We start from the raw sequence: 57,671 nt of genomic DNA, 5'->3' as shown, positions 1-57,671 counted from the left end.
TGATCATGGTAACTTCTACACCATAAGTACCATCATCTAATTTAGATATTGTAGTATTTGTTTCTCCTGAAATAAAGTTTCTTGAAGCACTTTCAAATTCATACCATGCATAGGTGTAAGAATTTGTTCCTCCTTTTACATTCACTTGCAAACTACCATCAGAATCGCCATTACAAAATAATTCTCCCCCAGGTGTTGTAGTAATTGTTATCTCTAAAACTTCAGGCTCAAATAGTTGTTCTGTTATAGAAGTATCAACACAAGCACTACCTCTACCATCACTATCGGTTACTTCTAAAGTATATATTCCAGGGCCAACATTAATTAAATCTTTATCTGTTCCTACTTCTTTTCCTGAAGCATCTGTCCACTTATATGTGTAATTTTTCCATCCTTCTGTTACATTAACTGTAATTCTTCCATCTGGTGTTATACCATTAAGATCAGAAGAATGTATAGTTGGATCTAGTGCTTGTACTAGAGCTACATTTAAAGCTTTTACAGGTTCTTCAACTGTATATTTTCTAGTAATAGAACAACCTGCCACAGCATCAGTAATAGTAACTTCATAATCACCTGATCTTAAACCTGTAATATCTTTTGTTGTTTTTCCGTTAGACCAACTATAATTATATCTATTACCTGCTAATGGGGTTCCTCCTGTTACATTACCTAAAGTAATACTTCCTGTATTACTTCTCTTACATCCTACATGCTGAATTGTTGGTGCACTTACGGTAATTTGTGATGGTTGTCTGATTTCTATAGTGCTTGTAGTTTTATCTTCTACTACAGTAGAGCCAGAGATTACTGATACTTTTACTCTATAATCACCATCAGGAACGCTTTCTGAATTTGTTTTAATTCCTTGTGAAACAAAAGATGCGCCCTGTTTTTTTAACCATTCGTATCTATATATATTGGTAAATCCTCCTGTTACATTGATTGTAATTTTACCATTACGTCCAAAACATGTAGGATTTTCATCTACGACCTGTAATACTAACAGTTTTGGATCATCTATATCGACTGAAGTTGGAGTTTTAGAACAACCTTTACTATCAGTTACCTTAAATGTATAGGTGTCTTCAGGTAGGTTTTCGAATTTTACTGTTCCTCCATCTGAAGTAATTTTTCCTGTTTGATTTTTAGCACTACTTGCTGTTCCTTTAAATTCATAATCATAACCTGTTCCAACAGTACCTCCTTCAACTTTAAACTCAATGAAACCATCTGTTGCTCCAACTGAAGTTGTATTTTGCTGATCTACTTTAGTAATCTTTAGATCATTCATGGGTTGGTTAATCTTAATTCCAGTAACCAAAGCTGTTTTACATTGCCTACTATCTTCTACCTGTATGGTGTAATTCCCTGCTTTTTGACTAGTAATTGTTTTAGAAACATCAAACGTTCCCATTAGTAATGTCCCATTTAAATATACTTTATAAGGCTTTGTACCACCAACTGGCGTAACTTTTATTGTACCATCTGATCCATTAAAACATGTAACAGGTGTGTTACTAATATTTGCAACTGGTAAGGTTAAAACTGTTGATTGTAATAACTTCTGCGTCCCCTCCTTATCATGATATCTATCGGTAACTTTAACTTTATAAGTAGTTTCAGTTAAATTAGTCGCCATAGAAATCCCTGTGAATATTACATTTTGGTAAGTTGTAGCTGAGAAAGTCATTGTAGTTGTTTTTAGTGGTGTGCTACTACTACCTACAAATAACTCTACAAGGTACTCACCTGAATTTGCTGTAGGTTGAGTTCCTCCTCTAGCTTCTACCTTAATACTTCCTGAATCTCCATTACATTTTATAATTTGACTTACAGATAATTGCACTTCTAACTTTGGAGGATTTGCTAATATTGCATTACCACTCCTTTTACTATTACAGTTACTCGAATTAAACGTTGCAGCCGGTGGTGTTCCTGAATACTTAGCATCATAAATATCTACATAGTATGTACCATGACCAAGATTTATCTCTTCTTTATTTCCGCCTGATGCTGTAATTTCACCACTTCTTACAGCAGTTGTAGAACCAGATCTATATAAGAAATACTTATAGGGTGGAGTTCCTCCAGATGGTACAATATTGACCTTTCCTGTAGTCGCATTATTCTCTCGGATATCTCCAGTCTTAGCAATAGTAACTGCTAAATTTGCATCTGGACCATCAATAACTACATCATAGTACTTACCGTTGGTATCACTACCTTGTGTTATTTGCGCTTCTAAACTAGTAGATAGCATGAAGAACACTATACTAACTATTACTAATTTAATTTTTTGAATCATGATATGTGTATTATAATTCGACATAACATTTTTTTTATTATTGTAAATCAATTTTTTAGAAATCAAATCTTTTAAAAATATACTTTTATCTTGCATAGCATCCTTGATTATCTCGTATTTGTAATCTGTATGTATCTTTTCCTAAACTACTAACTGTAGTATTTAAGCCTGAAAAAACTGTCCAATTTTTATGTACAGTTACATTACTTCCGTCAACTTTATAAACTATATATGAATAATTCCTTCCTGACTCTCCACCTGTAACTTGTAGCTTAATCTCACCATCATATTCAGATTTACATGTTTCATTTTTCAAAACTTCTACTGAATAATTAAATCCATTAGATTTTGAAATTATAAACGTAGGTGAAAATTCTAAAGTTGCCCAACTAGGATCTGTTTCAGGGATAGTACCATTTCCTTTTATTGTTTGATATTTTACTTTATAGTTTCCTGATGATACATTTCCTTGCCAAGAAAAGTTATACTTTTCACTAGAAATCTGGATTAAATTATTTGACACTTCTTGAGTTAAGAAATCATATTGACTAGGATTAATCACATTTTGCACATATAATGACACAACTATTTTTTCATCAGCAAACAAATCTCTATTTACTGTCATTATAAATCTACCTTCATTACTATAATTACATCTAGTTTGGCTGGGAAGAATAGGACCTACCAATTCTGGTGAACACGCAATAATTGAATATATAACCGGTGGAGTATATTTTGAACAATATTTCTTTAATCTAAACTGCATAGTGGTGCCATCAAACTGTTCAGCTCTGTTTCCTACCAATTCATCAATTTTAAAACTAACTTTATATATACCTTGTAAACTACTTGGAAAATTAGTCCATTTATTTGTAGCTGTACTAAACTGATCATAAAATTGCCATACATATACTTCTGGAGCAAAACCTTGAACATCTGCCTCTAAATCAATCTCACAAACTGCATTATTACTAGGTCGAGTAGTTATATCTACGTAAGGTTCAATTTGAATTTTAACAGAATCACTAAATGTTGATAAGGATATTGTTTTTGAATCACAATGAGCAAAACTGACATTAACCCTTTGAAAATCGTCTACAACAACGCTTCCTGATGTAGTTTCTGCATATCTTTTTCTTGATATAGCATTAGGTAAAAAATCAATAAATCTTACTGTATTTACATGACTATCAAATAAATCTGCACAACTAGCTAAAGCTAAAGTAACTGAACGACCTAAACTTCTATTTTCCAATCTTAAAATATCTGATGAATTTCGTATAGGATCTGGATCGCATGGCTCTGCTTGAACTGATGCTGTAAAAACAATTCTATATTTCTGCGCATGAAGATAATTACTAAATAATAGTAGTAAAAAACAATAGAGGTAAATTCTACTTATAAACTTTTTATCTTGCATAGCATTCTTCATTATCTCTTACTTGTAATCTATACGTATCTTTACCTAAACTACTAACCGTAGTATTTGAACCTGAGAAAGCTGTCCAATTTTTATGTATGGTTACACTGCTTCCATCTACTCTGTATACTATATATGAATAATTCCTTCCTCTTTCGCCTCCTGTTACTTCTAACTCAATTTCTCCGTCAGCCTTAGTTTTACAGGTTTCATCTTTTATTATTTGCGCCGAATACTGAAATGCATCTGATTTTGAAATCCTAAATATGGGTGAAAATTCTAATGTTGCCCAACTAGGATCTGTATCTGGGATATTACCATTTCCTTTTAAGGTTTGGTATTTTAATCGATAATTACCCGCAGGTAAATTTCCTTGCCATGTATGTCTATATCTACCATTAGCAATTCGTTGTAAACTAGTTGGTGCTTCTTGAGTAAAAAAGTCATACTCAATCGGGTTACCTAAGTTTTGATTATATAAAGATACTATCAGCCTTTCTGTTGGTACTAAATTTCTATCTACTGTCATAGAGAATTTACCGTCATTTGAATAATTACATTTAGTACGTACAGGTAAAATAGGTCCTACCAACTCTGGCGAACATTCAGTTAGTTGTATCGTGTAAGTACTTTTAGAATATATTGAAGCTGATATAAACGTAGCATCAATTCTAAATCTAAGTTGCAAATTGCCATCAAACATTCTCCCCCAGCTACTTCCAAAAATATCTAATATGCTTACATTTAATGGAAATCTATTGCTAAAGTTTGGTATGTTTTCCCATCTTCCGTTACTACTATAGAACTCCCAAGTTAAACCTGAAACCGTATGGTTATTTCCATCTGAATGCGTTGGAAAAATAAGTTTCTTCTCACATATTCTATCTGAAGGTGTATTTAATTTTGGCACCAAAACTGCTTTATAATCGATAGGCTTACAAGTATTAGATGTACAATCAATAGGATCTGGTCCATTATAACGATTTTCATACGTAGCAAATTGACTCAATGTTCTTTGCACTTCTACTCCATCACAATATTCTTGGTATTGACCACAACGCCCGTTACAACCAAAACCTGGATCGTCATTATAACCTTCTCTATAGTCAATTTTTATACTAGCTGTATTTGCAGAAATATCATGGATTCCTTGTCTATAAGTAATTGTATATCCATCTCTATAACTTCCCACTCTACATCCAGAAGTTTTAGTATTATTTTGAGGAGTTTTCATCAAAACATACAATTCTGATTGAGATTGGGCAATCCAATTCAATATACAACAGAAAACAATAAGCAATTTTAGTTTCATTAAGGAGATTGATTTTTTGGTTGATTAATATTTCACCTCTATTTTCTTAATTTGACCTAAACTTCCATCAATAAACACCGGCCGAAGTATATATGAGTATATATTATTTGGCTTAATATCGTTATCTACAATTCTATTAAAATCAGGTGGTACATTACGTAGTAATGACATTTTTTTTCCTTTAGCTCCTTTGTATAACATTAACTCAACTATACTTTCTTTATCAATTACCTTCCAGTACAGCTCTATGAAATTATTTGTTTTATCGACATAACTTCCAAAATTTTTAATACCTGAAATCAATTTAAATCTTGGTACTTCGATAGTAATAGGGTCGTTATTCTCTGACACTAAATTACTATCATCTACAGCTCTAATTTCATACTGATAATCCTTACCTCCTTCTATATTTGTATCTGTCCAATCTGTGTACTCTTTTTTTACAGTATCTTTAGGCATAAGAACAGTCTCTATTAACTTCCAGTTGATACTATCTCTTTCTTTTCGATACACTTCATGCTTCACTATATCAGTACTACTACTATTTGCCCATGTTAAGAATACTTGTTCTTTTTTAACTTTATAAGAAGTTATGACTGGTGCATTTGGAGGAATAAAATCTGGTTTATCTAAAGTTAAAATATCCGAATATTCAGACATGTTAAATCGTTGATCTACTGCTACAATTTTATAAAAAACTTTATCATTTAAGTTTTTAACGGCTATACTATCATAAAAAGTAGTCGCTTGGTGAGGTGCCACGGTTACTTGGGTATATTCTTCATTCTTATTATTTCCTCTAAATACTCGGTACCCTAACATATCTAACTCTACATTAGATGTCCATGATAAACTTACCACTCCTAAACTATCCACTTTTCCTTGTAATCCTACTGGTTTTGATGGTGGGATTGAATCTATAGGTTGAACTAGTACAGGATAAGAAGTTCTACTATTTCCCTCTTTTCCTATTGCAGTAAGAGTAAAATAGTTCGTTGGATCTAAATTATCGTATCTAAGTTTTCTTGCTTTAGCAGAAATGTTTCTTAAAACAGTAACATAATTTCCATTAGCTTTATCACTTCTATTTAATTCAAATCCATTGATAAATTCTTCCCCTTCTTTTAGAAATGTCCATTCAAGAATTACACTTTTGTTATCATTTACAATTTCTTTAGTTGAGATTTTAGGCACATATGCTAGAACTTTTTTTGCTTCACCAGAAACTACATCTGAAGGTGGACTAAATTCTCCAAATGGAGTTTTTCCCTTTACTCTGTAATAATACGTTTTGTTATTAGTTATAGAATCAACATAATAAATTCGTTTAGTATCTATTCTACCTCCACTATTTAGTGTTGTATAAGGTAATTTATTTACAGGCTCAAAATTTTGACCATCTTCAGACCTTTCCACTTGGTAACTATTATATTCTTGCTTATGAATAGCATAATTCCAATTTAGCATCACTTTTTTGTCTGTAAATATTGCAGCTAAGTCCAATGGTTTAGGTAAAGTCTGATAATCTTGTAAACCGACAAACACACCACCATCTTTAATATCCATCTCTTCTTTTGGAACTAATGAAAAGACTTTATATACGTATTTTTCTGTCGATTTTATCTCAGTATCTTCATATCCTAATCCTGCTAACTTTGCTACTTCAAAATCTTGATCAGCTACATATAATCCCCAAGTGAATCGTTGCTCTTGCTGTTGAGACATATTTATGATTCCTTGTAATGTACCCACTCCTTCAACATCAAAATCCTCTCCAAAAATAGATTGCGCCATTACGGCTGCATTATTATTTGTTTCAATTACTTTTTTCCATTCTTCAGGATTTGCAGGTTTAAAAATTCCTAAATCTTTTACTATAGGTTTAGATAAAGTAGTACCACTAATACTGATGGTATATCTAACTAATTTATAACCATGTTTATTTAGCTTTCTGAACGATATAGGTGTTGTTGGTCCCCAACGTAACATAATTTTATTACTAGTATGAGGTCTAGCTAATACCATGATTGAATTCTTGTCTTCTTTCGATTGTGAATACAATGTTCCTTCAAAACAAAATAGCATTACTATGAAAAGTATTACTGATTTATATAACTTACTATTCTTCAACATTAAAACGGATTTTTGTATTTAAATATGTAATTAGATCCTGTTTTATCTCCTGGTAAAACATATTGCATTTTCACTTTGTATTTTCCACTTCTTATGGCTGGAAAAACCCCATTAATGATATAATTATACTTACTAATTTGAGAGGCATATTGCTCCGGTTCGTTTAAGTACTTATTCACTACTTTGTATTGAATATCTACAAAATCTTTTTTGTAATAGTATGGTAAATGATATCTGAATGGTATTCTTCTATCTAATAAAGAATATGTTGGATTTTGCTTTAGATAAGGCACATACCATGTTAAAATATCTACTGCTTTTTTAGGAGGTAATCCTAATTCGTCTGTATTTCTACTAACAGTAAACTCAGGCTCTAAAGGATAGTTTTTATAAATTAAAGGGAAAATTCTGTCTTTATAGTAACTATCATCTAAAACTGCTTCTACTCTTACTAATGGTTCACGTCCAGTATAATCTCCTCCTTCTAACTCTAATTCATCTAAACGCTCAGAATCTTCTACATCAGTTTGGATGGCATGAACATCAGAATAAATAGGCTCTAAATAATGTTGAATAATGTCTTTATCCTTCAATTTGTCTGAGAATTTATCATATTTACTTGTAGTAAATTCAAATTGTAACACTTGTGTTTCCGCATCATTATTGACTACATTCTGAACATTTTTATTTCGGACTTTAACTGAGTTTCCTTCTTGCTTACCGGTATCCACTTCAGTATAGGTTGTTGCATTTTCTCCTGCATCTGTCCCCGGAGGTAAACTGATAATAGTAAGTGTGTATTTTTTAGAATTCAAGAATCTAGAAAAATCATAATTCACTTGCCTTCCTCCTTTATCGTAAGAAACATTATTTATTGATGATTGCCCATCTTCACTTGTATATCTTACCTTCTGACTCCAATTGGTTTCAGGGCTAAATAAATAAGGTTGACCTCTTTTTAATTTAGTATACCCCGTATTACTCTCTTTTTGATAAAAATATTTCTGCTCAACAACTGGGTAGGTATATACTATATTTTCCATAGGAATATAGTCTGGTGCTTCTCCTGTGGTAAATGTTCTTTCTTCTATTTCTTGCGCCTTTTTACCATTGTGTAATAAAGTAACCCAAGTACCTGATTTTAATTCTTGAAAACTTACAGCTACTTTAACTTTAATAGTTGATTTAGGAGGTAATACATCAAAAGAAATATAATTAGCTACATCTTTTGATTCATTCCAATTTAATTCTCCTTGTATATCGTTTCCATCTTTCTTAACCGTAAATTCATCTAATAAAATTCGATAAGTTCTTACTCCTGAATCATCTTCTAAATCAAATTGTTTATTGATTTTCATATTAAAGGCTGCTTGTGGTGTAGCAAATACATCTACTTCTGCAGCGCCATCATCTGGAGTTACCCCTGAAATAATTTTCAATCCTCCTAATGGAGCACCTCCAACAATTTCACATTCATCCCCTAACTCAATTTTAAATCTAAATTTACCAGAAATTAATCCTCCTAATACACTAAAATGTCCTCCAACATAACCTCTAAACCATGAGGGGTTCGGTAGTTTTGCTTGTAGCAGTACAGCTGCTCCCGCTTTAATGATTGGAATTTTTGTTTTTAAGAACCATAGATTAATTTTTATACCTAATTCTCCTTCTAAATATGCATAAGCTTGACCATTAGCATACCATCCATCGACTCCAATTTGTCCGCTTCCTTTACATGCTGTTTCTCCATAATCCTTAATCATAATATCAAAACCAAGTCCAGCTCTAAACCTCGCATAGAAAACTAAGAATGACATTTCCCCTGTATCCACACTTAAATCCATTCCAATAGCAAAACCTCTACCATCACCTAATGCATTTAAGTCTCTCATATAATCTAGATTATCCAATTGTAAACCTAGAATATCTGCAACAGCTTGTGGTGGCGGTGGACTACCTGGAATTTTATCTCCAATCATTAAATATGTAGTTGCTTTTACACTGAATGATCCGATTCCTACTCGTAATCCAATTCTATCTTTAGGAGTTCCCATGTGAATGTACCAACCATCCGGACCTGTATGGAAAACTGCCCATCCTGCTCTACCTCTAGGTCCAACCCCACTAAAGAAATTTCCTGGTGTATTCAAATAGACTTCCATTTCAGCATGGAAGGAACGATTCACAAAGTCCATTTCCATAGAGAAATGAGCATCGATACCTGCATCAAATGTTAAACCATTTTGAGGGAAAGACACTTTACTATATTCAACTAAGTTGGTTTCTTTAAGCTTTTGTATTGCAGGATTGTTTTCACCAAAATCATTGATTTTGTCCTGCATAGCTGTTAGTTTCTTTTTAAACTTATCTCCAAACTTAAAGTCGATAGTTTTCATGATATGCGCTTCTCCGAAGAATAAAATTCGATTTAATCCTCCTGATTTATTGAAGGCCATTTCGAAACCTATTTTTCCATTGAAAGCTTTTTCATTTCCTAAGGCAAAACCTAGCATGGCTCTAAAACCTAAACCAGAATTTGAATCTGGAACATAATCCATTCCTGAAGGTGGTCCAGGTGTTTTAACTGGTTTCCCTTCATATACCAATTTAGGAGGATTTGATTTCTTAGTCATATGATAATAAGCTCCTCCACCGAATCCATTGATTTCCACTGGGCCAATCATTGGTTTAGTAGGTAAAGAAGATAAATCTGCATACGCATCAACGTACCAGTATCTTACATCAGTTTTTCCAAACCATGCAGTTGCTTTTACATTAATTTTATTGAAATCTGCTTCTAATTCACCATAAAAACCATCACCATATACCGGATCATCGTCTTTAATATCAACTAAACCTTTGAACTTAACAGCTCCTAAGTCTGCTGCTATGTTTATTCTTTCAATATTTACACGATCAAATTTCCAACGTTGAACATTGCTTTCTTGTTGAAATTTACCAACGATATCTAATTTAGTTCCTCCCGCAAATCCTTTCCCCATTAAATTTACATCTATAGCAAACTTTAAAGAAGCTTTTGTATCGTTAGCAGTTACGCCAATTTCTGAAATAGTAACTGGGAATCTAGCAAATTTTACTTCTCCACTATACCCCATATAATCTACAGAAAAATAAGGTGATTCCGTTTGTAATTGTAAATTTTCAAATGTTACTCCTTTGAAATCTACAATTCCTTTTTTACCATTTTCTAATTCAGCATTACTTGCATTGATGTTTAAATTACCGTGAAGAATAGCTTTCGGTCTGAATTTACCGTCTGCTACTTTTAATTCTATCTTAGAATTAGATTCTAATGTTGCTTTTGCTTTAAAAACGTTAAATTCTAATTGCTTTAAAGGCTCTAACGTTAAACTATATTCTTCTTCTTCAACATCTACTACTGCTGTATATTTTATTGCTTTTTTAGCTAATTCTTCTTCAGACAATGAATTCACTTGTTGCTGTGTAACTTCTTTAGAAACGGGTAACACAATATGACCTCCAAAACCACCACCAATAAGTTTATTGGCTTCTAAATTTGCATATAAACTTTTTACTGAAAATTGCCACCCTGCAGCATTTCCTTTATCTAAATCCAGTACATTTTCTGCAGAAAATTCTCCAGTTATTCCTTCTGAATCTATCAAAAGATTTTCAGCACCAATAGTTACTCTTTTATTACTTCCGTTCTCCTGAAACTCCTTTGGCAAACTAACTTTTATTGCTTGAATATAAACCCCTCTCCAAAGATCTTCATTACCCGGAATTAAATATTTTTCTTTATAACTATCTGAGATTTGCATATTCTCAGAGTTTCTTAAATCACTAAAATCAAAAATAGCGTTGCTCACTTCAAAAACTAGTCCTGCTTTTCCTTTACCTGTAGTACTCTTTTCGTTTTTAATTTGAAATGGATAATTAATCGTAACTTCAGCTAAGATGTCATTCCAATCTTTAACTACTGTTTGGAATGAACCTTTTACTTTAACTTTTTCATCTTTAATTGGTGTAAAATCTGCTTGTAAAGGTTCTAATAAATCTCTTGAAAAAATAACATCTGCCGCTATCCCTATTTCTCTAATTCCAGAACAATCAATGGTAACATAAGTTTTATCATCGATTACTCCAGTTTTCATATTGAAACCTCCTTTTAATTCTAATAAAGCTTTGTTTCCATTTATAGGTATTGCAATATCGCCTAGTAAGGAAATATTCATATCGCCATAAATTCCTCCAGAATGTGAAATTTTAACATTATCAGCTCCAAAAAATATTTCTTTTTGTTTTCCATTTGCTCCAGATTGAGGTAAGATCAGTTTTACAAATAGTGTAACTTCTGTGTAGTTAGGATGGAATCGTGCTTCACTAACCCCCATAATTGTGGTTAATTTCCCCACTTTTTTCTTTACCCCAACAGGTAAAGAAATCATATCATCAGCTCCAAGAACACTTACATAGCTTCCTGTTTCTTGTATTGATTTGAAAATATCTTTGGCTTTGGTAACTATACTATCAACTTTAGGGTCTTTGGCATAATTCTCCTCTACATAGTTAAAATCAAACTCTCCCCTACTGGTATGGGAAAAATTTAATTTCTTAGATTTATTGATGTCTATATTTAACAAACTATCAATAGGACTATAACTATAAATTTTAACTATAGAAAATAGGAATACAAAAAATAGGCAAGCATTTTTTTTCATAGTCTATTTGGTCTTAAGGGATTGTAATTTTTCTTATCTGGTTAACAAACTTAATTCTATTTGTTCATTTTGCAAAAAAAATATTAAATTTTCTTAAAATTTTACTAAACAATTTATAAAATGCACAAAAAAAAAGCTCAATTTCTTGAGCTTTTTCTATATCTAATTTTTATTTCAATGCCGCTAAACTGGCCTTGAGTGTTTCAATTTTTGCGAGCGCATCTGCCTCTTTTTTCTTTTCATTAGCTACTACTTGTTCTGGAGCATTATTTACGAATCTTTCATTCGATAATTTCTTTTGAACAGATTTTAAAAAGCCTTCTGTATAATTGAGTTCTTCAGTAATCTTTTTAATTTCTTCTTCCACATTAATATTATCAGCAGCAATTGGCACAAAATATTCATTTGATTTTACTCTAAATGAAGCTCCATCTACTTTTTCTTCCACATAATTTATTACAGAAGCATTAACTAACTTTTGAATTACTGCATCAAAATCTTTAGTATACTTTTCATGATTTACTACAAAAAGTTCCACTTCATCTTTAAATGCTATATTTTTCTCTTTTCTAATGGTTCTTATTCCAGAAATAATATCCGTTGCAAAATCAAATTCTGCAATTAAAATTTCATTAGCATCCTTATCTATTGAAGGGTACTTTGCAACTATCAAAGCCTCCTCTGGTTTTCTTTCTGATATAGATTGCCAAATTTCTTCTGTTACGAATGGCATGAACGGATGTAATATCTTTAAGTTATCTTCAAAAATTGAAATTACTTCATCGTATGTTTTCTTATCAATAGGTTGTTGATATGCAGGTTTAACTGCTTCTAACAACCAACCACAGAAATCGTCATAAATCAACTTGTAAATTGCCATTAAAGCATCACTCAATCTATACTTACTGTAATGATCTTCAATTTCTGTTACCACTTTTTGGAATTTAGCTTTATACCAATCTAAAGCAATTTTACTCGATTGAGGTTGTACAAACTCACTAGAAACCTCCCATAAATTAGTCAAATAAAAGGCACTCCAAATTTTATTTCCTAATCCTTTACCTTGCTGACAAAGTGGTGAAACATACATTTTTGGTAAACCTTCTTCTTCTCTAGCTAAGATTTCTTTTTTAGTTAATACTTTACCTTCTTCATCAACCTGATCAAAATCAAACATTAAATCGTTACCAGCAGCAGAACTTAATAACAACCCAACGCGTACACCATCTGCTCCGTATTCTTCTATTAACTTCAACGCGTCAGGAGAATTCCCTAAAGACTTACTCATCTTACGACGTTGTTTATCGCGTACTAAACCTGTTAAATATACATTTTCAAATGGACGAACATCTTTATACTCATAACCTGCAATAATCATACGTGCTACCCAGAAAAATAAAATATCTGGACCAGTTACCAAATCATTCGTTGGATAATAATAGTTGATTTCTTCATTTTCTGGATTACGAATTCCATCAAAAACAGACATTGGCCATAACCAAGAAGAGAACCATGTATCTAACACATCTGGATCTTGTTTTAAATCTGAAGCTTGAAGCTGAGCGTTTGAAGTCTTTTCTTTAGCTAACTCTAATGCTTCTTCTTTGGTTTGTGCTACCACAAAATCTTCCTTACCGTCTCCATAATAAAAAGCAGGAATTTGTTGTCCCCACCACAACTGACGAGAAATATTCCAATCACGGATATTTTCCATCCAGTGACGATACGTGTTTTCAAACTTTCTAGGATATAATTTCACATCCCTATCTTCACCTAACACTCCTTCAATAGCTGGTTTAACTAAATCTTCCATTTTTAAAAACCATTGATCCGATAATCTAGGTTCTATAACAGCTTTTGTTCTTTCAGATGTTCCTACTTTATTAGTGTGTTGCTCTATTTTTACTAAATACCCTTTTTCTTCAAGTTCTTTTGAGATTTCTTTACGTACAACAAAACGATCTTTACCTTCGTAATGTAATCCAAAAGAGTTTAAAGATGCATCTTCGTTAAAAATATCAATTACTTCAAGATTGTGCTTATCTCCAAGAACTTTATCATTTTCATCATGAGCAGGTGTTACTTTTAAACATCCTGTTCCAAACTCAACATCTACATAAGTATCTTCAATAATTGGAATCTCTCGATTACATAAAGGTACTATCGCTTTCTTTCCTTTTAAATGCGTAAAACGTTCATCTTCTGGATTGATACAGATAGCTGTGTCTCCTAAGATAGTTTCTGGACGCGTAGTTGCTATAGTTACTTTTTCTTCTGAACCAACAATATCATATTGTAAGTAATATAAATTTCCTTGGCGCTCTTCATATATTACCTCTTCATCAGATAACGTTGTTTTTGCTTCAGGATCCCAATTTACCATTCGGAAACCTCTGTAGATATATCCTTTATTATATAAATCCACAAAAACTTTAATAACAGCTTCGCTCATATCATCATCCATGGTAAACTTTGTTCGTTCCCAATCACATGAAGCCCCTAATTTTTTTAGTTGCTCTAAAATAATTCCCCCATAAGTATCTTTCCATTCAAACGCATGTTTTAGGAATTCTTCTCGAGTTAAATCATTTTTATTTATTCCTTGCTCTTTTAATTTCGCTACTACTTTAGCTTCTGTAGCAATAGATGCATGATCAGTTCCAGGAACCCAACAAGCGTTTTTACCTTGTAGCCGAGCACGACGGATTAAAACATCTTGTATAGTATTGTTTAACATATGCCCCATGTGTAAGACTCCTGTGACGTTTGGTGGAGGAATTACAATGGTATACGGTTCTCTTTCATCTACTTCTGAATGAAAATAATTGTTTTTCATCCAGTAATCGTACCACTTACTTTCTATTTCGCTGGCGTTGTATTTAGATGGAATTTTCATGTTTTTTCTATTACTATAAAATGTTTTACAAATGATCAAAAATGAAGTTTGGCATCATTTTTGGAATATGGTTGACAAAAATACAACTATCTACGACGTATATAAAATTAGGAGTTGATTTTTTATAACTTAAAAATTTATATTAGATTTGTAACATAGGAATTAAATCCCTAAACAATTAGTAAACATTATGAAAACAATTTTATCAATTATCGCAATTTGTTTTTTAGCTTTAAATGTAAATGCTCAAGAATTCAAATTTGAAAAGGACGTAATTAACTACGGAAAAATCACTCAAGGTTCTGAAGGAAAGAGAGTTTTTGAATTCACAAACGTTGGTGATGCACCATTAATCATTAAAGATATTAAGTCTACTTGTGGTTGTACAGTACCAAGTAAACCTGAAAAACCAATTATGCCAGGTGAAAAAGGTCAGATAGAAGTATCTTATGATACTAAAAGATTAGGTGGTTTCTCTAAAGCGATTACAGTATATTCTAACGCTAAAGAAGAGAGAAAAATGCTAAAAATTAAAGGATATATTACTAAAGAAGGAGCTGAGAAGTAATAGCATTCTATACAATATAAACTAAAAGTCCTAAATTATTAGGACTTTTTTTTATGGCTTAAATTCTTTGCTCTAGCTTAAATTTAAATTTTCGAATCATTCCATCTCTAACTACTTCTATGGAGATATTCTTTCCTGGCTTATAACTAAACATACCATTTATTTCATCTAAAGTGTAGTCATGTGAAGGTTTCCCATTAATTCTTTTGATGATGTCACCTTTTTCAATGCCAACTTTAAAACCAGGTGAGTTTAAAATTACATCTTCTACTTTAAACGAAGGCTTAAAAGAATACAGGTAACTGGTTATAAAAGAGATAAAATTATTTGTCCTATTCTCTGTGCTTAATCCATATGAATCAATTTCTGCACCGTCTTTTACTTCTCTGACCAATTTTTGCCCATCATACACCACAATAAGTCCACTCATATTATAATAAAAACCCTCTTTTAGAGAACCTGTTTTCTTAAAAATAGCTTTTCTGTTTGAGTAATCTAACCAGACTTTAAATCGCTTTAAGATGTTCCCTCCTATACTCCCATTTCTAGTTTTAAATTTCCTAGCATTCACTGTTGCTAAGGTATCTAAAAAAGAAACGGTTGGCTTTTCTATAGTATACTTACCTAGTTTAATTTCAGGAATTTTACTTCTATTCCCATACACCGTTCCACTTATTCCCATCCCTAAAATATCTTTAAAATGCTTCTTAGGGGTTTTAATAACTTTATGTGTTCCTTCAAACAACCAAAGTGCATCGCTTCCTCCTGAGTCAATCAGTAATTTTGTTTTTATTTTTTCGTTGGAAACAGTATCTAACTGAGCATAAGCTTCAATGTAGGGTTTTCTTCTGTAGAATTCTAAATCAAACTCCTCACATTTCCTGCATTTTTTTAACTTATATTTTTGGGGATTGTAGAAAGTTAATTCTTTATTTCTGTAATCAATTTTTATAATGACATCGTTTAATAGATCAAATCCAATAATTCCATGAATAGTAATTCCCATTCTATGGGACATATTAAAAGTATCATCTAAAATTACATATAAATCTTCATTATTATTAATCAGATTATTGACTTTAAAACGATTATTCTTAGATAACAATGCATCTACAGGTTGCCCACTTCCTAAACCTGTTAATTGAATCTTTTTTATATTCTTTAGTGCTAAACTATCCGTTTTCGTTAAATTAAATAAGATCGTTTTGTTAACTCCTGTATCTAAAATAAAAGACAGTTCTTTACCATTTATTTCTAATGGTATTACAATTAAATTATTGATTAGTTTAAATTTCAGTTTTTGTCTTACATCATTTTTTCCATAGAACTGAAACTTACCTTGAGCACTAAGAATGTTAAAAAAAATAAACGATATTATAAATAGTATTCCTTTTTTCACCCCTATACATTTTGTATTCCACTACTCAAGATACAATCTAAAACTATATTTTAGTAGATTTTAAGATACTTTTAACCATTTTCTTTAGACGAATTGCTGTTTTTTTTCGGGCAAAACAATAGTAATTTTCAAATATATTTTTGCAACTTTGCGCCCTAAAACAACTAAAAATTAAAACGTATGCCTTCAATTTCTAGTAAAGGAAATGCAATGCCGCAATCACCAATTCGTAAATTGGTTCCATTTGCTGAAAATGCTAAGAAAAAAGGGACAAAAGTATACCATTTAAATATTGGACAACCTGATATTAAAACTCCACAAGTAGCTTTAGATGCTGTAAAAAATAATGCTATAGAAGTATTATCATACGCAAGATCTGAAGGTTCGGAAACGTACAGAACTAAACTTTCTGATTATTATAAAAAAAATAATATTGAAGTTAGTGCTAATGATATAGTGGCAACTACAGGTGGTTCTGAAGCATTGCTATTCACTATTGGTAGTATTACAGATCCAGGCGATGAAATTATAATTCCTGAACCTTTTTATGCAAATTACAACGGTTTTTCAACTGCATCTGGTGTAAAAGTAGTTCCTGTAATTTCTTCTATTGATGACAACTTTGCTTTACCTAAAATAGAAGAGTTTGAGAAATTGATTACTCCAAAAACAAAAGCTATTTTGATCTGTAACCCTGGAAATCCTACAGGATATTTATATAGTGAAGAAGAAATAAATAAATTAAAAGATATTGTTTTAAAACACGATTTATTTCTAATTGCAGATGAAGTATATAGAGAGTTTACTTATGATGGGGCTACACACCATTCTGTATTGAAGTTAGCAGGACTTGAACAAAATGCTATAGTTATAGATTCTGTATCTAAACGTTACAGCATGTGTGGTGCTAGAATAGGTTGTATTGTTTCTAGAAACCAAGAATTTATTCAAACTACAATAAAATTTGCACAAGCTAGATTAAGCCCACCTACTTATGCTTTATTGGCTAGTGAAGCGGCATTAGATACCCCACAAAGTTATTTTGATGATGTTATTGAAGAATATGAAGAGCGAAGAAATACTTTAATTTCTGAACTAGAGAAAATAGAAGGAGTAAAAGTAGCTAAGCCAAAAGGTGCTTTTTATTGTATTGCTGAATTGCCTGTTGAAAGTTCTGAAGATTTTGCTCAATGGATTTTAGAAAGCTTCAATCATAATAATGAAACTGTTATGGTAGCTCCTGCAGGTGGTTTTTACTCAACTAAAGGAGAAGGTAAAAATCAAGTAAGAATAGCTTATGTATTAAACAAAGAAGATTTAATACGTTGTGTTGAAATTTTAAAAGCTGCTTTAGAAGCGTACAATAGTTAATTTGAATATTCAAAAAAACATATCACTAAAAAAATATAATACGTTTGGTATTGATGTAAATGCCAAACGTTTTATTGCTATTGACTCTTTATATGCCTTAAAAGAGTTGCTACAAAAAGAAAAAGAGTTGTTTTTAATCAGTGGAGGAAGTAATATGTTACTTACTCAAGATATTGAAAAACTTGTTGTACATCTTAACCTAAAAGGAATTTCAATAGATCAGGAAAACGAAAATAATGTTTACCTTACGGTAAATGCTGGTGAAAATTGGCATGATTTCGTATTATGGTGTATTGATCAAAATTTTGGAGGAATAGAAAACCTTTCCTTAATTCCTGGTAATGTAGGTACATGTCCTATTCAAAACATTGGTGCTTATGGGGTTGAAGTCAAAGATGTCATTACAAAAGTAGAAGCACTTGAAATTGAATCTGGAAAATTAGTTTCTTTTTCTAATGAAGATTGTTATTTTGGATATCGTGATTCTATTTTTAAACGTCATGCAAAAGGTAAATATATTCTAACTAGTGTTAGTTTTAAGCTAACCAAAGGAAAACATCAACTCAATACTTCATACGGTGCTATAGAAAAGGAATTAGCTTCTAACGAAATTACTAAGCCTTCTATAAAAGACGTTTCTGATGCTGTAATTGCTATACGTCAATCTAAATTACCTGATCCTAAAGAAATTGGAAATAGTGGTAGTTTTTTTAAGAATCCTGTGATTTCTAAAGTTCATTTTAACGATTTACAAAAGAAATTTCCTACTATACCTAGTTATCCCGTTTCTGAAAATGAAATTAAAGTTCCCGCAGGTTGGTTAATTGAGCAAAGTGGTTTTAAGGGAAAACGATTTGGCGAATATGGTGTGCATGAAAAGCAAGCTTTGGTTTTAGTAAACTACGGTAATGCTTCAGGGGAAGATATTTACAAACTAGCTCAAAAAATTCAACAAACTATTAAAGAGAATTTTGATATTAATTTAGAGATTGAAGTAAACGTGATTTAATGATTTACTTGCTTCTATTTATTTTTCCTGATGACTTTATGGCTATTTGATAAGTATTGTTCTCTATCTTTTTAAAATCACTTTTATTTCCTTTTTCTATCAAAGTCGCATGCGTTGATTTCTCTTTAATAAGGATTTTACCAGCACTAATTGTTATATCAAGTTCACTTTTATGATAATCATTGCTTCCTAGGTTTGTATCGTGGCAAAAACAACCTAACTCTGTAGTATCGATTAAATCACCTTCGTAAGTCAAAGTAACTAAATTTATAAAATAATGATTTATCCCAAACGCTCCTGGAGAGTAGTTTTTTGTGTAGATAAATCCTAAATAATTCTTATCATAGTATACATATCCGTAGTAATAACTACAACCTCTCTCTTTTACCTCTTCTTCATCTAAATTAAAAAATTGTTGTAAAAATTTAGACTTAATTTCCTCACCTGCATTAGATTTAGAAAAAACAAAAGGCCGGGTAATTGTTTCAAAATTCTCTATATATTTCTTTAATGAATCATTTTTAATCGCACTCAAATTGTTTTGACTGAATATATAACTACTAAAGAGGATATTTAGAATACAGAATATTAGTCTTTTCATTTTTCTAAATAAGGATTATAATCACATAAATTCATTTGGCTAATTCGAAGGTAGTTCCATTGAAAAAAAACGTACAATAACATTCTTTTTTTATTATTTCTCCATTCACGTTAGTATTAATTCTTTTTTCATTACTGACACATGCGCAATTGGGGGTAAGATCATCAGTAACATAATTAACCTCTATTTTCTTTTCTTCAGTATCATAAGAGATATCTGTATCTAAACCTCTTGACTCAATAGCATAGTAAAAATCTGTCTCAAATTTACCTTCTTTAAAACAAACTAATTGAATGTGGTTGTAAAAACAAAATGAACATTGTTGTGTTTGTCCTGTTAGTAGATATTTAACACCTTCATCTGTTTGCAAAACTTCAATTTCTTCATATCCATGTTCTCTAAAAACTGAGAAAGCATCTGGTAACTTACAGTAACTATTTAAATGTTGTAATTCTTCAATATCGTAAAAATCACTAGAATCAATATCTTTAAAATACATCCATGAAATTCTACTTCTGAATGTACCACCGTTTTTCCCATCTAAAGAAAAATTATAGAGTTTATTGTCTACTGATTTTACTATAGTCAATGCATAATGGAACAATTTTGTTATATCTTGGTTTTTAGAAACTTCATGATTTACAACTTCGTTTATTTTTCCTACAATTTTACCTTGTAAAAAATCAATTAAATCTGAATTCAAAATGGAATCTTTAATCAATTCTCCATATGAATCTTTACTATGATTCAATTCTTTTTTAACATCTGTACTTAATCTTAGTTCTTGTATCAGATGAAAATCAGTATCAAATTCACTTGGCAAAGAAGGAGATAATCTCTCATATAAGCTTAAATATTCATTAGCTTGATTTACTAGCTTCTTAAATGATATACTGTCTTGACTATAGGAAATAGATACTTTAACTAAAAGAAGAAAAATTAGTGTTGACTTTTTCATAAAAAGCTAGTTTAATACTGTAAATGTAAACATTCTCTTATAAATCAAGAATTAAGACATTTTTACTACTAAACTTCCTTTTTCAACAACTCTATATGACGAATCAATCGTTTAATTTCTAATTCAATAGTTCCATTATACACCCCTCGTATTCTTCCTTTTTTATCTATTAAAATAAAGTTTTCAGTATGTATAAAAGCATCTTCATCTTGGGTTTTCACAAAATCTTCATCAGCAAAATAAGAGGTACGAGCTAAATCATAAATTTGATTTTTATCTCCTGTTACCAAATTCCATTTTCCTGATATAATTTCATTATCAATAGCATATTGTTTTAAAACAGGAATTGAGTCTTTAACAGGCATTACAGTATGAGACAATAATAAAATATCATTATCATTTTTATAATGCTCCTGAAGTGTACTCATATTTTTTTCAAGAACTGGACAAATCCCTGGGCAACTTACAAAGAAAAAATCTGCTACATAAATTTTACCCTTATAGCTTTCATTTGTTACTTTTTCTCCCTCTTGATTTGTTAAACTAAAATCTGCAATAGTGTGTATTTTCGAATATTTATCTGAATCTTTAGGAATCCATTCAGGTGTAAAAATAGCCGAATTAAAAAAAGGAAGTGTAGTCTCTTTATTTACTTTATTTTGTGTACAACTCCCTAATAAGAATACAAGAAGTAGTGTTCTTAAAAAATTAGTTAAAGTCCTCATTTATTGTATTTACTGTGTAACATTTCTTCAATCCAATCAAGCCATACCGTTCACCTTTTTTCGTTACAAAATTGGCTCTGATTTTACCATCTGATCTCCATAATTGTTGAGTTCCATCTTCTTTTCCATTTTTAAAATGAAATGCTTTCATCTTTTGCTTATTTTGATACCATTCCTTCACTTCTCCATTATACTCACCTTCATCGTTAAAATGATATTCAAAACGTTTATTTCCATTTTTCCACCATCCCCTATGGATTCCAGATTTATATCCCTTTGTATAAAAGCGTTGCTCAATAAGCACCTCTGTATTAAAATATTTCACCTCTTCTCCGTGTTTTTTTCCTTTTACATACACTGAAGTGGTTTTACTATTACTTATATCATGTGTTTTAATTAGTGTACCTGTAAATAATTCATTTTTATAGAATAAATCTCCATTCACTAACTTAAAAACTGAGGTGTCATACAATAACACCCCATGATCTTCTTGCTTTTTACTACATGAGATTAATACAATAAGAGATAACAATACGAATCTCATTTATCGAGAAATATTACCTGGCGTACCAAAAAAGCCATTTCCATTAATGTAAGGAGCCTCAGAAGTAATATGATAGTGATAAATTCCATTTGGAAAATCATCTGTTACACCTTCATGACCATGATATTCATCTAAATCTTCATTAGTAACAGGGCCACCATTTTCCTCAGGTCCATAAACAGGGAAACCATCTGCTAATAGCCCTAGAAATCCTGACTTTCCTAAAGTATTGGTTAAAAAAGTAGGCTCAATATGATAATGATATCTTCCTCCTCCGTCTGGATGTCCTAAATACTGATCAAAAGAATTAATCTCACTTGTCAAAGGTTGATTATCTGGGCCAGCATATTGATTATAAAAAACAACGCCATTTACTGACACTCCCATAGCTCCTAAAGATGTTGCTTCTTTGTTAGTTGCTTCTTCTGGATTTAAAGGAATTGTGAATGTAAAATTCTGAGTTTCTATCATATTAGGATTTATTCTCCAGTCTGGATTATCTCCATTATACGCTTCATACATAGGATGACTTTGATCCCAATAAGGACTTCCATGATTTGGTAAGTCATCTGTGGTTATTTCTACAACATTTCCCCTTATCGCATAAGATAAACCTGGTACATTATCAAATTTAGATAATATAGGCGTTATATCATATGTTTGTGGATCACTATTATCTTGCTGATCATCGTTACTTTGTTGATCATCATTCCCGTTATTAACAGTATCATCATCTGATGAGCACGCAATACTTAAAGCTAGTAGACTGTAAACTAAAAATTTATTCATATTTCTCATAATTAATTCTTTAAATTGATAATTGCTTGTTTTAAAATATTAAGTTGAGATTCATTGGTTGAGCTTAGTGGTAATTGGTTATCTTGCAAAAGGTTGGCTGTCTCAAAAGCATCATTAGACATATCAAATAATGCTTCAGTACCGTCTGCAAAAAGTATGTACTTATGTGTTGCATTACGAATAGTAACATCATCTAATCCTGTATCACTTCCTACTTCTGTATATGCATATTCTCGTACAGGACTTGAGGATGAATTTTGAAGTAAACTTTCAAAGCTATTACTATCGTTAATTGAATTTACACTTACACCTGCTAGAGTTGCTATGGTAGAAAATAAATCTGTAGTATTTAGTAATGCTTCTTCGGTAGCTCCAAATCGTGTCACATTTTTTCCTGAAATGATCATAGGTACATTTATTCCTCCTTGATAAACTGTTCCTTTAACTCTTCTATTTCTATATTCTTGAGCTACTTGATTTGGGGTTCCATTATCTCCCACGAAAACAATAATAGTATTATCTCTTTGCTCTTGTGACATAGAATTTAATAATCGTCCAATTTCAGAATCCATAGCTTCTAGCATTGCCATATAATACGGTATTGGATTAGCATTTATACTTGCTTCATCTGTAGGTAAACTTCCTTGTGAATGTAATTCTGTTGGTGGTAAATGAAATGGTGTATGAGGAGCATTGTAAGCTAACCACAAAAACCAAGGTGAATCTTGATCTTTCACCCAATCTATGGCTAAATCTGTGAATTTAGTTGTGGTATATTCTGTTGAATTATTTTGTATTCCATTCTCTGTTAAAGTCCAATCCCAATAAGAAGTTACAGCGCCATTCAGTAAACCTGCATAATAATCTACTCCTAATTGATTTGGATGGCTAGCGTCTCTAGACAAATGCCATTTTCCAATAACCGCATTTTTATAACCAGTTCCATTATCTTTTAAATATTGTTGAATTGAAGTTTCTGTAGTTGATAATTCATCATCTACTTTCTTTACTCCTGTTCTAAATCCATACTTTCCTGTTAAAATACTTGATCTTGTTGGAGTACATGTTGGATACGACCACAAGTTTTCAAATTTAACACCATTTGATACCATACTTTCAAGATTTGACATCTTTGGTTTTATACTCCCGATATTATATCCGGGCGTAGCATCTAAACCCATATCATCTGCTATAATTAGTAATATATTAGGCTTAGTAGATTGTGGTACCTCTTCTGACGGAGTATTTGTAGTATCAACACTATCTTTACTACATGATGTAAGTATAATAGCGATCGCTATCATTGGGGAAAATAGAAATCTCATAAATATAAAATTTATAACTTAGACTTTCGGAGAATAGAAAGGTTTAATATTTTATTCAAAAAAGTACAAAAAAAAAATGCAACTAACTATAATTCAGCTGCATTTATTATGATTAATCAGGGACAATGAAAATATATTTGCAAGAAAAAACTAACGATTCATTCTATTTTTTCTTGATCTACTTTCTACTTTAATATAATTAGGTTTCAATTCTCTGTTATATTCTTCAGTTATAAAACCTATTAATTTATCTAGACTTTTGAATATTGTAGTAGTTATTTCTTTCATCTTAAGTGGATTTTACTGTTTAATTACACTATTGTGACACTGCTTTTTTTAAAAAGTCACAATTGTTTTAAAAAATTAGTTTTCATTATCTTTGTAGCGTTAAATTTTTTTTATGAAATTAGTATTAGTAACAATTGGATTATTAGCTTTTGCTTTTGCTGGAATAGCAATAAAAATTTGGGCTAAAAAAGATGGAGAATTTGCAGGTACTTGCGCTAGCCAAAACCCAATGCTAAATAAATCGGGAGAAGCTTGTGGTTTCTGTGGAAAAACTCCAGATCAATTCGATACATGTAACGAACATTAATAAAAAATTTCTTCCATAAAAAAAGATATCCTATTACATATAGAACAAGCCAAAGAAGGTAATCAACCTTCTTTTAATTATTTATTAGACACTTTTTGGTCTAGTGTTTATGGATATCAATTGAAAAATACTGGTAATGAAAATGATGCGGAAGATATTACCATAAGAACATTTGCTAAAGCTTTTACTAAAATACACTCATTTAATGAAGAGTATCAGTTTAATACTTGGTTAATAGCAATATCTAAAAATGTATATCAGGATTTACTTCGAAAACGAAAATCTTCTATTGAATTAAAATCTACTGAAGAAGAAAAGGAAAAGATGTATGGTATTATAGATGATGCTCCTTCTCCTGAAGATAAAATTATTACCGAACAAAACTTAGCAAAGCTTCTTAGAGATATAAAAAAACTTAAATCTAAGTACCAAGAAGTAATTCATCTTCGTTTCTTTCAAGAATTGAGTTATAAGGAAATTGCTGAACAAATCAATGAACCTGTAACCAACGTTAAAGTTAAACTCTTAAGAGCAAAAAAATTGCTAGCTGAAATTATAAAAGATAGTGATTCATGAAAAAATCTTTACTCCATAACTTAGGACCAGGATTATTATTTGCCGGAGCTGCCATAGGGGTTTCACATTTAGTACAGTCAACCAGAGCTGGTGCTGATTATGGTTTTGGATTACTTTGGGCTATTTTAGTAGTACACTTATTCAAATATCCTTTTTTTCGATTTGGCCCTCAATATGCTTCTGCTACTGGTGAAAGCTTACTTGATGGATATCATAAATTAGGTAAAGGTTATTTGTATCTTTATTTTGTAGTTAACTTAATTAACATGTTTACCATACAAGCTGCGGTAACCATGGTAACTGCTGGGTTAGCTGTTCAGTTATTTGGTTTTACGGATAATTTAATCCTATGGTCATATATTCTATTAGTATTTTGCCTTTTGATTTTAATCTTAGGAAAATATAAATTCTTAGATAAATTTATCAAGTATATTATTCTTTTTCTAACCATAAGTACTTTATTAGCGGTATCTATGGCTATTTTTAAAAATGAAGCCTCTTTTTCTTTTCAACAAATACTTCCCAAAAATAGTGTAGAAATCACCTTTCTTATTGCATTTTTAGGATGGATGCCTGCGCCTTTAGACATTTCTATTTGGCATTCATTATGGTCTATTGAAAAAAGAAAAGATGGAGAAGTTTCTGTAAAAAAATCCATCTTCGATTTTAATGTAGGTTATATAGGAACTTTATGCTTAGGTATATGCTTTATTACACTTGGGGCTCTCGTTATGTTCACATCAGGTGAAACTTTCTCTCCTAGTGGAGGAAAGTTTGCTACCCAGCTTATAGATTTGTATACCAAAAATCTCGGAAGTTATGCTAAAGTAATTATTGGTATAGCTGCTTTTACAACCATGCTGAGTACTACCATTACCACTTTAGATGCTTCTCCAAGAGCTATGGAAAGAAGTGCTACATTATTTAATATTCCTAGATTCAATTATTGGGTTTGGATTCTATTCCTAGGCATAGGTACTTGTATTATACTCACTTTTTTTAGAAGTAACATGCTTACTTTAGTTAAAATAGCCACAATATTCTCCTTTTTAACGGCACCTATTTTCGCTTTTCTAAATTATAAATTGATTACGAGTAAACATACACCAAAACAATTTCAACCATCAATAAGTTTGAAAATATTAAGTGGCTTAGGTTTTATTTTCTTACTTGCTTTTAGTTTTTGGTATATTTTAAACACAATTTAAAGTACTAAAAATCATTAATTTAAAAAATAAACGTTAAAAAAAAGCAAAAAAAAGCGGAAAAAAATTAAATTTGCACGCTTTTTGGTTAGTTCTATTCAATCAAAAAGACCCCAATATTATATAGAATGCAAAATAAAAAAACAACATTCAAATTACTTTTAGCTGTAACATGCTTTTTTTTCTCGCTACAACAATCATTCGCTCAAGTAGATAAACTTAAAAATGCACTTTCAGACACCAGTATTAAAATGATTGGTAAGCTCCAAGAAGAGGGCAATAGGTTTAGATATGATTTTCATGACATCTATAGCGATGATTCTATTGCCAAGGATCTACAAGCCGCAGGTTATCATGGTGGTGGACCTTCATGGTTAGGTATTATTTATGGTGCCTTTCAAGCTTGTGAAAATAACCTTATAGAATCTTTTGAAATGAAAGTAGAAGTTACTGGAGTTACCTTTTGGGCTAGTAATAAAGATGATTTAGAAAAGATCGGAAGATTGGTTAATGTTATTAAATCTGATGATACTGCACTTCAATTAGCTATTGATAAAGCTACAGAACTCGATATTATGCAATAAAACAAACATTTCTTCGTAAATTTGTATTTCAAATTTATATAGAAAATGTCAGAAAGTTTAGCTACACCTCCTACTCAAGAAAGAGTAAAGAAACCAAAATGGTTACGTGTTAAATTACCTGTTGGAAAAAAATACACAGAGCTTAGAGGCTTAGTAGATAAATATAAGTTAAATACCATTTGTACTAGTGGTAGTTGTCCTAACATGGGAGAATGTTGGGGTGAAGGAACTGCTACTTTTATGATTTTAGGTAATATTTGTACTAGATCTTGCGGTTTTTGTGGTGTAAAAACAGGTAGGCCAGAAACTGTTGAATGGGATGAACCTGAAAAAGTAGCGCGCTCTATTAAGATTATGCAAATAAAACATGCTGTAATCACTTCTGTAGATCGTGATGATTTAAAAGACGGTGGTTCTATAATTTGGGCAGAAACAGTGCAGGCTATTAGAAGAACAAACCCAAATACTACACTAGAAACATTAATTCCAGATTTTCAAGGAAACACAAAATTAATAGATCGTATTATTGAAGTGCACCCTGAAGTTATTTCTCACAATATGGAAACTGTAAGAAGATTGACTCGTGAAGTTAGGATTCAAGCAAAATATGACAGAAGCTTAGGTGTATTACAATACTTAAAAGAAAATGGAATGCGTACTAAATCTGGTATTATGTTAGGTTTAGGAGAGACAGAAGATGAGGTAATACAAACTATGACTGATTTGAGAAATGTTGGCTTAGATGTTATTACTATAGGTCAATATTTACAACCTACTAAAAAACATTTACCGGTAAAACAATTCATCACACCAGATCAATTCAAAAAATACGAAGAGATAGGTAAAGAAATGGGATTCATGTATGTAGAAAGTGGAGCCTTAGTAAGATCATCATATAAAGCACACAAACACGCAAGCTAATATTAAATTGTAGATTTCTTAACAAGTACATTTTTTGATGTTAAAAAATTGTAAACTATACAATAAAAGCTTTTATGTACGGTTATAATTAATAATTTTGGCATAAATATTGAAAACACATTGTTAGAAACAGTGTTTTCATTGTGTAAATTATTTGAATTAGTTGATTAACAAAAGCCACCTTAGTAAGGTGGCTTTTGAATTTTATAATATTAAGAACTCTTAATCACTATTTTTTAATTAAGATATACTTATGTACTTCATCCCAAACTTCTTTTCTCCAATGTAAACTTATGAACTGCGATGACATTTTCTCTGTTTTATTAGGTATATGATTCTCTTTTGAAGAGAAATAAATAAACTTCTGCCCTAACAAACTAAACTTGTCATAATTTTCAGGCTTTTCAATTGTGAGAAAATACTTGTTAAGTCTATATACTTCTATAGTTTTTATCTCACTCCATTTCATAGAATAGCTTTTAAATATTGACTTATAATGAACACCTTTAGCATCAATCGTTATTTTAGTCATAAAACCAATGATATACAGTAGTATTAGAAAAAATGATACTATGCCTATAAGGTAAAGAAGATCATGTTTTTCTGTGAGAACATAATTCGTTATTAAACCAATATCCAATACAACAAAAAGTCCCCAAAACAAAAATATATGGGGACTTTTAAAATTATTTTTCGAGTATGTCATTCCAGATTATTCTATATATCCTTTTTCACGCATCCAATCGTCATTAAACATCTTACCTACATATCTACTTCCGTGATCATGAAATAACACTACCACAACATCATCTTTAGTAAAATGTTCTTTTAATTGTAGCACTCCTTTCATTGCAGCTCCTGCAGAGTTTCCTAAAAACATCCCTTCTTTTTTAGCTAATAACTGAGTGTATACGGCAGCATCTTTATCTGTTACCTTAGTGAACCCATCTATAATGTCAAAATTTACGTTTTTAGGTAAAATATCTTCTCCTATTCCTTCTGTTACATATGGATAAATTTCATTCTCATCAAAAATACCTGTTTCATGATATTTTTTAAATACAGATCCATACGTATCAATTCCCCAAACTTTTACATCTGGATTTTGTTCTTTCAAATACTTACCAACTCCTGAAATTGTTCCTCCTGTACCTACTCCAACAATAAAATGAGTAATTTTTCCTTTAGTTTGTTCCCAAATCTCAGGTCCAGTACTTTCGTAATGACCTATGGCATTACTTGGATTATCATATTGATTTACATACCACGCATTTTCAGTTTCTTCAGCCATCCTTTTTGATACTGAATAGTAACTTCTAGGATCATCTGGTTCAACATTTGTTGGACAAACTACTACCTCAGCTCCTACTGCTTTTAATATGTCAATCTTTTCTTTACTTTGCTTATCAGCCATCACAAAAATACACTTGTACCCCTTCACTATAGCAGCTAAAGCTAACCCCATTCCAGTATTACCAGAGGTACCTTCTATTATGGTTCCACCAGGTTTTAATCTTCCGTCTGCCTCAGCATCTTCTACCATTTTTAAAGCCATACGATCTTTAACTGAATTTCCCGGGTTAAATGTTTCATATTTGGCTAAAACTAAACATGGTAATTCCTCTGCTAATGCATTAATCTTTATCAAAGGTGTGTTACCAATAGTTTCAAGTATATTCTTTGCGTATTCCATGTTGATTTGTTTGTTTCGGTCTGCAAATATAAGTTTAATAATTACGAATAAATTAACTGCAATAAAAAATCCCGGTAACGGGATTTTAATTTTTTATTAATTGAACCAAACAATAAAGGATTTCATTTTGGCTAAATCTGGAATTTGCTCAATACTTACTTTTTTCATATTGAATTCTTTTAAACCTAACTCTTCTTTATCGATGGCTATAGTTGCGTTTAAATCATCTATAAATATCGTTGCAGAACTAAATGAAGTTTCTATTTTACTTATAGCATTATTGGTATTAATATCTCTAAAAGAAGAATGAATGTTTAATCCATTGTCTGTTTTAAATCGTTCATCAAAAATTTCAATACTTTTAATTGTTGAAGTAGAATCTAACTGCTCTCTTGGTACTACAGTCAATAAATGTTTCCCTCCTTTTTCAAAAATTTGATATTCATCATCGTCTTGAAAATAATAATTTCCTTTAGCTCCTTCACTTAAAATCTTTACGATAGAGTCTTTAGCAAAGATTTTATCTAAATCTTGCATTGTCGTTTCTTTAGTGATTTGTCCTACTTTTCCTTTTGCTATAGTAAATTTATCATCACTACACTGCACACATAATACAGCAACACAAACAATTAATACAATTTTGAATAGTTTTCTCATTTAAATCAGTTTCTATTATAACGTTTACTTATCTCTTTTTAGTTTAAATCACCTTCTTTAAAATTCCAAATACAGCACGAATAAAAGTAGCACTTGTCAATACTTTCACTATTGGATTTTGACGTGTACTTGTTCTAGAACTAGAAGCTCTTCTTCTACTTAATTTTTCTTGTTCTTTTTTTCTATCATCTTCTGTCTTTTTCTTGTTAATTTTTTCGATTTTTTCTCCTAATAACTCATATGCGCTTTCTCTATCTACAGTTTCATTATATTTTCTTACCAGCTTAGAGTTTCCTATAACTTCTTGAATTTCTCGTTCCGTTAACACATCCATTCTACTCATTGGTGCTCTCAACATAGTTCTGGCTAATGGAGTTGGAATACCTTTTTCATTAAGTACGGTAACAAAAGCTTCTCCTATACCTAATTGCGTTAGTACCTCACTAGTATTATAATATTCAGAATCTGGATAATTTTCAGCCGCTAATTTTAAAGCTTTTCTATCTTTTGCAGTAAAAGCACGTAAGGCGTGTTGCACTTTCATTCCTAATTGTGCTAAAACATCTTCTGGCACATCTTTAGGATTTTGTGTAACAAAATATAGTCCTATTCCTTTAGAACGAATCAATTTTACAATACTCTCAATTTGACTTAGTAGTGCTTTAGACGCCTCGTCAAACACTAAATGAGCTTCATCTATAAAAATAATTAACTCAGGTCTTCCACTGTCTCCTTGCTCAGGAAAAGTCTCATATACCTCTGCTAACAATTGCAACATAAATGTAGAAAACAGTTTCGGTTTATCTTGTATATCTGTTAAACGTAATACAGAAATAACCCCTCTTCCTTCTTCATCTACTCGAGTTAAATCATCTACTTCAAAAGATTTTTCTCCAAAAAACAATTCTCCTCCTTGTTGCTCTAACTCAACTATCTTTCTCAAAATAGCACCTGTACTTGATGAAGAAATTCTTCCATATTCTGCAGCAATTTCTGCTTTTCCTTCAGCCGTAATAAACTGAAGCATTTTTTTAAAGTCTTTTAAATCTAATAATGGTAACTGATTATCATCACAATATTTAAAAATAATTGCTACAATTCCAGATTGCGTTTCAGTTAAGTCTAAAATTCTAGATAATAAAACAGGGCCAAATTCTGACACTGTCGCACGTAAACGTACACCATCTTGTTCAGAAATAGAAAGTATTTCTACAGGAAATCGTTTTGCGTCAAAAGGAATTCCAATTTTCTCATGGCGCTCATCTATCTTAGGATGCCCTGCGCTTGGTTGTGCTAATCCACTCAAATCTCCTTTTACATCCATCAATACTACAGGAATTCCTTTCTCAGACATATTTTCTGCTAATACCTGAAGTGTTTTTGTTTTTCCTGTACCTGTTGCTCCTGCAATTAAACCATGTCTATTTAGTGTTTTTAAAGGAATATTTACCAATGCATTTGTTACAGTTTCTTCCCCTAACATTCCTGCTCCTAAGGTTAAAAAATCTCCTTTGCATGCATAGCCATCATTAATATAATTGAAGAACGCTTCCGTTTGACTCATGGTACTCTATTTTTTGATAAAAATACTATTAAAATCAGCATTTCAAAATAGAGAGCAAAATTATTTTAATGCTGATTTTATAGCTTTTAGTTAAATTTGTTATTCAACTAAATATTCATACATGAAATTACTTAAAATCATTGGTTTAGCTACAATTTTTATCTTAGGTTCTTGTGAAAACAAGAAAAACAATAATATTACTCCAGAAAAAGACAATTTAATTTTTCATAGTTCAAAATTGGAACGTAAAAAAAATGCTCCTTTTTCTGATGCAGTTGAAGTTGGAAATATGTTGTATTTAGCTGGACAGGTAGGTATAAATCCTAAAACAAGAAAACTACCTAAAGGCGGCATTGGTCCAGAAACTAGACAAACTTTAGAAAATATAAAAGATGTACTTGAACTTCATGGATCTGACCTTAAACACGTTGTAAAATGTACCGTTATTTTAGCTACTACAGATGATTTTGCAGAATTTAATACAATTTTTCGTGAATATTTTCCTGAAAATAAGCCTGCAAGAACTACATTTGCAGCCGATTTGCTTGTAGGAGCAAAAATTGAAATTGATGTAATAGCAGTAAAAGTAGATGGATTTAAAGACGCAAGAGTTAATTAAACAAGGTAAAATGCTTCCTCTTATGGAAGAGTTTTACACTATACAAGGTGAAGGTGCTCATACAGGTACTGCTGCCTATTTTATTAGAATTGGTGGTTGTGATGTCGGTTGTCACTGGTGCGATGTAAAAGAAAGCTGGAACGCTAGTTTACATCCACCTACTGAAACAGACCTTATTGTACAACATGCTAAAAAATATGCAGAAACTGTAGTTGTTACTGGTGGTGAACCTTTGATGTGGGATTTAGATTACATTACTAAAGAATTACAGGCACAACAAATAAAGACACATATTGAAACATCTGGAGCTTATAGCTTTTCTGGAATATGGGATTGGTTTTGTTTATCACCTAAAAAAACCAAACTACCGTTACAACGTGCTTATGAAGAAGCTGATGAACTTAAAATGATTATTCATAACAAACATGATTTTAAGTTTGCTGAAGCTGAGGCTGCCAAAGTAAATGAAAATTGCTTACTATTTTTACAACCAGAATGGAGTAAACGTGAAGAAATGATACCCTTAATCATAGACTATGTAATGCAGCATCCTCGATGGAAAATTTCATTACAAACACACAAGTATCTTAATATTCCTTAACAACTAAAAAAACGTCCGATTGGACGTTTTTTAGCTTTTGAACAATTTTACCTTCTTTTTTTAAGTTAGCTTTCCATAGAATTTTCCCCCCCGAGTAAACGACTATGGTATAAATTGTTATTTTTTATACCCGACCTTCTTTCTATATGTAAAGGCTTTTAACATTGACAAAGATATAATGCCTATTTTTTAAACTGGTAAGGTTCAACCTTACTTTTGGTAAGGTTCAACCTTACTTTTTCAATTAAAAAGCTCTTTTCTTAACATTTTTTAACATTTATTAGAATTTTGTATATTTGTACCTGTATGAATAAAATGAATTTACATATAACATGGACGGATTATAGTTCATGTGATCTTCGAGGAGTTGATAAGCAGTTCACTCGAAATCGGATACTATATTGTAGGAATCTAATACATTTATAAAGTATAAATGTTTTATAATAACACTATAAAGGCGTCCGAATTTAAAATTGGTCGCCTTTTTTATTTTTTTAATACATATGATAAACAACTTATAAAGACATAGCATTTGAAAAATTTACACAGTAAAAAACTGAAAAACAATGCGTTTAGAAAATGGTAGTATCTGGATAATTTCCGGACAGGAGCCCTCTTACCTTAAAACATTTTAAAACACTGACAATCAGTAATTTATTTTTAAATTTTTCTTGCAAATTCAAAAATAGTCTTTATATTTGTACCGTAATTAAACAACAATATTTACACATTAAATTATTAAATAATGAAAACATATACTATGCACACTAGTAAACTAGAATCACCAATTAGAGGTGTTGATTTTGATGGAAGAGTACTGCAGATGTTTTTTGTAATATGCAATAGATTGATACGGAAATAACAATAAAGTATCGTTAAAATATATTCAAAAGACATCTTTTAAAAGATGTCTTTTTTTATTTTTGCAATGCTATTGAATATGACTACAGAAAAAGGTGTTAAAATTTGGTTAAATCATCCGTTTTTTGTATCTTAACAGTAAGAAAATTGAAAAGTTATGGAAGAATCAATATTGCTAATTCTAAACGAAAAAGAACGTTTACTCATTCATTCGGAACGCTTACTAAGAGTTAATTGGATATATAATATATCTAATGTAGCTTCATTAAAAATCAGCTAGCGTTACCATAAAATTGCAAACGCTTCTTTATTTATCGACAATGTAGGATTTCCTGAAGCCTAAAACTCAATAGGCCTTAGTAGTTCAAAGTCTTCATGGATTGATAATATATCAATTCAATTCTACAAAAACCACCTGAAATATTCGGGCTGGGAGACTTATGCCTCGGATTTACCGACGCTTACGAACGATAATAAACATTCAATCAACACTATAGCTGTTTTTACGGCTAGGAAAACTATTGTCCAAACATTAAAAATTGAATTATGAGAACTTTAAAATTATTACTATTAACGGTTTTACTTGGTATTGTTACAGTAGGTTGTACAGATAATACTGAAAAATTAGTAACCAAAAACGATATAGAAAACACTGAAGCTGGATTGCCTCAAACTGGAGATGGTGAAGACGGTGAAGATGGAAGTGGTAAAAACAACTAGTCAGTAAAATTAGCCCTGAAATGATATATTTCAGGGCTTTTCATTAATTTTGTTTTTATTTACTAATATTTTTTGTGAGAAAACTAATCTTATTTAACAGTCTACTGTTTTTTTTAAATACTTACTCCCAAGAATCGAATCAACTAAGAGATAGTATTTCTTATTGGATTAAGCTATCAAAAAAAAATATATCTAAATCAAAAAGTACATTCTACCTAGACAAAGCATATAGTCAAATTGAAGAAATTCAAGATGTAAAGTTTAAGTGTAAAACATTAAGTAATATTGCATACCGGTTTTATGAAATAAGAGAAAATGAAAAATTCTTCAAATTAAATCAACAAACTTTAGAATTAGCTAATAAGATTAAAGATACATTTCTTATAGCTGATGCACATTGGAGTTATGCTGATTTCTATAATAAAAAACAAGAAAACCTAACCTCTTATAATCATTATAATAAAGCATACCAAAATTTTAAATTACTAAAAAAAGACTATGAAACTGCTAGAATGTTGTTTGCTATGGCTTATCTCAAAGGTAGATTAAGAGATTATATTGGAAGTGAAATTTTAACCTTTAAAGCCATAAAAAAGTTTAAAAAGCTAAAAAACTATAAGTACTTATGTCTTTCTTATAATCATTTAGGTACGCTTCAACTAGATATAAGAGAGTATGATAAGGCAATAGAATATTTTCGTCAGGCCTCGACCCATCAAAATAAAATAAGAAAACATTATGCTTTAGATAATAACATAGGGAATGCTTATTTGGAAAAAAAAGATTATTCTAATGCCCTTAGATATTATAATAGAGAGCTTAAAAATAAACTAACCATAAAACAATATGCTATTGTATTAGATAATAAAGCATATTGTAAATTGTTAATGAACGATACAATAAATGTTTATAAAGATTTATTTAAAGCTTTATACATCAGAGACAGTATGAATAATAAATCTGGTGTTGCGTATAGTAAAATTAGAATTTCTGATTATTATAAACATATTAAGGATACTAGTAATGCTTTTAAATATGCAAAAGAAGCTAATATTTCGGCGGTAGAATTAAAAAATGGAGATTATTATCTAACTACGTTACAACAACTAGCCAACTTAGATCCGAAAAATTCTAAACAATACTTAGATCGCTATATTGAGTTTAATGATAGCTTAGTAAAAGCAGAGCGTAGAACTCAAAATAAGTTTACCCGTATCGAATTTGAAACGGATGAACATATCGAAAAGAATGAGCAATTAAGTCAGCAGTTGATATGGAGTATTGGTGGTAGTGTGTCTATTTTATTGATTGCTACCCTACTCTACTTTTTACGTGTGCAAAAAGTAAAAAATGAAAAACTACAGTTAGAAGCAGCACAACAAAAGGCTAATGAAGAAGTATATGTTTTAACGCTTCAACAACAGGCAAAACTAGAAGAAGAACGTGTAAAAGAACGAAATAGAATTTCTGCTGAGCTCCATGATGGTATTTTAGGGAAATTGTTTGGTACTCGAGTTAGTTTAGGTTTTTTAGGTATGCAAATGAACACGGAAACTCAAGAAAAACAACAAGGCTTTTTAGATGAGCTACAAGCAATAGAAAAAGAAATTAGAGAAGTATCCCATAAATTAAGTGAAAATTTTGATGATGCTAAAATCAACTTTACCACTATTATAGAACAATTACTGGCCGATAAAAGTGTTATCGGTAATTTTAAAACTCATTTTAGCACTGATGATACTATTGCGTGGAAAACTATAGATGAGGTTACCAAAGCTAATATTTATAGAATTATTCAGGAAGCTTTACAGAATATTATTAAGCATGCTAAAGCAAAAAATGTTACCTTGGTCTTTTCAATTCTTAACAAAAAGTTAGGGATAGAAATTACAGATGATGGTGTCGGTTTTGACATGAAAAAGAGTAAAAAAGGAATAGGAATTAAAAATATTAACTCAAGAATAGCAAAGTTAGGCGGCGATGTTTCTTTTAGTTCTAAATTACATCAAGGTACGACTTTGCATATCAAATTACCTATAAACCAATAATGGCAGCTACAACATATACTGTTTTACTTATTGATGATCATCCCCTAATTGCCGAAGCTTATAAAAGTGCTTTTACTTATCTTGAAAGCCATGATCAGAATGTAGCATTTCAAATTCAAACTGCTACAGATTGTGATTCTGCTTGTGCTATTTTAGACAAGTATGTACAAAGTAACACCACGTTAAACATTGTTTTCTTAGATATGCGTTTACCTCCCTCATCAGATGGGACTTTGCTATCTGGAGAAGATTTAGGGATTAGAATCAACGAAATATTACCAGATACTAAAGTTATTGTTTCTACTACTTTTAATGATAATTACAGGGTGCATAGTATTTTGAAAAATATTAATCCTGATGGATTTTTAGTCAAAAATGACCTAACACCGCCTGAACTAGTTCAAGCCATACAAGTAGTACTCTCAGATCCTCCTTATTACAGTAAAACCGTCTTGAAAATTATGCGTAATGAGGTATCTAACGATTACTTTATAGATGATGTAGATAGAAAAATCATGTATCAAATTTCTATAGGTACTATGACCAAAGATTTGCCTGATATTATACACTTATCTCTTGCTGCAATAGAAAAGCGAAAACGACAATTAAAAAAGATTTTAGCTATTGAGAGTAGTGATGATAGAGAATTAATTTTTGTAGCTAAAGAAAAAGGATTCATATAGGTTCAATTAACAATTATCAGTGATCAATTATCAGTTGGATAATTGGAAGTGATTTCGACAGGCTCAATCACCAGTAAAATTCTATTGAAAACAACGTATTTACTTCTCGATACAAAATTCATTTTCGTTTTACTCTAATGAATTTCACTCGAAGTGACAAATACTACCTTTTTTATTAGACATAAAAAAATCTCGCCTTTAGAACGAGATTTCAATTTTTTATAACACTATTTATTAATAACAGGCTTATTCTTTAAATACACCCATACTTGCGTATTTTTCCATACGCTTAGCTATTAAAGTAACATCGTCTAAATCTTTTAACTCTTCAAAAGCTTTTACAATTTGATTTTGTACAGCTTTAAAAGCTCCTTCTCTATCAGAATGTGCTCCTCCTACTGGTTCTTCAATGATTGCATCAATAAGTTTAAGCTTTTTCATATCATCTCCAGTTAATTTTAAGGCTTCAGCAGCTTGCTCTTTGTATTCCCAGCTACGCCATAAAATAGATGAACATGATTCAGGAGAAATAACAGTGTACCATGTGTTTTCCATCATGTATACTCTATCTCCTACTCCAATTCCTAAAGCTCCTCCAGAAGCTCCTTCTCCAATTACTATGGTAATAATTGGTGTTTTTAAACGTGTCATTTCAAAGATATTACGAGCAATAGCTTCACCTTGTCCACGTTCTTCTGCTTCTAAACCTGGATAAGCACCTGGAGTATCTAATAAGGTTACTACAGGAATTCCAAATTTCTCAGCCATTTTCATCAAACGTAAAGCTTTACGATATCCTTCTGGATTTGCCATACCAAAATTACGATACTGGCGTGTTTTGGTATTGTATCCTTTTTGTTGACCGATAAACATAAATGATTGATTTCCAATCTTACCTAAACCTCCAATCATGGCTTTATCGTCACGAACATTTCTATCTCCGTGAAGCTCCATAAATGTATCTCCACAAATTGCTTTAATGTAATCTAACGTATAAGGTCTATTGGGATGACGAGATAATTGTACTCTCTGCCAAGGCGTAAGGTTCTTATATATATCTTTTTTAGCTTTTTCTAATTTCTTTTCAATCTTCTTACAGGTTTCCGTAACATCTATCTCACTTTCTTTTCCTATATCATGGCATTTAGCCAATTGGTCTTCTAACTCTTTGATAGGCAGCTCAAAATCTAAATATTCCATTTTATAAAGTTTGATCTTATTCTAGTTTGTTTGAGCAAACATACTAAATTATCGTTGTAATTTCTTTTTAATTGTTGAAGAATTTTTCACTATACCGTTTAATAAAACCACAAATAACACGATAAACGCCCCGTAATAAAACTCAATATTCATCTGTTCTTTTTCTTTGAAAATGAGTAATGCTAAGATAATTGCATAGATAGGTTCTAGATTGATGGTCAGCATTACTGTATATGGTGTCAGGTACTTCATCACCTTAACAGAACTTATAAAAGCATAAGCAGTACAAACACTACCTAAAACTAAAAGATAAAGCCAATCCATTGGTAATAACTGGAAAAAACTAACGGTAAAACCTCCTGTTATTCCTAAATAAACGGTTACTCCTAATACCCCAAAAAGTAATTGGTATAACGATATTGAATCGGCCTCGTATTTTTTGACATACACTCCATTTAATACCGAAAACAATGCTGATAATGATGCGGAAATTAATGCATATACAATTCCTAAAAGATACTTGGTTTCAAAACTAAAGATGATATACAGGCCAAAAATGACTAGCATGCCCAATAGCATCTCAATAGGATTTATTTTTCGTTTAAAAAATATAGGTTCTATTAGTGAAGCAAAAAATGCTCCTGTACTCATGGTAACCAAAGCTACGGATACATTAGAGACTTTTATTGCTTTAAAAAATGTTATCCAATGTACTGCTATAATAATACCTCCCAATACAAACTCAAAAACCGCTCTTTTGGTAATTTTAAAGGATTTTTTTTGAATTAGAAAGTATATAAAAATAAATACTACAGCTATCAGCATTCTATACCAAACTAACGGAATAGCATCTATGGAAATTAATTTCCCTAAAATGGCTGTGAACCCCCAAATAAAAACAATGAAATGTAGTAATAGGTAGTTTTTTATCTTATTTTCTTGCATTATAGTATAGATAGAGACCATAAATACCAAAAATAATGTTTGGCATCCATACATTGAGTAATGAGTTTGCTCCCGCTACAGCTCCTAAAACCTCAGCTACTTTTAAAAAGAATACGTATACAAACATCACTCCTATTCCAAAAGCTAAATTAACTCCTATTCCACCTCTTCTCTTTTTATGTGCTAATGCTGCCGCTATAATTGTTAGTATATAGGTAGCTAGTGGTAAACTTGTTCTTTTATATAATTCAACTAAGTAAGCATTTAAATTTTTAACACCTCTTTTCTTGGATATCGCTATGAATTCAGACAACTCGTCTGAAGGCATTTCTTGTGACATTGTTGATTTATAATTAAAATCTTTAGGTGTAAAAGCGAAAGTAGTATCTAATGTACTTCCTGAGAAAATACTGTCGTAGTCTTTAAATATTTTTCTTTCTTTCCAATTATTCAATCTAAAAAGACTATCATTCCAACGGATATGATCTGCAATGAGTTTATACTTCAACTTTAAACCATCATATACTTCAGTAGAAAAATTACTTCCAGAATTTGACTTCAAATTATAGCTTTGAATGAAAATATAGGTACTATCATTAAGTTGAAGACTAAAGTCATTTACTAATTGATCTTTATATCTTTTCTTCTTTAGGTACGTATTTTCAAAACTTCTTCTTGTTTTACTACTCTCTGGTACTACGTAATGATTCATTCCAAAAGCAAGCACCGTTACTATAGTTGCTCCAATAAAATACGGAAATAAAAATCGTGTAAATGATATTTGAGAACTGTTAATGGCTACAATTTCTGTATTATTTGCTAATCGAGAAGTAAATATAATTACCGCTAAAAAAACCGCTAAAGGCATAAATGTATTAGCATAGTAAATGACAAAATTTTTGTAGTAATCATTTACTATTTCAAAAAAAGTTAAATCTTCATGCCTTAAAAACTTATCTATTTTTTCAGAAATATCAATAGCTACTGCTATAGGAATTAAGATAAGCAGTGTAAATAGAAACGTTTTTAAATATCGTTTTAATATGTACCAATCTAGAATTCTCAACTTACAGACGTTTGCTCATTTGTTTTACCATTCTATCTTTCCAAGTCGCAAAATCTCCTTCAAGAATATGTTTTCTTGCTTCTCTAACTAACCATAAGTAAAATCCTAAATTATGAATAGAAGCGATTTGTTTTCCGAGTAATTCTTTTGAAGCAAATAAATGACGTAGATATGCTTTAGAATATAAAGTATCTACAAATGTTATTCCCATATCATCAATTGGAGAAAAATCATTTTCCCACTTTTTATTTTTGATATTTATTGTTCCATGGGCAGTAAATAACATTCCATTTCTTGCATTTCGAGTTGGCATTACACAATCAAACATATCTACACCTAACGCTATATTTTCTAAAATATTGATTGGTGTACCTACTCCCATTAGATAACGAGGTTTATCTTCGGGCAAAATGCTACATACAACATCTGTCATTGCATACATTTCTTCCGCAGGTTCTCCAACTGACAAACCACCAATTGCATTTCCTTCAGCTTCTACAGATGCAATAAATTCAGCAGATTGCTTTCTTAGATCTTTATATGTGCTCCCTTGAACAATTGGAAAAAGTGTTTGATTATAATCATATTTTAATGGTGTTTTTTCTAGATGATTGATACATCTTTTCAACCAACGATGCGTCATATGCATTGAATTTTTTGCATAATTATATTCGCAAGGATATGGCGTGCATTCATCAAATGCCATGATAATATCTGCTCCTATTGAGCGTTGTATTTCCATCACATTTTCTGGAGTAAAAAAATGAGTTGAACCATCGATATGGCTTTTAAATTTTACACCTTCTTCATTAATCTTTCTTCTACCTGAAAGAGAATATACTTGGTATCCTCCACTGTCTGTAAGAATATTTCGATCCCAATTCATGAATTTGTGTAATCCTCCTGCTTGCTCTAAAATATCTGTTTTAGGTCTTAAATATAAATGATACGTATTTCCTAAAATGATATCTGGATTAATTTCATCCTTAAGTTCAGATTGGTGTACCCCTTTTACAGAAGCAACCGTACCTACAGGCATAAAAATTGGAGTTTCAATAATTCCATGATCCGTGGTGATTGTTCCTGCTCTTGCTTTACTCTTAGGGTCTGTAATTTTTAAATCAAACTGCATAGATGACAAAGATACACATGTCAGTGAAATGTTAACCTGTAGTCCGTTAAAAGTTTCTTATTTTCTTCGCTGTCTACCAAATTTAGACTTGAAATTTTGTTTTCGTTGCTGTGGTTTTTTCTTGGCGGGTTTTTCTACGGAAGCTTCTTCTGTTTTTACTGATGACTTTACTAATCGATTAATTTTATCCATCTCATCTCTAGTCAACTCCCTCCATTCACCTACTTTCAAGTTTCCTAGCTCTACATTCATAATTCTTGTTCTTTTTAACTTTGTTACTTCATATCCTAAGTACTCGCACATGCGTCTTATTTGTCTATTAAGGCCTTGTGTTAAAATAATTTTGAATGTAGTATTGTTAATTTGAGTTACTTTACATTTTTTAGTTACAGTACCTAAAATGGGAATTCCGTTACTCATTCTAGTTACAAATCTTTCATTAATCTCTTTGTTAACAGTAACTATATATTCTTTTTCATGATTATTTCCTGCTCGTAGAATCTTATTTACTATGTCTCCATCATTAGTTAAAAAAATTAATCCTTCAGAAGGTTTGTCTAATCTACCTATAGGAAATAAACGTTGAGGATGACCAACAAATTTTACTATATTCTTTCTCTCTTTACTATCTGTAGTACATACAATTCCTACAGGTTTGTTTAGCGCTATATATAGTGTTTTAGGTTTAGCTTGAAGTGGTTTCCCATCAACTTTAACTATGTCCCCTTCAAAAACTCTATTCCCTAATTGTGTTGGTTTACCATTAATAGTTACTCTACCAGCAGTTATTAGTTTTTCAGCTTCTCTACGAGAACAAATTCCTGTTGAACTAATAAATTTGTTGAGATTTATAGATTGTTCATTATGCTTCTCCATCAGGACAAAAATAAATTAAAAACCTCAAGTAAAAATTACTTGAGGTTTTTAATTCTATATTCCTTAGAAAGAACTATTATCTATACAAGGTAAAGTGTCCAAATAATCGTTTCTTCTTTCTTGTGATTTCATCAAATTCAATAGTGTACCAGTAATCTCCTGAAGGCATATTTCTGTTTTCATATGTTCCATCCCATCCTAATGGTTGAACTCCTTCAAAAATTTTCAACAGTCTTCCATATCTGTCATAAATATAAACTTTGATATTATGATACTGCTGTACTTTATTTGGATACCAATAATCTTGAGTTCCATCTCCATCTGGAGTAAATAAGTTAGGTACATCAATTGTAATGAAAACTCCTGGTACTGTTAGTGTAGTAATACAATCTCTATCATCTTTTACAGAAATTACATAGTCTCTAGTTTCGCTAATAATGAATGTATTATTTGATGAAAACTCACCACCATCAATACTATATTCATATGGAGGAATTCCCCCTGAAGCAGAAGCTATTAATGTATTTACAGTAGAATCATCTACTAATAATACCAATGGTGTAATTGTTTTTACCTCTACTTTAATTGCATCTGGGCTACATCCTTTCGCATGTGTTACCTCTACTGTATAAATTCCTGGGGTATTTACATTAAAAATTCCCGTATCATTTGTTGCACTTTCTGGCCCAGAAATCATATATACTACTTCACTCTGGTAAATATCAGCTACAGTAGCATTAATTGTTGCCTGTTCATTACAATCATAAACAACGTCTGCATCAAAAGCCAAATCTATAGCTGGATCAAATGTTATCGTTAAATTACTTGGTATAGGACAATTGTTAGCATCTGTAATTAATACCTCGTAAAATTGATCTGCTTTTAAATTATCAAAAGTGTAACTATTTGTTCCTAGTGGTAATGTAACTGCTGGACTTCCATCACTTATTCGTAATGTATATGGTGGTGTTCCTCCAGTAATATTATCTACTTTAAATGATGGTGCTGGATCTGTTACACATAATTGTTGAACAATACTTGTAGGATCAATAGTTGCAGAAATTGCTGTAGGCTCTTTAATTTCTACATCTACAACATTCGGACATCCTCTATCATCTAAAATTGTGATTGTATAATTACCTGCTGGTAAGTTTTCAAACTTATTATCATCAACAAACTTACCTGGTTCAGTATTTATTTCATATTTATAACTTCCCGTACCACCGTTTGTAGTTAGTGTTATACTACCATCCATACCTCCATTACATGTAACATCTACTACTACAGCTGTAGTTTCTAGTAATTCAGGATCAATAATTTCAAATGGATCCGTAGTATCTTCACAATCTCTACTAGTTACTTTGATCGAATAAATACCTGGACCTAAATTAGTAAATGTATCTGAAGCCTGTGGACCAGCAATTGTTGTACCCACATTATTCAATAACTCATAACTGTAATTCCCTAACCCTCCTTTAGCATTAGCAGATAACACTGCATTTGCTTCTCCTCTACAACTAATAATTGCTGCTGAAGTATCTAAAGTAGCTTCTAGAGGTGTAATATCTGCAATAGAAACTTTAAATGGATCTGAAATACAACCACTACTATCTCTCACATAAAATTCATGATCTCCAGCTGGTATTGAGAAGTTATCAGAAGTTACAAAGTTTACTCCATCGCTACTGTAAGTATAAGCGCCTGAACCTCCTGAACCAGTAACTGTCACTGAAACTGTACTCACCGTACATGTTATCACTCCAGATACTGCAGCTGATGCTGTTATATCTGATGGTTCTCTTATTTCAATTGGGAATGTATTGCTACAAGTAAAATCATCTGATACGGTTACTATATAATTTCCTGCTCCTAATCCTGTAAAGATATTTGAAGTTTGTTTAGTAGACTCTGTACCGTCTGGGAAAGTTAAACTATAGTAATACACTGGTGGTGTTCCCTGCCCTCCTGATACTGAATTGACCGTAATTTCTCCTGTTTTATCTCCTTCACATGCTATGGTTGAACTCACTTGGGGAACAGCGTTAATTGTTGTAGGACTTGATAAAGTAAAGGTAGCTTTATCTTCACAACCATTTAAGTCTTTTACTGTTATCTCATAAGTACTGGCTGTTAATCCTCCAATAATATTGTTACTTGAAAAGTTTTGAACTATAGTAGCGGTTGTTGTATTCTCTAATTGGTATTCATAACCTCCCCATCCGCCTGAAGCAGAAATTGTCACTTTTCCACTATTAGAAGCAACACAACTAATTAAGTCTGTTCTGTAAGAAACATTTAAGCTAGCGCTTGGTCCTTCAATTAAAAAGTTTCTAGTTCTTCTTGTACAATTTGGAAAATCATTCATAATGACTTCTACAAAATACTCTCCTGCTCCTAGACCATTTACAATTTCTTTTGTATTTCCAGAAGTACCAGTACCCACAATACCCGTACTAGTTCCACTTACTGCATTATATACAGTATAGCTGTACGATCCTGCATATGGTGTACTTGCATCAAAAACAAGACTCACCGCTGCTGTAGTTGAACCAAAACATACTACTGGTGATGTTTGCTCAACATTGATGGTATGATCTGGAACTCCTTCAACCGTATATGCAGTGCTAATTTCACATCCTGTAACTGGATGTATAACGCTAACGGTATAAGTACCTACTGGTAATCTATTCGTATTTATAATAGTAGCACCACTATTTGCTCCAGGAATAGTTTCTACTATTCCGCCTGTATTGTTTCTAATTACTATTGATGCTCCTGTTACATTTAAACTAGATGAGAATTCTATCTCTATCAATTCTCCTCCATTAATACAGCTAATTGGGTCATTTACTTTTGCATTAATATTTTGTAATTCATCAAATGGATTTACAATAACTGTACTTGAAAAAGACTCACAACTTTTATCATCAGTGACTTTTATATAATAATTCCCACCAGTGGTATCACTAATAGTAAATGTATATTGAGTTCCTGTTACTAAAACTGTAGTGATCTCATTATCATCTGTAAGATCAGCAGGTGTTCCGTTATCATCAAATAGTTCTACAGATGCATAAACACCACTTCCTCCATTAATTTCAGTAGCACTATTAATTGTTATTTCAGCATTATTTCTAGTATTGGTTCCTGTTGCACAACCAAATTGTGATACTCCTGGAGTACTCACCGTAAGTAATGGATTTTCTTTTACTTCTACGGTCTTATCTGTACTACAATCATTAGCTCCTGTTACTGTCACTTCATAAGTACCTGCAGGAACATTAATAAATGAATTACTACTTGCTTCCCAAATAGCTTCTCCTGCAACTAAAGGACCTCCAATAGTTCTTGTTATTCCATATGTGAAAGGTGTTAACCCATCCGTAACAGTTACCTCAATTCTACCATTTGCACTACCATTACAAGTAGCATCTGTAACTGAAGTAGTAAAATCTGGTGCGATAGGAGTTCTTATTTCAATTGGTTTTGAAATTGTACAGTTTCCTGAATCTATATCTGTTACAATCACCGTATAAGTCCCCACTGGTATTGTAACTGGTAATGTAAAACTTGTTGTTACACTTCCTGTACCCGATACAGTTCCATTAGCAACCGATATTCCTCCAGTATTTTGAACATCATAACTATAATTACCCGATCCCGAATTAATTTCTATACTATATTCAGGTCCAGCACTACAGGTTAATTCACTAATACTAGTTACGCTAAAATCTAAATCTGAATTAATAGTAATACTCCTATTTGTTGGTGCACAACCGTTAGTATCTTGCAATGAGACATTATAGGTACCTTCAGCTAAACCTGTAAACACTATTGGACTTGCTCCATTACGTGTTTGAGTAAAAGTAGCACTAGTTATAATAGCTGTGTAATTACCTGTTCCACCTGATGCTGTTACTGTAATTTCTCCTCCTGCACTCACACAAGCATTATCATTTTTAGTTAGCGAAAAAGTTGGTACTTGACTCACCGTTAATGTTACAGGACCTAAATCTTGAGTACATGATTTTCCATTACTATCTGTTATTCTAACTCTAATATCTGTAACTGGTTGTGTAATATCTGTAACATCAGCATAGTTAAAAGAAATCGTATTTCCTGAAACAATTGCATCTGCAATATTAAAATTAGTGGCATTAATTAATGTATAAGCATAAGGTGCAGTTCCTCCAGAAACTCCTTCAACTCTTATTACTCCAGAAGTATTACATGCTATATTATTAACTATGTTTAAATTTCCTGTAATAGGTACTGCTTCTCGGATTTCATAGTTTGGACTTGCCCAATTACATACTGCACTCGTACCCGTAGAGGTTCTTGAAATTTGTAAATAATAACGTCCTGAATTAAGGTTAGGTACAGTTAAAACATTTGGATATGTTGTAGTTGAAGCAAGCGTACCTTGAACTGCAGGTACTAATGCGGCTCCTGTATCCGCATTAAATAACTCCCATTGTGCTACACTTCCAGCTAAAATTCCATCTTCATCATCTACAGTAAACTCTATAGCTCCATCTGCACTTCCTCCTGCACAAGCAACACTATTAACCACACCAGATATGTTTACATCAAATGTAGTATCTGGAAAAACAACAGGAGTATCATTAGTTTCTATACATCCTGTAGCTGTATCTTGAACGTAAAACTCATAATCTCGACCCGGAACTAATCCTGTGAAAATATGTTTTCTAAAGTCTGAATTAGGATTGGTTGGATCTAAATCTGTAGGACCAGTTTGAATGGCTGATAGCCATGGACCTGTTGATGAATTTAAAGAAAATTGAAAAGGTCCTGTTCCTCCTTGAGCAACTACCGTAACTTCAAAACCTTTACTACAATCTCCAATTGCTTTTACATTTACAACAATACCACTTACATTAAATGGAATTTTAAAAGAATCTCCATTTTTAATACACTTCAATGCACCTGTAACAGAATCAATGGTACGTAAAGCAGGAAAAACACGATCTCCAGGATTAAAGCCTCTGATTTGACCATCCGTAAAATTAATCCAAGTTACACCATTATCAATACTATACTGTAAAATGTCTGGTAAGAAGCTTGCTCCAGTAATATTTTTAAAATTAAATCCTGTTTTTAAAGGTTCAGAAACCCCACAATTTGGTGGTGGTATTCCTTCTATATCTATGACTAGTGGACTTGGATCTACTAAACGTTCTGTAGTTGTTTTAGTACAGGTTAAATTATCTGTGATTGTGATACTATAATCCCCGGGATCCACATTAGAAAATGATGCTGAGGTACCTGTGATACCAACCATTGTATCTACAACAGTTCCTGAAACCGTATTGGTTAATACTACGGTGTATGGAGGTTGTCCTTCTGCAATAGCTACATCTATACTACCTTTGTCTCCGTTACATACGGGTTGATTGGCTACTGTGCTTAATTCTACAACTTTTACTGCTTTAATTTCAATATCTTCAATTATAAACTGACAAGAACCTGAAGGATTACTATCTCTTACATAAACGTCATAAACTCCAGCTGTCAAATTAAGTGAGTTGGATGTATTAAAGGTTGTTCCAGTTGGAGGTGTAGTCGCAGCTGGCGTAGCTGTATTCAATATTGCAGCATAAGTATAAGTACCAATTCCTCCGGTAGCAGTTACTGTAATACTACCTGGATTACAACTTGCATCTGAAGCTGTAGCAGTAGCTGTTAATCTAGGCTCTATTGTAGTTGTTTTAGTAGTATTACAATCTTTTGCATCAACTACTTCTACAGTGTAGTTACCATCTGTTAATCCTGTAAATGTATGAGAAGTTCCTGTTACTACAACTGGTGTTGCACCATTTAAACTAACATTAAAAGGAGCTAATCCATCTGTTATATTTACAACTACTTGCCCATTACGTCCATCATAACACTGTGTTGGGGTTAATGTAAAATCAACAGGATCTGGTGTTGGTATATTGATTGTAAGCGGAGTACATGCTGTTTTAGTAACAGTCATACTAATATTATCTACAAAATTACCTACAGTTTTACTTCCAGATGCAGTAGAAATAGCAACGAATGATATGATTGTTGATGTTTGTCCAGCAGGAACTGTATAGGTTCCTGTATAGGTACCCCATGCTGAGGTTCCGTCAGACATACTTTGTGTAAAATCTGAAGGTGATCTTGTAAGGCTACCTCCAATTCTAACTTCTGCAACGTCTACTCCTGATCTTCCTCTATGATCAACTGTCCAACGAATTTCATCACCTGGTCTCGTACAAAATTCTTGAAATAATGAAGATTCTTTATTTGCATTTAACTCTGCAAAATATGTTCCTTCTGATGCTGGTACACCTCTATAACCAGAACGCCAAATTTCTATTAAATTATCGCTAGCTGTGCTATCCCAACCATTTACTGTTGTTTCTGGTGTAAATACAAAAGTTGTTATTGGTGTTATTCCTGAAACATCTTCAAAACCTCCATTAACAAATAAATCGGTATCACATCCACATTCTGTACATCCCCTATCATCTCTTATGCTCACTGTATGATTTCCTGGAGCTAATCCAGAAAACACATTAGAGGTTTGCCATGTAATACCTCCATCAACACTATATTCATAAGGAGGTGTACCTCCTGCTCCCGTTACTGTAATTGTTCCTGTACTTCCTGCTGGTGAACAACCAGGAGAAGTAGTTACAGTTCCTGTAACTGTTAGTGGTACAGGCTCAGTTATGGTTACATCACCTAAGTCTTCTTCACAAGTAATCCCTCCACTTACTTCTCTAATTCTAACATTATGAGTTCCTGAGGTAACCCCTACAATTCTAAAAGGGTTATCACTTGTTTCAGCCCAACTTGCTCCACCATCAATAGAATATTCATATGATCCTCCTATAAAATTAAAGGCTTCAATAGTAATCGTTCCATTATTAGATCCTCCACATTCAGAATCAGTAGTACCCACTATTTTACCTCCGAAAAGCCCACCTGGAGCCACATTAATTGTAATATTTTTAGTACATGTTCTTGGGGCATTCACGCTAATTACATGGTTACCTGGAGTTACATTTGTAAAAATAGTTGAAGTTTGTGGTGTTCCACCATCAATTGCATATGTGTACGTTAGCACTGGAGTTGCTGGTGGATTTAATGTTATTGTTCCTGTATTATTACAAAAATAATCTATATTAAATGGTATATCTGGTATTACTGGTAGAGCATCAACATCTATATCTGTTAATCTTCTTTCACATAAATTTGAATCTCTTACCACTGGTTGATATGTACCTGCAGTAATACCATTAAATACGGTTGATGATTGCCAACTTACCCCATTATCAATACTATACTGATAACCAGAACCTGATCCTCCAGTAGCAGGAGTAAATGTTATAATACCTGTTTCAGTACATGTAAAGTCTCTAGTTAAACTAGCTGTACTATTTGGAGTATTTGTATTGGAATCTATCGTAATTGGACCTACTGTATAACTACATCTTGATGTGCTTCCTTTAGAAGCTCTTACGGTTACGGTATAACTTCCTGCAGTTAAAGCTGTGAAGGAATTAGACGCCTGAAAGCTCGTCCCTCCATCTATACTATATTCTAATCCATAACCTAACACACCTGGCGGAGTTTCAGTATTTATAGTAATTGTTCCTGTAGTCACAGCACAAGTAATATCTGTATGATTTTCCGTAAAACGCAATGCATCTTCTAAATCTAAGGTTACAGGAGTAGATACTTTAGAACAGTTGTTACTATCTATAACAATAAATTCATATGTTCCTTCTCCTCCTGAAGGAATTGTATACGAAGTACTACCTGAAAATGCGGTAGATGGAATAGCTCCTATATTTGGATAAGAAATTGCTGTAGCCGTAGCTGTAGGAGCTGGTGTATAAGACCAAATAGCATAGCTATATCCTGAAGCTCCTGGTGTTCCGCCTCCTGCTGACAATGTGATAATACCATCTGTACAATTAATATCTTTAGTAATAACTGCTGTTAAATTTACTTCAGAAGGTACTGTAAACGCAGGTGTATCTTCTGTAAAAGAACAATCTGCCGTAGTAACTTCAACTGTAAAAACTCCTGTTCCACTTACTGAAAACTTACGAGATTTATCAGTAGTAGGACCAAAATTGCTTACAACACTTGCTCCTTGCAAAATTCTGTAGGTAAATGGTCCTGTTAATGCTGAATTAACTGTTACATTTATTTCTCCTGAATCTCCTGAACATTTCGCTTGTGTTGTAGTTACATCTACATCTAGATCTGTTGCTGTAATAATTTGACCTGGAAAAGGAAAAACACAAGAAATGATATCATTTTTAATATATAAATCGTAAGTCCCCGCAGTAGTTATAGTAAATACATTCGATGCTTGATAGGCTGAATCTGCTGGTGTAGCAGATCCTCCACTAACTAATGCATACTCATATCCTGATGGTACATTATTTACTGTAATACTACCGTCTTTTGTACAAACAATATGTTCTAAATCAATTATCGGGTTTATTGTTCCTTTGTATACATTGAAGTAAAAACGTTCGAAACACCCTCCTGGTTCCTCTATGATTAATCTATATTGTCCTTCATCTGAAAAATCTCTTGTAGGACTATTGGCATTTGTTGTTACATCAACCCAAGTCCCTAAAAAGTCAGGACAAGTAGCATCAGGAGCGGGCGTAGATGGTACACTTAATACCTGCCAAGTTACTGTAGTTGGAGCAGCAATACCAGTAGTAATGGTTCTTGAAGCCGCACTACCACATAAATATATTTCTGATAATTGAGTGGTACCGTCTGATACACATGTTAATACATTATCTGCAACTGCTAAAATTGGATTTGTACGAGTAGAAGCAGCAATTACATTATACGTTTCAGGAAAAGCTAAACACGCTGCTAAAGTACCTGGAGGATTTACTTTGTTTACTGTATATCTTCCTGTTGCTGTTACAGTAATTTCTTGATTAGTTCCAATAATATTTCCTGCACTATCTCTCCATTCATATGAAGCAAATCCAGATCCTGCAGTGAGTTTCACTGATGGTCCACATAATTCTACATCTTGAACAAAATTTCTACATGAAGAAATATCTACAAGAAAATTAGATGTTCCCGCAATACCAAAATCACAAGCATCTAAACCAGAAACACTTGGTCTATTATCTACTTCTATTCCTCCTTTTAATCCTTTATATTTTGCAAAAGCTTGATTTTCGATTACATTAGAACATACATCCCTTAACTCACTACAATCTGATACAACTTTTACATGCAAACGAATGTTATATACAGCTCCTGCTTCCTCAACTAAGCTATCATCAACGCTAAATGTTAATTCTCCTCTAAATCCATTTGCTAATGAAGGAGGATCGTAATTATCTAGAGTTACTCCTGTTGGTAGTACCAAATCGCTTAAAATTAGATCTACATTTTTAGGTAATCTGTCTGTTATAATTGTATTTATAGAATCGTCAGTTCCCGTATTTTGAAAACTAATATTATACCAAAGATCGGCACCTAATCCAACCGTAGAACCAGCTATATCAGTCCCAGTTCCATCATCTATAGTTTTAACTAATTCTATATCTGGTTGAATCACTTCTACTGCTAAAGCATTCAAAAATGTCCAATATGAATCTTGATCCGTAACAAAACGTACTTCTAAATCGGTTTGTCCATTAGCTATTACAGAATTATTTGGGTTTCTAATTTCAAATAAATCTGCATCAAAACCTAACGTATTCGTACTACTAGGATCTCTACCAGCTAAAACAGCATCATTTATAGTAATTGAGGAATTAAAAAAGTTATCCGCAGGATTTAAAGTATTTGATTGCTTTACAAAATTACCTGAGGTGTCTTTAATCTCGAAACTGTCTTTGGTAAATCCAAGATCTCCTTCTAAAGTAGCTACAATCATATCTGCTCTTACTGGTGCTGGAGTAGCAGGATTAGGTCCTACTGGAACTGTTGTAAATCCACTATATGGAACCGTTACAGGAGGCTGTCCAAATTCAATAGTTGAAAACCCGTCGAATACACTAAAATACTTACTTGATTCTGTTTCGTTTTCATAAATTACTACCATAATCCAACCTGCAGAAGTTCCTCCACAACATTTACCTATAGTGGCTTTAATATTAGCTGCGAAATAATCTCCATTAGGATTTGGTAATGCCTGAACGTCGGTTGTAATATCTTTAAAACATGCATAAGGTCTACGTGCAGCCCTACCATTGTTATAAATTATATCACCTGTGATATCTTGATATGGTTGTCCTGGTAGTTTAAATTTAATTTTATCAAAATCTTGTGGTGGTGGTCTTTGGTCCGCAGCTGATATATACGGATACATTGCCGCCCAATATAAACCTGCCCAAACTACTTTAGAACAAGAGGGTAAATTTAACGATGATTTTGAAGATGAAAATGTACTTGCACTACCTGCAATTCCATAATTGTTATCTATATCTATATACCCCAACGATATATCATTATTATTACCTGTACCATTATATGATACATTAGGTGATGGATTATCGTTATTAGTGATACTGTTAGAAATAAAGGTCATATTTCCTTTTAAGGTAAGACCTCCTGAAGCTAGTCGTTGTGTAAATGGTACATCTGGACCAGCAGCCTGTGAATGAATTAATAAACTTACTAAAGAAAATGTTATTAAGAGTAATACTTTCTTCATAAAAATGGGATTAAAAACTTATTAGTATGGTTGATACTATATTTAGATATACAACTTAATGTTAAAAAACCCTACCCAAAGAACTAAAATTCTATAACAGTAATTAACATATTGATGTACATCAACTTAATTGGTTCTTTTAAAACTTACCTAAACCAATATTAACATGAAACTTAATTGCGGCAAATTTATTGTTTAAATACTATTTTTTTTTACTTTTAGCTGTATTTTTTTGCTAACCAACCAATTAGAACTAGTGAATAAAAAAACAAAGCCTCAAAATAGATATCTATTTTGAGGCTTTGTTTTAATTCTATTTTGAAGTTCTAGAACATCATCATTTTTCTTGTACATCTAGCTAAACTAGGTCTTTGATCGTAATCAAATCCTAAAGTAATCATGTGTGTACCACTGTTGAATCCTAAAATTTCATTTGTAGTTATACTAAACCCGTATGATAAGTATAACTTATTCTTTTTGATTCCGAATAAAGGTGCTAAAGCATTGGGTTGAAAGAATTGGTCATTTAAGAACGTATAACTTAATCCTCCCCAAACATAACCATCACGTATTCTTCTTCTCAATTTCACATTTAAATCTGTTCTAGATCTTCCATCAGATTCAAAATATTCGAAAAAAGCTGAAGGTTCAAATTCTGTATTTCTATTGATACGAAAGTTATAATTTGAATATACAGAGTACCTACGTAATACGGTTGGTTCACCTGTAGCAAAATCATCAATCTTTTTATCTAAAAGATTCACTAAGTTTCCACTAATAGCAAAGCGACCAAAACGATATAATAAGCTAATATCAAAATTTGACGAATTTAAGACCCTATTAGGTACAACTTGACCTGTATTATTTTGCTCCGTGTCAATACCAAATTGAATAAAACTGTAGCTTAGACCTAATGATAAAAAGCTATCATATAAGTCACTTAGTGTTAAGTGACTTGCTAAAGACAATCTAGCTCCCTTTTGAGAGGTGAATCCATTTTCATCATTAAATAAAGTAATTCCTCCTCCAAAACGCTCAGCTAACCTAGCTTCTACTGTTAATGATTGAGTGTCTGGGGCGTCTTTTACTCCAAGCCATTGACTTACTCCATTCAAGCGTATTTGTAATCCTGCTCCGATCCCAGCATACGCTGGAGATATTATAAAGGGATTATCTGCCATGTGGTTGATGTATTGGGGTAAATCAACTTCTTGACTTGATACGCGCATTACTACTAAAAGTAATAGTACTGTTACTATATTCTTCATTCTTAATATTTACCTATATAACGTAAAGTGACCCATAATTCGTCTTTCTTCACCTGTTATTTCTGTATATTCTATTCTATACCAATAATCACCTGATGGTAAAGGTCTTTCTTGATATGTACCATCCCAACCTTGAGTGACTCCTTCATAAGTTTGAATTTGTCTTCCATATCGGTCATAAATATAAACTTTTATATTATGATAAGGCTGAACATTTATAGGGTACCAATAATCTTGATTTGAATCACCATCTGGCGTAAATAAGTTTGGTATTTCAATAGTTATAAATACACCCGGAACAATTAACGTTGTTTCACAGCCTCTAGAGTCTCTTACCGTTATTGTATAGTCTCGTGTTTCAGTAATAACAAAAGTATCTTCACTAGAGAAATCACTACCATCTATACTATACTCATAAGGCCCTTGTCCACCTGAACCACTTACAATAAACATATTAATTTGTGAATCATCAACATTTAACACTAATGGATCTACTCTGATTACATCAACTTGTATTGGTGGTGGATTACAACCATCTACATGAGAAACTTCTACAGTATAAGTTCCTAGAGCTGAAACATTAAATACTCCTGTATCATTAGTAGCACTTTCTGGTCCAGAAATCATATATACCACTTCATCTTCATATATTTCTGCAACTGTTGCATTAATCACAATTTGACCATCACATTCATACATTACTTCAGCGTTAAACTGTAAGTCTAAAGCAGGATCAAACTGAATAGTCAGATTACTTGGGATAGGACAGTTACGAGAATCTGTTACCAATACTTCATAGAACTGGCCTGCATTTAAGTTAGTGAATGTATAACTTGTTTCAGTAGCACCTAGTGTAACCGCAGGTCTTCCATCACTTATTCTTAATGTATATGGTGGTGTTCCTCCAGACATATTCACCGTGAACGATGGTGTTGGATCAGTAACACACTCTTGTTGTACAATACTAGATGTATCAATCGAAGCTACAATTGGTGTCGGTTCTATTATGGTTACATCTACAATATTAATACAACCATTTAAGTCTAACACTGTAATTCTATAATCACCTGCTGCCAAGTTATTGAACTCATTTTGTGTTTGGAATCTTCCTGGCTCAGTATCTATCTCATACACATAAGGAGCTGTTCCTCCAATAGTACTCAACATAATAGTACCATCAGTTTCTCCATTACAACTTACGTTAACAACTGTTTCTGTAGTTTCTAATAAAGCTGGCTCATCTATTCTATGTGGTGTAGTTTCTGCAACACAATCTTGACTAGTCACTCTAATACGATATGTTCCTGGAGCAATACCTGTAAACACACTAGAAACTTGTGGGCCATCAACTACTGCACCTGAAGCATCAATTAACTCATACATATTATTCCCTAGTCCTCCTGTAGTAGTCGCTGATAACACAGCATCAGCATTTCCATTACAACTGATGAAAGCTGCGCTAGTATCTAAAGTAATCATTAACGGTTCTAATGCAGGGATAGAAACTGTAAACGGTAATGATGTACATCCATTTGCATCTCTTACAAAGAACTCATGGTCACCTGGTGGAACAGAGAAACTATTAGAAGTTCCAAAACTAGTTCCATCATTACTATACGTATATGCACCTGTACCTCCAGAACCTGTAACTTCTACTGTGGCATTAGGACGCGTACAACTAATTGTACTCGTTATAGCTGCAGTTGCCATTACATCTGTAGGTTCTGTTATGGTTATTGGGAACGTATTACGACAATTAAACTCGTCATAAACTGTAACTGTATAATCTCCTGCTCCTAAACCTGTAAATTGGTTAGATGTCTGTATTGCTGTTTCTGTTCCATCAGGGAATAGTAAACTATAAGAATATACAGGTGTAGCAACTTGTGCTCCACCAGATACACCTGATACTGTTATTACTGCTGTTGTATCTCCTTCACATGCTATTTGTGTAGTAACAGTTGGAGTAGCTGCAATTGTTGTTGGATCCACTAATGTGAATGTATCTGTAATTACACATCCATTTGCATCTTGAACAGTAATTAAATAATTACCTGATGTTAATCCTCCAATAATACTATTCGTAGAAAATGGTTGAACCATTGAACTTGTTGTCGTATTTTCTAATTGATATTCATACGATCCCCATCCACCCGTAGCACTAATATTAACATCTCCACTTGTACTTGTAAAACAAGTTATAGGGTTATTGGTGAAAGTAAAACTTAATGCTGCACTTGGTGCTTCAATAATAACCTCTGGTGAAGTAACTGGACAGAATGGATTATCTCTCATTGTAACTTCCACATAATAAGTACCTGCTCCTAATGTATTAACTGTAGTAGGTCTAGGACTTGCTCCTGCTGCTACTGTACCTGTAATACCTGTAGTAGTTCCTCCTGATAAGAATACTTCGTAGTCATATGCTCCAGCATAAGGACTGCTAGCAGCAAAATCAAACGTTAATGAACCATTGGTATCTGTTAAACAAGCAACGTTATTATCTCTTGCTATATCTAAAATAAAACTTGGAACATCTAATACTTGATGTGAAGTTGATATAATACAACCTGTACTAACATTCCTAATGTCTATATCATATGTTCCAGTGCCTAAGCCTGTAAAGTTACTGCTTACTGTAGTACCAGTACTTGGACCATTAATTGTGTTTGTTGCTGTAAATCCACCTGCACCTGTAATAGTGAAGATTAAATCTTCCCCTAAAACTAATGCACTTGTTAAATCAACTGAAACTCTAATCTCTTCGCCTCCTACTGGTAAAGCTCTACAGTCTATAGCTTTAGTAACTGTTATCGGTGTAGCACTTAAACTTAAGGCATTAAACGCTGGAATTACTGCATTAGTAGTCGCTGAACAACCTTGATCATCATAAACCGTAACTGATACATTACCACCTAAAACATTAGTCGTAGCAAAGCTAAATCCTCCACTATCTTGACGAATATCATCTGCAGGGTCAGCAGGAGTACCATTATCGTAGACAAATTCTACACGTACATAAGTACCGGTTCCACCGCTTATATCAGCTGGGTCTATTGTAACTACAGCGGCATCAGTAAAG

Annotated in this window: 39 protein-coding genes (1 of these 39 running past the window's edge); 13 read left to right on the top strand and 26 right to left on the bottom strand. The window is 32.2% G+C overall.

What is annotated here, in order from left to right; genetic code table 11:
• From BVC87_RS01985 to BVC87_RS01960, 6 genes are all read right to left on the bottom strand, one after another.
• Window positions 1–2,308: the 5' end (the start) of a SprB repeat-containing protein gene (locus tag BVC87_RS01985; protein ID WP_159439302.1), read on the bottom strand. The gene continues 6,047 nt to the left of window position 1, outside the view; 2,308 of the gene's 8,355 nt are visible here — the first part of the coding sequence; it begins with the start codon at window positions 2,306–2,308; its stop codon lies off the left edge, out of view.
• An 85-nt stretch (window positions 2,309–2,393) separates the two neighbouring features.
• A complete protein-coding gene (locus BVC87_RS01980; protein ID WP_075340674.1) occupies window positions 2,394–3,740 on the bottom strand; it encodes a hypothetical protein in 1,347 nt (448 codons plus the stop codon).
• Window positions 3,718–4,962, bottom strand: coding sequence for a hypothetical protein (locus BVC87_RS01975; RefSeq protein WP_075340673.1), 1,245 nt, complete (start codon window positions 4,960–4,962; stop codon window positions 3,718–3,720). The genes BVC87_RS01980 and BVC87_RS01975 overlap by 23 nt, the downstream gene beginning before the upstream one ends.
• A gap of 102 nt (window positions 4,963–5,064) precedes the next feature.
• Window positions 5,065–7,173: a fibronectin type III domain-containing protein gene (locus BVC87_RS01970; protein WP_075340672.1), complete on the bottom strand. Its 2,109-nt coding sequence runs from the start codon at window positions 7,171–7,173 to the stop codon at window positions 5,065–5,067.
• A complete protein-coding gene (locus BVC87_RS01965; protein WP_075340671.1) occupies window positions 7,173–11,876 on the bottom strand; it encodes a hypothetical protein in 4,704 nt (1,567 codons plus the stop codon). Before BVC87_RS01965 ends, BVC87_RS01970 begins: the two co-directional genes overlap by 1 nt.
• A gap of 169 nt (window positions 11,877–12,045) precedes the next feature.
• Entirely contained in the window at window positions 12,046–14,772 is a 2,727-nt protein-coding gene (locus BVC87_RS01960) for a valine--tRNA ligase (protein WP_075340670.1), read from the bottom strand.
• A gap of 190 nt (window positions 14,773–14,962) precedes the next feature.
• Here BVC87_RS01960 and BVC87_RS01955 point away from each other — a divergent pair, with 190 nt between their 5' ends.
• Window positions 14,963–15,340 carry a DUF1573 domain-containing protein gene (locus tag BVC87_RS01955; RefSeq protein ID WP_075340669.1) on the top strand — a complete coding sequence of 126 codons (378 nt, stop codon included), beginning with the start codon at window positions 14,963–14,965 and terminating at the stop codon, window positions 15,338–15,340.
• Window positions 15,341–15,398: 58 nt separating this feature from the next.
• Here the strand turns inward: BVC87_RS01955 and BVC87_RS01950 are convergent, their stop codons facing one another.
• A complete protein-coding gene (locus BVC87_RS01950; protein WP_234974618.1) occupies window positions 15,399–16,739 on the bottom strand; it encodes an aspartyl protease family protein in 1,341 nt (446 codons plus the stop codon).
• A 180-nt stretch (window positions 16,740–16,919) separates the two neighbouring features.
• Between BVC87_RS01950 and BVC87_RS01945 the strand changes: the two genes are divergently transcribed.
• Together BVC87_RS01945 and murB are read left to right on the top strand one after the other, a co-directional pair.
• Window positions 16,920–18,110: a pyridoxal phosphate-dependent aminotransferase gene (locus BVC87_RS01945; protein ID WP_075340667.1), complete on the top strand. Its 1,191-nt coding sequence runs from the start codon at window positions 16,920–16,922 to the stop codon at window positions 18,108–18,110.
• 1 nt (window position 18,111) lies between these two features.
• Window positions 18,112–19,119 (top strand): UDP-N-acetylmuramate dehydrogenase, encoded by a 1,008-nt coding sequence (murB, locus tag BVC87_RS01940; protein WP_075340666.1) that lies wholly within the window; start codon window positions 18,112–18,114, stop codon window positions 19,117–19,119.
• Between the two features lie 4 nt (window positions 19,120–19,123).
• Here murB and BVC87_RS01935 read toward each other — a convergent pair whose 3' ends face one another.
• The 7 genes from BVC87_RS01935 to BVC87_RS23310 all read right to left on the bottom strand — a co-directional run bounded on the left by BVC87_RS01935 (window position 19,124) and on the right by BVC87_RS23310 (window position 24,358).
• The gene (locus BVC87_RS01935; RefSeq protein ID WP_143569688.1) at window positions 19,124–19,720 is read right to left on the bottom strand and encodes a hypothetical protein; all 597 of its coding nucleotides are present in this window, start codon (window positions 19,718–19,720) and stop codon (window positions 19,124–19,126) included.
• Between the two features lie 31 nt (window positions 19,721–19,751).
• Entirely contained in the window at window positions 19,752–20,678 is a 927-nt protein-coding gene (locus BVC87_RS01930; protein ID WP_075340664.1) for a hypothetical protein, read from the bottom strand.
• Window positions 20,679–20,746: 68 nt separating this feature from the next.
• The gene (locus BVC87_RS01925) at window positions 20,747–21,403 is read right to left on the bottom strand and encodes an SCO family protein (protein WP_075340663.1); all 657 of its coding nucleotides are present in this window, start codon (window positions 21,401–21,403) and stop codon (window positions 20,747–20,749) included.
• Entirely contained in the window at window positions 21,387–21,947 is a 561-nt protein-coding gene (locus BVC87_RS01920) for a toxin-antitoxin system YwqK family antitoxin (protein WP_075340662.1), read from the bottom strand. Before BVC87_RS01920 ends, BVC87_RS01925 begins: the two co-directional genes overlap by 17 nt.
• Window positions 21,948–22,736: a YHYH protein gene (locus BVC87_RS01915; RefSeq protein WP_234974617.1), complete on the bottom strand. Its 789-nt coding sequence runs from the start codon at window positions 22,734–22,736 to the stop codon at window positions 21,948–21,950. It abuts the gene before it with no gap.
• Between the two features lie 11 nt (window positions 22,737–22,747).
• The gene (locus tag BVC87_RS01910; protein WP_075340660.1) at window positions 22,748–24,070 is read right to left on the bottom strand and encodes a sulfatase-like hydrolase/transferase; all 1,323 of its coding nucleotides are present in this window, start codon (window positions 24,068–24,070) and stop codon (window positions 22,748–22,750) included.
• Between the two features lie 150 nt (window positions 24,071–24,220).
• A complete protein-coding gene (locus BVC87_RS23310) occupies window positions 24,221–24,358 on the bottom strand; it encodes a hypothetical protein (RefSeq protein ID WP_159439301.1) in 138 nt (45 codons plus the stop codon).
• Between the two features lie 112 nt (window positions 24,359–24,470).
• Between BVC87_RS23310 and BVC87_RS01905 the strand changes: the two genes are divergently transcribed.
• The 5 genes from BVC87_RS01905 (at window position 24,471) to lipA (ending at window position 27,951) form a co-directional block, all read left to right on the top strand.
• The gene (locus BVC87_RS01905) at window positions 24,471–24,665 is read left to right on the top strand and encodes a membrane or secreted protein (protein WP_075340659.1); all 195 of its coding nucleotides are present in this window, start codon (window positions 24,471–24,473) and stop codon (window positions 24,663–24,665) included.
• A 15-nt stretch (window positions 24,666–24,680) separates the two neighbouring features.
• A complete protein-coding gene (locus BVC87_RS01900) occupies window positions 24,681–25,241 on the top strand; it encodes an RNA polymerase sigma factor (protein ID WP_200799156.1) in 561 nt (186 codons plus the stop codon).
• Window positions 25,238–26,449, top strand: a complete 1,212-nt coding sequence (locus BVC87_RS01895) for an Nramp family divalent metal transporter (protein WP_075340657.1) — start codon at window positions 25,238–25,240, stop codon at window positions 26,447–26,449. The genes BVC87_RS01900 and BVC87_RS01895 overlap by 4 nt, the downstream gene beginning before the upstream one ends.
• A gap of 125 nt (window positions 26,450–26,574) precedes the next feature.
• Window positions 26,575–27,030, top strand: coding sequence for a hypothetical protein (locus tag BVC87_RS01890; RefSeq protein ID WP_075340656.1), 456 nt, complete (start codon window positions 26,575–26,577; stop codon window positions 27,028–27,030).
• A 45-nt stretch (window positions 27,031–27,075) separates the two neighbouring features.
• Window positions 27,076–27,951: a lipoyl synthase gene (gene lipA, locus BVC87_RS01885; RefSeq protein ID WP_075340655.1), complete on the top strand. Its 876-nt coding sequence runs from the start codon at window positions 27,076–27,078 to the stop codon at window positions 27,949–27,951.
• Between the two features lie 229 nt (window positions 27,952–28,180).
• Here the strand turns inward: lipA and BVC87_RS01880 are convergent, their stop codons facing one another.
• The 4 genes from BVC87_RS01880 to BVC87_RS01865 form a co-directional block, all read right to left on the bottom strand.
• Window positions 28,181–28,483 carry a hypothetical protein gene (locus tag BVC87_RS01880; RefSeq protein ID WP_143569687.1) on the bottom strand — a complete coding sequence of 101 codons (303 nt, stop codon included), beginning with the start codon at window positions 28,481–28,483 and terminating at the stop codon, window positions 28,181–28,183.
• Between the two features lie 180 nt (window positions 28,484–28,663).
• On the bottom strand, window positions 28,664–29,644 hold the full coding sequence (locus BVC87_RS01875; RefSeq protein WP_075340653.1) for a PLP-dependent cysteine synthase family protein: 981 nt from the start codon (window positions 29,642–29,644) through the stop codon (window positions 28,664–28,666).
• Window positions 29,645–29,740: 96 nt separating this feature from the next.
• The gene (locus BVC87_RS01870; protein WP_075340652.1) at window positions 29,741–30,301 is read right to left on the bottom strand and encodes a hypothetical protein; all 561 of its coding nucleotides are present in this window, start codon (window positions 30,299–30,301) and stop codon (window positions 29,741–29,743) included.
• Window positions 30,302–30,344: 43 nt separating this feature from the next.
• Window positions 30,345–31,865, bottom strand: a complete 1,521-nt coding sequence (locus BVC87_RS01865) for a helicase HerA-like domain-containing protein (protein ID WP_075340651.1) — start codon at window positions 31,863–31,865, stop codon at window positions 30,345–30,347.
• 121 nt (window positions 31,866–31,986) lie between these two features.
• Between BVC87_RS01865 and BVC87_RS01860 the strand changes: the two genes are divergently transcribed.
• The 5 genes from BVC87_RS01860 (at window position 31,987) to BVC87_RS01845 (ending at window position 37,397) form a co-directional block, all read left to right on the top strand.
• Window positions 31,987–32,484: a RidA family protein gene (locus tag BVC87_RS01860; RefSeq protein ID WP_075340650.1), complete on the top strand. Its 498-nt coding sequence runs from the start codon at window positions 31,987–31,989 to the stop codon at window positions 32,482–32,484.
• Window positions 32,456–33,085 carry a 7-carboxy-7-deazaguanine synthase QueE gene (locus BVC87_RS01855; protein WP_075340649.1) on the top strand — a complete coding sequence of 210 codons (630 nt, stop codon included), beginning with the start codon at window positions 32,456–32,458 and terminating at the stop codon, window positions 33,083–33,085. Before BVC87_RS01860 ends, BVC87_RS01855 begins: the two co-directional genes overlap by 29 nt.
• A gap of 1,407 nt (window positions 33,086–34,492) precedes the next feature.
• On the top strand, window positions 34,493–34,666 hold the full coding sequence (locus BVC87_RS23305) for a hypothetical protein (protein ID WP_159439300.1): 174 nt from the start codon (window positions 34,493–34,495) through the stop codon (window positions 34,664–34,666).
• 74 nt (window positions 34,667–34,740) lie between these two features.
• Window positions 34,741–36,714 (top strand): tetratricopeptide repeat-containing sensor histidine kinase, encoded by a 1,974-nt coding sequence (locus tag BVC87_RS01850; RefSeq protein ID WP_075340648.1) that lies wholly within the window; start codon window positions 34,741–34,743, stop codon window positions 36,712–36,714.
• Window positions 36,714–37,397 (top strand): response regulator, encoded by a 684-nt coding sequence (locus BVC87_RS01845; protein ID WP_075340647.1) that lies wholly within the window; start codon window positions 36,714–36,716, stop codon window positions 37,395–37,397. Before BVC87_RS01850 ends, BVC87_RS01845 begins: the two co-directional genes overlap by 1 nt.
• 246 nt (window positions 37,398–37,643) lie before the next feature.
• On the opposite strand, the gene BVC87_RS01840 is transcribed toward BVC87_RS01845, so the two are convergent.
• From BVC87_RS01840 to BVC87_RS01805, 8 genes are all read right to left on the bottom strand, one after another.
• Window positions 37,644–38,597: an acetyl-CoA carboxylase carboxyltransferase subunit alpha gene (locus tag BVC87_RS01840; RefSeq protein WP_075340646.1), complete on the bottom strand. Its 954-nt coding sequence runs from the start codon at window positions 38,595–38,597 to the stop codon at window positions 37,644–37,646.
• Between the two features lie 48 nt (window positions 38,598–38,645).
• A complete protein-coding gene (locus tag BVC87_RS01835; protein WP_075340645.1) occupies window positions 38,646–39,542 on the bottom strand; it encodes a DMT family transporter in 897 nt (298 codons plus the stop codon).
• Window positions 39,529–40,608 (bottom strand): LptF/LptG family permease, encoded by a 1,080-nt coding sequence (locus BVC87_RS01830; protein WP_083629192.1) that lies wholly within the window; start codon window positions 40,606–40,608, stop codon window positions 39,529–39,531. Before BVC87_RS01830 ends, BVC87_RS01835 begins: the two co-directional genes overlap by 14 nt.
• Window position 40,609: 1 nt before the next feature.
• Window positions 40,610–41,740: a tRNA guanosine(34) transglycosylase Tgt gene (tgt, locus tag BVC87_RS01825; RefSeq protein WP_075340644.1), complete on the bottom strand. Its 1,131-nt coding sequence runs from the start codon at window positions 41,738–41,740 to the stop codon at window positions 40,610–40,612.
• Between the two features lie 57 nt (window positions 41,741–41,797).
• Window positions 41,798–42,616, bottom strand: coding sequence for a 23S rRNA pseudouridine(2604) synthase RluF (gene rluF / locus BVC87_RS01820; protein WP_075340643.1), 819 nt, complete (start codon window positions 42,614–42,616; stop codon window positions 41,798–41,800).
• A 76-nt stretch (window positions 42,617–42,692) separates the two neighbouring features.
• Complete coding sequence (locus tag BVC87_RS01815) at window positions 42,693–53,321, bottom strand: T9SS type B sorting domain-containing protein (protein ID WP_075340642.1); 10,629 nt, start codon at window positions 53,319–53,321, stop codon at window positions 42,693–42,695.
• Between the two features lie 326 nt (window positions 53,322–53,647).
• Window positions 53,648–54,589: a PorP/SprF family type IX secretion system membrane protein gene (locus BVC87_RS01810; protein ID WP_075340641.1), complete on the bottom strand. Its 942-nt coding sequence runs from the start codon at window positions 54,587–54,589 to the stop codon at window positions 53,648–53,650.
• 9 nt (window positions 54,590–54,598) lie between these two features.
• The coding region (locus BVC87_RS01805) for a T9SS type B sorting domain-containing protein (protein WP_143569686.1) at window positions 54,599–57,671 on the bottom strand (3,073 nt) is incomplete at its 5' end.

The organism is Tenacibaculum agarivorans, from assembly GCF_001936575.1.
GTDB classification, from domain to species: domain Bacteria; phylum Bacteroidota; class Bacteroidia; order Flavobacteriales; family Flavobacteriaceae; genus Polaribacter; species Polaribacter agarivorans.
The sequence above is the reverse complement of the archived record's forward strand: the minus strand, read 5'-3'. Positions and strand labels throughout refer to the sequence as shown.

Bases quoted from the DNA above. Each gene is read 5' to 3' on its own strand.
- BVC87_RS01980 (WP_075340674.1), bottom strand. From the start codon at position 3,740: ATGAAGAATGCTATGCAAGATAAAAAGTTTATAAGTAGAATTTACCTC.
- BVC87_RS01975 (WP_075340673.1), bottom strand. From the start codon at position 4,962: ATGAAAACTCCTCAAAATAATACTAAAACTTCTGGATGTAGAGTGGGA.
- BVC87_RS01970 (WP_075340672.1), bottom strand. From the start codon at position 7,173: ATGTTGAAGAATAGTAAGTTATATAAATCAGTAATACTTTTCATAGTA.
- BVC87_RS01965 (WP_075340671.1), bottom strand. From the start codon at position 11,876: ATGAAAAAAAATGCTTGCCTATTTTTTGTATTCCTATTTTCTATAGTT.
- BVC87_RS01960 (WP_075340670.1), bottom strand. From the start codon at position 14,772: ATGAAAATTCCATCTAAATACAACGCCAGCGAAATAGAAAGTAAGTGG.
- BVC87_RS01955 (WP_075340669.1), top strand. From the start codon at position 14,963: ATGAAAACAATTTTATCAATTATCGCAATTTGTTTTTTAGCTTTAAAT.
- BVC87_RS01945 (WP_075340667.1), top strand. From the start codon at position 16,920: ATGCCTTCAATTTCTAGTAAAGGAAATGCAATGCCGCAATCACCAATT.
- BVC87_RS01935 (WP_143569688.1), bottom strand. From the start codon at position 19,720: ATGAAAAGACTAATATTCTGTATTCTAAATATCCTCTTTAGTAGTTAT.
- BVC87_RS01930 (WP_075340664.1), bottom strand. From the start codon at position 20,678: ATGAAAAAGTCAACACTAATTTTTCTTCTTTTAGTTAAAGTATCTATT.
- BVC87_RS01925 (WP_075340663.1), bottom strand. From the start codon at position 21,403: ATGAGGACTTTAACTAATTTTTTAAGAACACTACTTCTTGTATTCTTA.
- BVC87_RS01920 (WP_075340662.1), bottom strand. From the start codon at position 21,947: ATGAGATTCGTATTGTTATCTCTTATTGTATTAATCTCATGTAGTAAA.
- BVC87_RS01915 (WP_234974617.1), bottom strand. From the start codon at position 22,736: ATGAATAAATTTTTAGTTTACAGTCTACTAGCTTTAAGTATTGCGTGC.
- BVC87_RS01910 (WP_075340660.1), bottom strand. From the start codon at position 24,070: ATGAGATTTCTATTTTCCCCAATGATAGCGATCGCTATTATACTTACA.
- BVC87_RS23310 (WP_159439301.1), bottom strand. From the start codon at position 24,358: ATGAAAGAAATAACTACTACAATATTCAAAAGTCTAGATAAATTAATA.
- BVC87_RS01905 (WP_075340659.1), top strand. From the start codon at position 24,471: ATGAAATTAGTATTAGTAACAATTGGATTATTAGCTTTTGCTTTTGCT.
- BVC87_RS01895 (WP_075340657.1), top strand. From the start codon at position 25,238: ATGAAAAAATCTTTACTCCATAACTTAGGACCAGGATTATTATTTGCC.
- BVC87_RS01890 (WP_075340656.1), top strand. From the start codon at position 26,575: ATGCAAAATAAAAAAACAACATTCAAATTACTTTTAGCTGTAACATGC.
- lipA (WP_075340655.1), top strand. From the start codon at position 27,076: ATGTCAGAAAGTTTAGCTACACCTCCTACTCAAGAAAGAGTAAAGAAA.
- BVC87_RS01880 (WP_143569687.1), bottom strand. From the start codon at position 28,483: ATGACTAAAATAACGATTGATGCTAAAGGTGTTCATTATAAGTCAATA.
- BVC87_RS01875 (WP_075340653.1), bottom strand. From the start codon at position 29,644: ATGGAATACGCAAAGAATATACTTGAAACTATTGGTAACACACCTTTG.
- BVC87_RS01870 (WP_075340652.1), bottom strand. From the start codon at position 30,301: ATGAGAAAACTATTCAAAATTGTATTAATTGTTTGTGTTGCTGTATTA.
- BVC87_RS01865 (WP_075340651.1), bottom strand. From the start codon at position 31,865: ATGAGTCAAACGGAAGCGTTCTTCAATTATATTAATGATGGCTATGCA.
- BVC87_RS01860 (WP_075340650.1), top strand. From the start codon at position 31,987: ATGAAATTACTTAAAATCATTGGTTTAGCTACAATTTTTATCTTAGGT.
- BVC87_RS01855 (WP_075340649.1), top strand. From the start codon at position 32,456: ATGGATTTAAAGACGCAAGAGTTAATTAAACAAGGTAAAATGCTTCCT.
- BVC87_RS23305 (WP_159439300.1), top strand. From the start codon at position 34,493: ATGAGAACTTTAAAATTATTACTATTAACGGTTTTACTTGGTATTGTT.
- BVC87_RS01845 (WP_075340647.1), top strand. From the start codon at position 36,714: ATGGCAGCTACAACATATACTGTTTTACTTATTGATGATCATCCCCTA.
- BVC87_RS01840 (WP_075340646.1), bottom strand. From the start codon at position 38,597: ATGGAATATTTAGATTTTGAGCTGCCTATCAAAGAGTTAGAAGACCAA.
- BVC87_RS01835 (WP_075340645.1), bottom strand. From the start codon at position 39,542: ATGCAAGAAAATAAGATAAAAAACTACCTATTACTACATTTCATTGTT.
- tgt (WP_075340644.1), bottom strand. From the start codon at position 41,740: ATGCAGTTTGATTTAAAAATTACAGACCCTAAGAGTAAAGCAAGAGCA.
- rluF (WP_075340643.1), bottom strand. From the start codon at position 42,616: ATGGAGAAGCATAATGAACAATCTATAAATCTCAACAAATTTATTAGT.
- BVC87_RS01815 (WP_075340642.1), bottom strand. From the start codon at position 53,321: ATGAAGAAAGTATTACTCTTAATAACATTTTCTTTAGTAAGTTTATTA.
- BVC87_RS01810 (WP_075340641.1), bottom strand. From the start codon at position 54,589: ATGAAGAATATAGTAACAGTACTATTACTTTTAGTAGTAATGCGCGTA.